This window comes from Caenispirillum bisanense (genome assembly GCF_039523075.1).
GTDB classification, from domain to species: domain Bacteria; phylum Pseudomonadota; class Alphaproteobacteria; order Rhodospirillales; family Rhodospirillaceae; genus Caenispirillum; species Caenispirillum bisanense.
This window is the reverse complement of the sequence record NZ_BAAAEP010000023.1, coordinates 1-57671: the sequence shown is the minus strand read 5'-3', so window position 1 is coordinate 57671 and position 57671 is coordinate 1. Positions and strand designations below refer to the sequence as shown.

General features: G+C 70.1%; 47 protein-coding genes (1 of these 47 running past the window's edge). 28 read left to right on the top strand and 19 right to left on the bottom strand.

Going from position 1 to position 57671, the window contains the following annotated elements:
- Together ABD056_RS11955 and ABD056_RS11950 are read right to left on the bottom strand one after the other, a co-directional pair.
- Positions 1 to 102: the beginning of a class I SAM-dependent methyltransferase gene (locus ABD056_RS11955; protein ID WP_343866913.1), read on the bottom strand. The gene continues 765 nt to the left of window position 1, outside the view; only the first 102 of its 867 coding nucleotides appear in the window; the start codon lies at positions 100 to 102; its stop codon lies beyond the left edge, outside the window.
- Positions 99 to 5429, bottom strand: a complete 5331-nt coding sequence (locus ABD056_RS11950; protein ID WP_343866912.1) for a tetratricopeptide repeat protein — start codon at positions 5427 to 5429, stop codon at positions 99 to 101. Before ABD056_RS11950 ends, ABD056_RS11955 begins: the two co-directional genes overlap by 4 nt.
- A gap of 477 nt (positions 5430 to 5906) precedes the next feature.
- Here ABD056_RS11950 and ABD056_RS11945 point away from each other — a divergent pair, with 477 nt between their 5' ends.
- The 6 genes from ABD056_RS11945 to ABD056_RS11920 all read left to right on the top strand — a co-directional run bounded on the left by ABD056_RS11945 (position 5907) and on the right by ABD056_RS11920 (position 12786).
- Entirely contained in the window at positions 5907 to 7241 is a 1335-nt protein-coding gene (locus ABD056_RS11945) for a tetratricopeptide repeat protein (protein WP_343866911.1), read from the top strand.
- Positions 7242 to 7395: 154 nt separating this feature from the next.
- Positions 7396 to 8199 (top strand): FecR family protein, encoded by an 804-nt coding sequence (locus ABD056_RS11940; RefSeq protein WP_343866909.1) that lies wholly within the window; start codon positions 7396 to 7398, stop codon positions 8197 to 8199.
- Positions 8200 to 8228: 29 nt separating this feature from the next.
- Entirely contained in the window at positions 8229 to 9266 is a 1038-nt protein-coding gene (locus ABD056_RS11935; RefSeq protein WP_343866907.1) for a glycosyltransferase family 4 protein, read from the top strand.
- 46 nt (positions 9267 to 9312) lie between these two features.
- Positions 9313 to 10779 (top strand): mannose-1-phosphate guanylyltransferase/mannose-6-phosphate isomerase, encoded by a 1467-nt coding sequence (locus tag ABD056_RS11930; RefSeq protein WP_343866906.1) that lies wholly within the window; start codon positions 9313 to 9315, stop codon positions 10777 to 10779.
- A 32-nt stretch (positions 10780 to 10811) separates the two neighbouring features.
- Positions 10812 to 11846, top strand: a complete 1035-nt coding sequence (gene gmd, locus ABD056_RS11925; RefSeq protein ID WP_425545035.1) for a GDP-mannose 4,6-dehydratase — start codon at positions 10812 to 10814, stop codon at positions 11844 to 11846.
- Between the two features lie 22 nt (positions 11847 to 11868).
- Entirely contained in the window at positions 11869 to 12786 is a 918-nt protein-coding gene (locus ABD056_RS11920; protein WP_343866905.1) for a WcbI family polysaccharide biosynthesis putative acetyltransferase, read from the top strand.
- A gap of 90 nt (positions 12787 to 12876) precedes the next feature.
- Here the strand turns inward: ABD056_RS11920 and ABD056_RS11915 are convergent, their stop codons facing one another.
- On the bottom strand, positions 12877 to 13668 hold the full coding sequence (locus ABD056_RS11915) for an NAD(P)H-dependent oxidoreductase (protein ID WP_343866903.1): 792 nt from the start codon (positions 13666 to 13668) through the stop codon (positions 12877 to 12879).
- 95 nt (positions 13669 to 13763) lie between these two features.
- Here ABD056_RS11915 and ABD056_RS11910 point away from each other — a divergent pair, with 95 nt between their 5' ends.
- Positions 13764 to 14684: a LysR family transcriptional regulator gene (locus tag ABD056_RS11910; protein WP_343866901.1), complete on the top strand. Its 921-nt coding sequence runs from the start codon at positions 13764 to 13766 to the stop codon at positions 14682 to 14684.
- Between the two features lie 14 nt (positions 14685 to 14698).
- Here ABD056_RS11910 and ABD056_RS11905 read toward each other — a convergent pair whose 3' ends face one another.
- The 3 genes from ABD056_RS11905 to ABD056_RS11895 are packed head-to-tail and all read right to left on the bottom strand — an operon-like array spanning position 14699 to position 18185.
- Positions 14699 to 15904, bottom strand: coding sequence for an FAD-dependent oxidoreductase (locus ABD056_RS11905; RefSeq protein WP_343866900.1), 1206 nt, complete (start codon positions 15902 to 15904; stop codon positions 14699 to 14701).
- Entirely contained in the window at positions 15901 to 17391 is a 1491-nt protein-coding gene (locus ABD056_RS11900; RefSeq protein ID WP_343866899.1) for a M81 family metallopeptidase, read from the bottom strand. The genes ABD056_RS11905 and ABD056_RS11900 overlap by 4 nt, the downstream gene beginning before the upstream one ends.
- Positions 17392 to 17405: 14 nt before the next feature.
- Entirely contained in the window at positions 17406 to 18185 is a 780-nt protein-coding gene (locus ABD056_RS11895) for an IclR family transcriptional regulator (protein ID WP_343866898.1), read from the bottom strand.
- 214 nt (positions 18186 to 18399) lie between these two features.
- On the opposite strand from ABD056_RS11895, the gene ABD056_RS11890 reads away from it, so the two are divergent.
- From ABD056_RS11890 to ABD056_RS11870, 5 genes are all read left to right on the top strand, one after another.
- Positions 18400 to 19947: an ABC transporter substrate-binding protein gene (locus tag ABD056_RS11890; protein WP_343866896.1), complete on the top strand. Its 1548-nt coding sequence runs from the start codon at positions 18400 to 18402 to the stop codon at positions 19945 to 19947.
- A 111-nt stretch (positions 19948 to 20058) separates the two neighbouring features.
- Entirely contained in the window at positions 20059 to 20976 is a 918-nt protein-coding gene (locus tag ABD056_RS11885) for an ABC transporter permease (protein ID WP_343866895.1), read from the top strand.
- Between the two features lies 1 nt (position 20977).
- A complete protein-coding gene (locus ABD056_RS11880) occupies positions 20978 to 21871 on the top strand; it encodes an ABC transporter permease (RefSeq protein WP_343866893.1) in 894 nt (297 codons plus the stop codon).
- A complete protein-coding gene (locus ABD056_RS11875) occupies positions 21871 to 22893 on the top strand; it encodes an ABC transporter ATP-binding protein (RefSeq protein ID WP_343866891.1) in 1023 nt (340 codons plus the stop codon). The genes ABD056_RS11880 and ABD056_RS11875 overlap by 1 nt, the downstream gene beginning before the upstream one ends.
- Positions 22890 to 23861: an ABC transporter ATP-binding protein gene (locus ABD056_RS11870; RefSeq protein ID WP_343866890.1), complete on the top strand. Its 972-nt coding sequence runs from the start codon at positions 22890 to 22892 to the stop codon at positions 23859 to 23861. The genes ABD056_RS11875 and ABD056_RS11870 overlap by 4 nt, the downstream gene beginning before the upstream one ends.
- 34 nt (positions 23862 to 23895) lie before the next feature.
- Here ABD056_RS11870 and ABD056_RS11865 read toward each other — a convergent pair whose 3' ends face one another.
- Positions 23896 to 26007, bottom strand: a complete 2112-nt coding sequence (locus ABD056_RS11865; protein WP_343866888.1) for a methyl-accepting chemotaxis protein — start codon at positions 26005 to 26007, stop codon at positions 23896 to 23898.
- Positions 26008 to 26494: 487 nt separating this feature from the next.
- On the opposite strand from ABD056_RS11865, the gene ABD056_RS11860 reads away from it, so the two are divergent.
- Positions 26495 to 27340, top strand: a complete 846-nt coding sequence (locus ABD056_RS11860; RefSeq protein ID WP_343866886.1) for an IclR family transcriptional regulator — start codon at positions 26495 to 26497, stop codon at positions 27338 to 27340.
- Positions 27341 to 27350: 10 nt separating this feature from the next.
- Here the strand turns inward: ABD056_RS11860 and ABD056_RS11855 are convergent, their stop codons facing one another.
- The 4 genes from ABD056_RS11855 to ABD056_RS11840 are packed head-to-tail and all read right to left on the bottom strand — an operon-like array spanning position 27351 to position 31307.
- Positions 27351 to 28148 carry an oxepin-CoA hydrolase, alternative type gene (locus ABD056_RS11855; RefSeq protein ID WP_343866884.1) on the bottom strand — a complete coding sequence of 266 codons (798 nt, stop codon included), beginning with the start codon at positions 28146 to 28148 and terminating at the stop codon, positions 27351 to 27353.
- Positions 28145 to 28579 carry a PaaI family thioesterase gene (locus ABD056_RS11850; protein WP_343866882.1) on the bottom strand — a complete coding sequence of 145 codons (435 nt, stop codon included), beginning with the start codon at positions 28577 to 28579 and terminating at the stop codon, positions 28145 to 28147. The genes ABD056_RS11855 and ABD056_RS11850 overlap by 4 nt, the downstream gene beginning before the upstream one ends.
- Positions 28576 to 30150, bottom strand: a complete 1575-nt coding sequence (locus tag ABD056_RS11845) for a class I adenylate-forming enzyme family protein (protein WP_343866880.1) — start codon at positions 30148 to 30150, stop codon at positions 28576 to 28578. Before ABD056_RS11845 ends, ABD056_RS11850 begins: the two co-directional genes overlap by 4 nt.
- Positions 30147 to 31307, bottom strand: a complete 1161-nt coding sequence (locus ABD056_RS11840) for an acyl-CoA dehydrogenase family protein (RefSeq protein ID WP_343866879.1) — start codon at positions 31305 to 31307, stop codon at positions 30147 to 30149. Before ABD056_RS11840 ends, ABD056_RS11845 begins: the two co-directional genes overlap by 4 nt.
- Before the next feature lie 140 nt (positions 31308 to 31447).
- On the opposite strand from ABD056_RS11840, the gene ABD056_RS11835 reads away from it, so the two are divergent.
- From ABD056_RS11835 to ABD056_RS11795, 9 genes are all read left to right on the top strand, one after another.
- A complete protein-coding gene (locus ABD056_RS11835; protein WP_343866877.1) occupies positions 31448 to 32224 on the top strand; it encodes an enoyl-CoA hydratase-related protein in 777 nt (258 codons plus the stop codon).
- 27 nt (positions 32225 to 32251) lie between these two features.
- Entirely contained in the window at positions 32252 to 33814 is a 1563-nt protein-coding gene (locus ABD056_RS11830; RefSeq protein WP_343866875.1) for a 3-hydroxyacyl-CoA dehydrogenase, read from the top strand.
- Between the two features lie 36 nt (positions 33815 to 33850).
- Positions 33851 to 35059 (top strand): 3-oxoadipyl-CoA thiolase, encoded by a 1209-nt coding sequence (locus ABD056_RS11825; RefSeq protein WP_343866873.1) that lies wholly within the window; start codon positions 33851 to 33853, stop codon positions 35057 to 35059.
- 142 nt (positions 35060 to 35201) lie between these two features.
- Complete coding sequence (locus tag ABD056_RS11820) at positions 35202 to 36023, top strand: IclR family transcriptional regulator (protein WP_343866872.1); 822 nt, start codon at positions 35202 to 35204, stop codon at positions 36021 to 36023.
- A gap of 77 nt (positions 36024 to 36100) precedes the next feature.
- Positions 36101 to 37279, top strand: coding sequence for an ABC transporter substrate-binding protein (locus tag ABD056_RS11815; protein WP_343866870.1), 1179 nt, complete (start codon positions 36101 to 36103; stop codon positions 37277 to 37279).
- A gap of 84 nt (positions 37280 to 37363) precedes the next feature.
- On the top strand, positions 37364 to 38239 hold the full coding sequence (locus ABD056_RS11810; protein WP_343866868.1) for a branched-chain amino acid ABC transporter permease: 876 nt from the start codon (positions 37364 to 37366) through the stop codon (positions 38237 to 38239).
- A gap of 5 nt (positions 38240 to 38244) precedes the next feature.
- Positions 38245 to 39261 (top strand): branched-chain amino acid ABC transporter permease, encoded by a 1017-nt coding sequence (locus ABD056_RS11805; protein ID WP_343866866.1) that lies wholly within the window; start codon positions 38245 to 38247, stop codon positions 39259 to 39261.
- Complete coding sequence (locus ABD056_RS11800; protein WP_343866864.1) at positions 39248 to 39961, top strand: ABC transporter ATP-binding protein; 714 nt, start codon at positions 39248 to 39250, stop codon at positions 39959 to 39961. The genes ABD056_RS11805 and ABD056_RS11800 overlap by 14 nt, the downstream gene beginning before the upstream one ends.
- Positions 39945 to 40664 carry an ABC transporter ATP-binding protein gene (locus ABD056_RS11795; RefSeq protein WP_343866862.1) on the top strand — a complete coding sequence of 240 codons (720 nt, stop codon included), beginning with the start codon at positions 39945 to 39947 and terminating at the stop codon, positions 40662 to 40664. Before ABD056_RS11800 ends, ABD056_RS11795 begins: the two co-directional genes overlap by 17 nt.
- On the opposite strand, the gene ABD056_RS11790 is transcribed toward ABD056_RS11795, so the two are convergent.
- Positions 40640 to 41272 carry a TetR/AcrR family transcriptional regulator gene (locus ABD056_RS11790; RefSeq protein ID WP_343866860.1) on the bottom strand — a complete coding sequence of 211 codons (633 nt, stop codon included), beginning with the start codon at positions 41270 to 41272 and terminating at the stop codon, positions 40640 to 40642. The two genes, ABD056_RS11795 and ABD056_RS11790, sit on opposite strands and share 25 nt — an antisense overlap.
- 72 nt (positions 41273 to 41344) lie before the next feature.
- Here ABD056_RS11790 and ABD056_RS11785 point away from each other — a divergent pair, with 72 nt between their 5' ends.
- A complete protein-coding gene (locus tag ABD056_RS11785; RefSeq protein WP_343866858.1) occupies positions 41345 to 42562 on the top strand; it encodes a serine hydrolase domain-containing protein in 1218 nt (405 codons plus the stop codon).
- Between the two features lie 19 nt (positions 42563 to 42581).
- On the opposite strand, the gene ABD056_RS11780 is transcribed toward ABD056_RS11785, so the two are convergent.
- The 4 genes from ABD056_RS11780 to soxR all read right to left on the bottom strand — a co-directional run bounded on the left by ABD056_RS11780 (position 42582) and on the right by soxR (position 46828).
- Complete coding sequence (locus ABD056_RS11780) at positions 42582 to 44786, bottom strand: xanthine dehydrogenase family protein molybdopterin-binding subunit (RefSeq protein ID WP_343866857.1); 2205 nt, start codon at positions 44784 to 44786, stop codon at positions 42582 to 42584.
- Positions 44783 to 45775, bottom strand: a complete 993-nt coding sequence (locus ABD056_RS11775) for an FAD binding domain-containing protein (RefSeq protein WP_343866856.1) — start codon at positions 45773 to 45775, stop codon at positions 44783 to 44785. Before ABD056_RS11775 ends, ABD056_RS11780 begins: the two co-directional genes overlap by 4 nt.
- Positions 45772 to 46284, bottom strand: coding sequence for a 2Fe-2S iron-sulfur cluster-binding protein (locus tag ABD056_RS11770; protein WP_343866854.1), 513 nt, complete (start codon positions 46282 to 46284; stop codon positions 45772 to 45774). The genes ABD056_RS11775 and ABD056_RS11770 overlap by 4 nt, the downstream gene beginning before the upstream one ends.
- Positions 46285 to 46366: 82 nt before the next feature.
- Positions 46367 to 46828 carry a redox-sensitive transcriptional activator SoxR gene (gene soxR / locus ABD056_RS11765; protein ID WP_343866852.1) on the bottom strand — a complete coding sequence of 154 codons (462 nt, stop codon included), beginning with the start codon at positions 46826 to 46828 and terminating at the stop codon, positions 46367 to 46369.
- A 75-nt stretch (positions 46829 to 46903) separates the two neighbouring features.
- Between soxR and ABD056_RS11760 the strand changes: the two genes are divergently transcribed.
- Positions 46904 to 47650: an SDR family NAD(P)-dependent oxidoreductase gene (locus ABD056_RS11760; RefSeq protein ID WP_343866851.1), complete on the top strand. Its 747-nt coding sequence runs from the start codon at positions 46904 to 46906 to the stop codon at positions 47648 to 47650.
- Between the two features lie 1137 nt (positions 47651 to 48787).
- On the opposite strand, the gene cas2 is transcribed toward ABD056_RS11760, so the two are convergent.
- Both cas2 and cas4g/cas1g read right to left on the bottom strand, forming a co-directional pair.
- Entirely contained in the window at positions 48788 to 49084 is a 297-nt protein-coding gene (cas2, locus tag ABD056_RS11755) for a CRISPR-associated endonuclease Cas2 (RefSeq protein WP_343866849.1), read from the bottom strand.
- 27 nt (positions 49085 to 49111) lie between these two features.
- Positions 49112 to 50920: a CRISPR-associated endonuclease Cas4g/Cas1g gene (cas4g/cas1g, locus tag ABD056_RS11750; protein ID WP_343866847.1), complete on the bottom strand. Its 1809-nt coding sequence runs from the start codon at positions 50918 to 50920 to the stop codon at positions 49112 to 49114.
- Between the two features lie 374 nt (positions 50921 to 51294).
- Here cas4g/cas1g and ABD056_RS11745 point away from each other — a divergent pair, with 374 nt between their 5' ends.
- From ABD056_RS11745 to ABD056_RS11730, 4 genes are all read left to right on the top strand, one after another.
- Entirely contained in the window at positions 51295 to 52242 is a 948-nt protein-coding gene (locus ABD056_RS11745; RefSeq protein WP_343866845.1) for a TAXI family TRAP transporter solute-binding subunit, read from the top strand.
- Positions 52243 to 52387: 145 nt separating this feature from the next.
- Positions 52388 to 54514 (top strand): TRAP transporter permease, encoded by a 2127-nt coding sequence (locus ABD056_RS11740; RefSeq protein WP_343866844.1) that lies wholly within the window; start codon positions 52388 to 52390, stop codon positions 54512 to 54514.
- Entirely contained in the window at positions 54511 to 54909 is a 399-nt protein-coding gene (locus ABD056_RS11735; RefSeq protein ID WP_343866842.1) for a DUF1850 domain-containing protein, read from the top strand. Before ABD056_RS11740 ends, ABD056_RS11735 begins: the two co-directional genes overlap by 4 nt.
- 89 nt (positions 54910 to 54998) lie before the next feature.
- Positions 54999 to 56381, top strand: a complete 1383-nt coding sequence (locus ABD056_RS11730) for a hypothetical protein (protein WP_343866841.1) — start codon at positions 54999 to 55001, stop codon at positions 56379 to 56381.
- 61 nt (positions 56382 to 56442) lie between these two features.
- Here the strand turns inward: ABD056_RS11730 and ABD056_RS11725 are convergent, their stop codons facing one another.
- Positions 56443 to 57414 (bottom strand): hypothetical protein, encoded by a 972-nt coding sequence (locus tag ABD056_RS11725; RefSeq protein ID WP_343866839.1) that lies wholly within the window; start codon positions 57412 to 57414, stop codon positions 56443 to 56445.
- Positions 57415 to 57671 lie beyond the last annotated feature (257 nt).

Genomic DNA, 57671 nt, shown 5'->3' with positions numbered 1-57671 from the left:
GAGGTCCATGCGCCCCTGCCGGAACGCCTGCCGGCCCTCCAGGAGCAGGCGGCGCAGCGGCAGGGGCCAGGGCTGTGTCAGCACCAGGTCGAGGTTGGTCACGGCACCGTCCGGCCGGCGAGCACCGCCTCGCGCAGGGTGCGGCCGAAGTGCTCCGGCGAATACTGCTGCCTCGCCCGCCCCAGGGCGGCATCGCGGATGCGGGTCCACAGGCCGGCGTCCTCGTGCAGGGCGGCCATGGCGCGGGCGAAGCCGGCAGCATCGCGGGCGGCCAGAATATCCACGCCCGACCGCCACCCCAACTGCCGCACCAGCAGGTCGGTCGCCACCACCGGGATGCCCGCGCAGGCCGCCTCGATCACCTTGAGCGGCACGCCGGCGGCAAAGCGGGTGGGGGCGATGAAGACGCGGGCGCGGTCATACCACGGGCCGAGGGCATCGGCCCGTCCGGCCAGCCGCACCTGATCGGAGGCCAGCGCCGCGATGCGCCCGGACCGGCACTCGCCGACGATGGTGACGGGGATGGCCCGCCCCAGGCGATCATTCAGCCGGGGCAGGATCTCCTCCGCCAGCCATACCAGACTGTCCTCGTTGGGAGTGCCGGGGGTGAGCGCGCCGACGAACAGGAAACCGTCGCGGTCGGTCACGGGCGGCGGGGCGGGGTGGCAGTCGAGGGCGTGGCTCAGGACGTGAACGCTTCGCGCGCCGCCGGCCGTGAACAGGCGGGCCTCGCGGTCGGACACCGCCAGCACGCATTCGGCTTCGGCGGCCAGGTCCAGTTCCTCCCGCAGGCGCCGCTTCGCTTCGGCGCGGGGAAGCGGGGCGCCCTTGATCGCCGCCTCGCCGATCTCGCGCAGGGCGAACAGCGCCTCGGCATCGTAGACCACCCGCATGTCGGCAAACAGGCCGGGACGACGGCGGCGGATTTCGGACACCAGCGCCATGTTGGGCGGGCGGCTGACCACCAGGATGTCATAGAGGCCGCGCCGCTGTTCCAGGAAGCCTTCCAGCGTCGTCGCGTGGTGGCCCAGCATGACCTCCACCTCCGCCGGCAGGGTGGCGTAGACCGCATCCCAGCTGGTTTCGGGCGTCCACAGCGGGAAGAAGGTGACATGGCACCCGGCCAGGGACTGCATCATGACGCGGGTGCGCGGGTTGCCGGCGCCGCCGGCCTGATGGGGCACGCCGTTGTCGATCACCAGCACCTTCGGCGCCGGCACCGCCGCCCAGCGATCATGCAGCGGACGCGCGGTGGCGGGGGAGGACCGGCCGCGCAGGTCGTCCTGGTGACGGGCGAGGAAGGGGAGGCGGTTGCGCCGCATCATGACGGCGGCCGCATCGGTGGTGAGGGCGCTGCCGCCTTCCACATGGGTCAGCAGCACGGCAGGATCGTAAACGACGCGGAAGCCGGCCCGCCGCACCCGCAGGCAGAGGTCGACATCCTCGTAATAGGCCGGCGCCAGGGCGGTGTCGAACCCGCCCAGCGCCTGCCACAGCGCCCGGGGGATGAGCAGGAAGGCGCCGGAGACGAAGTCGGCGTCGCGCACGAAGCGGAACTCCGGCTGGTCGGGATTGCGGCCGCGGCCGTAGCCGGCCGCCGAGCCATCGTTGAAGACGATGCAGCCGGCTTCCTGCAGCGTGCCGTCGACCAGCGCGATGCGCCCGCCGACGACGCCCACGGTCGGGTCGCCGTCCAGGCGCCGGACGGCGGCGGCCAGGGCGTCGCGGTGCAGGTAGGCATCGTTGTTCAGGAACAGGACATGGCGCCCGCGCGCCACCTCGGCGCCCTGGTTGGCCGCCAGCAGGAAGCCGACGTTCTCGTCGTTGCGCAGAATGGTGGCGCCGTCCACCCGCGCCAGAAGTGCCGCCGTGTCGTCCTGCGAGGCATTGTCGACGATGATGGTTTCGAACGCCACGCCCTGCTGGTCAGCCAGTGCGACAAGGGTCTGCAGGGTGAGCCCGGCCTGATTGTGCAGCACCAGGACCACCGACACGTCGGGCGCCGCCGCCGCAGGCAGCGGCAGCCGCCGCCCCCGCTCCAGCCATGCCGCAAGGCCGCGGCGGGCGAGGGACCGGCATTGGGATTTGAGGGTGTCGGCCTCCCGGATCTCCTGCCCGGCGTCCCGCAGGCGCAGCCACGCCTGTTCCAGCTGGGCGGTGACGCGGCGCGCGTCGAGCAGCGGCGAGGCGCGCAGGCGGTCGCGCAGCGTGTGGCGATGCCGCGCCAGGGCGGGGAGGTCGGCGGCCAGATCCCGGGCGATCTCGACGTAGCTCGCCGGGCTGTCGGCGACCCACTCGGCGCAGCCCGCCGCCGTCAGGATCGAGGCTCCCTGCCGCTCGGCGGCGAGGCCATCGCCGGCCAGGGTGACGACCGGCACCCCCATCCACAGGGCATCGGGCAGGCACAGGCCGCCATTGGCGGGGAAACTGTCGAGGGCGATGTCGATGTCGCGGTAGAACCGCAGGTGATCGCCGTAGGGGCGCTGGAAATGATAGTCGACGCGCCGGGCGTCGATGCCGCGGTCGGCCAGCAGGTGGGCGAAGCGGTGGCGGAACTCCTGGTCGCGGCCATGTCGGCCGAGCAGCTTCAGGCGCGAGCCCGGCACGGCATCGAGCAGGTCGGCCCAGGCTTCCAGGCAGCGCCGGCTGAGGCGGAAGCCCCGCACGGTGCAGCCGAAGGTGATGTGGCCGCGCCCGGCGGCGGGCAGGGGGGTGACCGGCGGGGCGGTGAGGGGCGGTGTCCAGCTCCACTGCCCGCCGTCCAGGCGCAGCAGGGGCTCCAGGCAGGGCTGGTCGGCGGCCTCGGGCAGGGTGGCGGCATCGGTGATCAGCAGGTCGAACAGGCCCGCCCCCGGCCCCCATCCCCCCAGCCAGCCGCACTGCAGCGGCGCGAGGCGGCGGCGCAGGGCTCTCAGGACCGTCGCCTGACCGTGGAACGGGTGCAGCCCCACGGTGTCGACCACCACATCAATGCCGTTGGCGGCGCAGGAGGCGGCGAGATCGGTGCCGGTCAGCGGATGGACCAGGACGCGGTTGCGCAGGTCGCCGGGCAATGCCTGCACATCGTCCGTATAGAGGTGCAGCGCCACCACGTCAGGGTCGTGCGCCGCCAGGATGCCGCTCAGCAGGGCATGATGATAATGCGACGCCAGATAGGCCACCTGCAGCCTCTGCCCCGGCGTGCCGGCGGCAAACCGGCCGGGCTTGCCGCGCCCGCAGGCCAGCCCGTGATCAAGGCCCCACTGCCGCAGCCGTCGTGCCGTTTCCCCCGGATCGGCCGCCGCGCCCGCCATGGTGCGGAGGTAGAGGCCGGCGATTTCGATGTCCAGGTCGCGCGGGAAGGCCGCCTGCGCCGCCTCGGCCAGCCGCAGAACCTCCTCCGCATTGCCGAAGCCGGCCAGCCATTCGAGCATTTCGAGCCAGACCGCCCGCCGCGTCTCGGCCGGAACCAGCCGCAGCAGGTCGGCGGCCGGCGCGTGCCCGGCGGCAAGGAGCCGCGCGGCGACCAGCGCGGCTTCGTGATGGCTGCGGTCGCGGTAGAGCAGGGCGGCGACGTGACCGGCGGCGACCTCCCAGGACGCGGCCGGATCGGTCTCCGTCAGGCCGCGGGTGAACAGCAGCCGGGCCAGCAGGGCCTCGCCGGTGAGCGGATCATCGCTGAGCGTCCGCGCGGTGCCGACGGCGGCAACGGCCTCGTCCAGGCGGCCTGACAGCCCCAGGATCTCCGCCCGTTCGAGCCAGCGGTCCGGCTGGTCGGGCGACAGTTCGCAGCCCTTCAGGGTGGCCATCAGCGCCTCGGGCAGGCGGTCGTCGGCGGCCAGCACCCAGGCCAGTTGCCCCGGCACGTCACTGCGCGAGGGGGCGAGCGCGTGGGCGCGGTGGAGGGCTTCCTCCGCCTCGGCCAGCCGCGCCTGCCGGTGCCGCAGGTGCCCCAGGCAGCGCCACGCCTCGGCCTCCTCGGGCGCGAGCATGACGGCCTGTTCGGCATGCCGCTCGGCGTGCTCCAGCCGTCCGGCCGCCTGATGCGCGAAGCTCGACATGATGTGGCCGGCCGGCTGTTCCGGCGCCAACTGCAGCAGGGCGTGGCAGAGGGAGGCGGCTTCTTGCAGGTCGCCGGCTTCCATGGCCAGCGCGGCCGAATGGCGCAGGGCGTCGGTATGCGAAGGGGCGAGGCGGCGGGCGCGGCGGGCCATCAGGCGCGCGCTCGGCAGGCGCCCCATCTGATGCAGCGCCACCGACAGAAAGACCCACAGGTCGGGGACGTCCGGGGTCTTGCGCAGCAGGGCGTGCAGGTGGCGCCGGGCCTCGCGGCCTTTGCGCCGGCCGATCAGGGCCCAGGCCAGCTGGCGCCGGGCGACCGGATGATCCGGCGCCTGATCGAGCACGCACTCCATCAGCCAGGCGGCGGCATCGGCCTCGCCCTGGTGAAGCAGCACCTGCGACCGCGCCACCACCGCCGGGATCAGCGACGGGTCGCACTCCTGCGCCTGGGTGAAGCAGTGCAGCGCCTCCGCCATGTCGGCGCGGTCGCGCGCCAGTTCACCCAGCAGGAGGTGCCCCTCGGCCCAGTCCGGCCAGCGCTCGACGATCTGTTGCGCCATCAGGCGGGCCTGATCGGTCGCCCCGCCGGCGCGCAGCAGGGTGGCGAGCGCCAGATGCAGGCCGCGATCCTCCGGCGCGAGGTCCAGACCGGCCTCGATCAGCGCCCGCGCTTCGTCGGGACGGCCGCCACGGCTGAGGGCGGTCGCCAGACGGCGGCGGGTGGCGTGGTCGTCGGGGAGGCCGGCGAAGGCGTGTTCCAGCAGGCGGATGGCGGCCTCATGCTCGCCTTTCTCCGACAGCAGGTGGCCCAACTGGGCGAGACGGTGCGGGCTTGGCGCCCGCCGTGCGGTGGCGTGGGCAAGGCTCAGCGCCTCGTCCAGCCGCCCGGAGTCGGCCAGCACCCAGGCCAGGGAGACGGCGGCTTCGTCCAGATCGGGCGCCAGGGCCAGCGCCCGCCGCAGCAACTGCTCCGCCTCGCCGAACCGGCCGCGGCGGCTCTGCACATGGGCGAGGTACCAGTGGGTCGTGGCGTGGTCGGGATGCCGCGCCAGGGTGTCCTGCAAGGTGGCGAGGGCCTGCTCCGCCCGCCCGGCTTCCCACTGCATCCAGCCGAGAGTCGCGCCGGACTCGGCCGAGGTATCGCGAGCGCCCCGGGCCTGTTCCGCCAGATCGACCGCCTCGTCGACATCGCCGGCAGCGTAAGCCCGCCACGCCAGGGCCAGCGCCGCTTCTTCGCAGCGATCATCGAAGGCCAGGGCGGCGCGATAGAACCGAGCCGCGGTCTCCGGGCGGTCGGCGGCAACCTCACGCGCAATCTGGCAAAGGCGGTCGCAGACCGCGGGGCACGGGTAGAGAGCCCTGCGAAGTTCGTACTCCGGCAACGGCAAGTCGCCATCCTGATCCGCGGCGTCGGAAAAGATGCCGTGGGCGAGGAGAGACAGGAAGGACGGCGTCTGCCCGGTGCTTTCCTCGACGAGATACCCGACCTCTGCCCACGATCCGCTCTTCAGGGCCGAAATAAGGTTATCAGGATATATCGCTGTCATTGCGGCTCTTATCGCTGGAAATGGGCCGGGGTTGTGCCGTCAGTAAATAAGGGTGTGGCGATATAGTCGTTTTTCGCAAAATAGTGCCTTTGAGCCATGCGTATCTGCGGGCATCCCTTTGCCGATATCGGCGCACATCTTGCTGACACACGAATGATATTGACGGACCCATAGGGAGGGGTCGATAACAAATTCCAAAGTGCGTAAACTTTTACCTTATGGCTGTCCCACCTCTCCAACGGTAGGACCGGCCATGGGTACCTCCGGGGGACAGAGATGTTGCGCTTGCGCCTGATGGCCACGGTTTTCGTGGGGGGAGTGTCTCTGTTCGCGGGGCACGCATCTGCTCAGCAGACGCCGACGCCCAACCTCGCCGCCCAGACCAACGATGCCTTCCGCGAGGTGCTGCGCGATCCCGGCAACCTCCAGGCCGGCCAGGCCTACGCCCGCCTGCTGGTGGAGGGCGGCAACTTCGAGGGCGGCATCGCGGCCCTGGAGCGTCTGCTGCTTGATCCCGCCGCTGATCCGAGCATCCGGGTCGAACTGGGGATCCTGTACTATCGCGTCGGCTCCTACGGCATGGCCGAAAGCTACCTGCGGGCGGCGCTGGCCGATCCGCGGCTGACCGGCCAGATCCGTACCGATGCGGAAAAGCTGCTGCGCGATGTGGCGGCACGCACCGCGCCCGGCGGCCAGTTCGCCGGTGCGGTCACGCTCGGCCTGCGGGGGCAGACAAACCCCACTGCCGCAACCCGCTCCGGCCGGCTGATGTCCAACGGCGTCAGCGTCCCGGTGCCCACCGTGCAGGAGAAGGAGGGCGACTTCGACGCCTTCCTCACCGCCAACCTCAATCACGAGTGGGATCTGGAGACCCAGAACAGCGCCACCCTGGTCTCCACCGGCAGCCTGTTCGCCAACCACTACCAGCACGCCGCGGACTACGACGCCGAGACGCCGAAGAACGGGCCGCAGGACCTGATGGCGGTCAGCGCCACCACCGGCATCCGCTTCCAGCCCGCCCCCATGGATGCGCCCGACCTGACGCTGCGCCCCTACGTCGGCGGGTCGGAGATCCTGCTGAACGGTCAGCAGTACGTGGCCGCAGCGGGCGGCGGTGTGGACGTGGATTATCGCTTCAACGGCGGCGCCACCCTTGTCGGCGCCACCTACGACATCCGCCGCACCTTCTTCGAAGACCGCAACGACATCGCCGAGTCCGGCTCGCAGAGCGGGTTCGAGCAGTATCTGCAGCTGCGCGCCACTCACGAAGTGGCGCCGCTGCAGGTGGTCTCCGCCGACCTGACGCTGCGCGACCACAACGCCGGCCGCGGCTACTTCGCCTATCAGAGCGTCGAAGGGCGGCTGGCCTACGCGGCGCGCTACACCAACCCCTTCGGCTGGGACAACCGCCTGTGGGGCAACAGCGTGTATGCCGGCCCGACCCTGCGCTACTACGACGGCCCCGATCCGTCGGTGGACCCCGGGGTCACGCGCGAAGATGTCGAATGGCGCATCGGTGCCACCCAGGCCATACCGCTCACGGACACCCTGTCTCTGATGCTGGCGGTGGAATACACCAATTCGGATTCGAATTTGCAGAACTACACCTATGAGAACTTCATGGGCCTTACCAGCATTGTCTGGAACTTTTGATCGTACTTGAATTTTTCACAGTCGGACCGGCTGACAGGGTGGAGTGAAGAGAATGGCACCGGCAGATTCCACTGACTGGATATTTGCGGCACTGGCATTGACGACAGCCGTCACCTCGACGGCGTCGGCGATGGAGGGGTCGCAGGCCGGTGTCGTGACAGGGGCCCTGGCCTCCACCCGCGCCGTCACCGGCGCCCCCACCGACACCACGGCGGTGGTGCTGGGTGATGCGGTGCGGGCCGGCGAGGAACTGCGCACCGGCCCCGACGGCGTCATCCACATCCTGTTCATGGACCAGTCGTCCATCACCCTCGGGCCGAACTCCGTCCTCGTGCTCGACACCTTCACCCATGACGAGGCCAGCCGGTCGGGCAAGATCGCCATGACCCTGCACGGCGGCAGCGTCCGTGTCGTCGGCGGCGCCAACAGCAAGGTCAACGAAACCGTGGTCCGCACCCCGGACGCCACGATCGGCATTCTCGGCGGCATTTCCATCGTCGAGACCGGCGGGCAGCAGACGTCCGCCACCTTCCTGTTCGGGCAGTCCATGCGCGTTTCCAACGGCAGCGGGTCGGAGACGGTCACCCGACCCGGCTTCTCCGTCTCCAGCACCTCCAATCAGGTCACCTCGCCGCAGCGGACCCCGCCGCAGCAGCTGTCGTCGCTCACGGGGCGGTTCGAGGCCGGTGGACCTTCGGCCGCTGGCGGTTCGGGTTCGACCGCGACACAGGTGCCGCCGCCGCCGCCCCCGCCCCCCAATCAGCTGATCTCCGTCAGTGACCGGCCGGGCGGTCAAAGCAGCCCGCCGACCTCCCTGGCGCCCGACCGCCTGAGCAGCCCGACCTCTGCCCTGGTCGGCGGCGCCATGGCGCGCAGCCGCCCCGACACCGTCTCGGCCCTGGATACGCCGCCGCCCGTCAACACCGTTCGCACGCAGCCGCCTGTCGTCACGTCCTGAGGGCGGGTGGAGCCGGCAGGTATGGTCTGATGCACATCCTTCTGTGTTCCTCCTACCCGCATCTTCCGGACACGAGGGGAGGGCTGCAGACCAGCACCGACGAGCTGTGTCTCGCGCTTCAGGACAAGGGCGTCCAGGTCACCGTGCTGTGCGGCGCCCTTGCCGGCCCCGACGGCAACGACGGCACGTCGGTGCGGCGGGACGTTTCCTTAGGCTATCCGGTCATCCGGGCGGCGGACCCGCTGGAGGCCCTGCCACTGGTCGCGGCCGCCCTTGACCCTGCGGCCATCATCGTGCAGAGCGGCTATTCCCTGGCCGCCATGCTGGCCGTCGCGCTGGAGACGGGGTGCCCGACGGCGGTCTACCTGCACAATATGGAATTGCACCGCATCGGCGGCACGCTGCCGCCCGATCCTGCCATCCTCTACATCGCCAACTCGCGCTTCACCGCCGAGCGCTGGCGGGCCCTGTTCGGGATCGCGCCGATCATCCTGCCGCCGGTGGTGCGCCCGGCCCGCTATCAGGTCGATCGCACGGGCGATCGGGTGCTGTTCGTCAACCCGGTGCCGGAGAAGGGCATCGAGCGTGTCGCCAGCCTTGCGGCCGCCAATCCCGACGTGCCGTTCCTCATCGCCGAGAGCTGGCAGATCGGCGACGAGTGGCGGGCATGGCTGCGCCAGCGGTTCGGGGGCATCGCCAATGTCGAATGGCGCCCCGCCACCGAAGACGTGCGCGAGCTGTTCGCCGACTCCCGCCTGCTGCTGATGCCGAGCGTGTGGGAGGAAGCCTATGGCCGCACGGTGATCGAGGCCCAGTTGAGCGGCCTGCCGGTGCTGGCCAGCAGCCGCGGCGCCCTTGTCGATACGGTCGGTGCGGGCGGGCTGGTGCTGGACGTTCATGCCTCGGTGCAGGAGTGGAGCCACGCCTTGCGGTCCTTGTGGGACGATGGTCCGGCGTGGCGGACCGCCTCGCAGGCGGCCGTGGCCCATGCCCGCGGCGAGGTCCGCAACGGCCTGCGGGCGCTTGACGATGTCCTCACCCGCCTGGCGCAGCATAGTGCCCGGTGACGCGCCTCCGCCGGCCGCGCCGGACCCACAGGGAGAGGGAAGAGCCATGAGCGAGAAGGGGATCGGGCGGATTACGCCGGTGATCCTGTCGGCGGGCTCGGGCAGTCGCCTGTGGCCGCTGTCGCGGGCGGGGTATCCGAAGCAGTTCCTGCCGCTGGCCGGCGACCTGACGCTGATACAGGAAACGGCGCTGCGGCTCGCCGATGATCGCTTTGCCGCGCCGCTGGTGATCTGCAACGAGGAGCATCGCTTCGTCGTCGCCGAGCAGCTGCGGGCGCAGTCCTGCCAGCCGGCGGAGATCATCCTGGAGCCGGTCGGGCGCAACACCGCCCCGGCCGCCGCCGTCGCGGCGCTGCGCCTGCTGGACGGACGGGACGACGCGCTCATGCTGGTGGTGCCGTCGGATCACGTCATCACCGACACCGCCGCCTTTCTCGCCGCCGTCGATCAGGCTGCCGGCGCGGCGGCACAGGGCCTGCTGGTGACCTTCGGCATCACGCCGGAGCGGGCGGAAACCGGATACGGCTACATCCGCGCCGGCGGCCCGCTGCCGGGCCTCGACGGGGTGCGGGCGGTCGACCGCTTCGTCGAAAAGCCGGACCTGGAGACGGCGGAAGGCTACCTCGCCGCGGGCGGCTACCACTGGAACAGCGGCATCTTCCTGTTCTCCGCCAGGGCCTACCTGGAGGACCTGGAGCGGGCGAACGCCGCCATCGTCGCCGCCTGCCGCCAGGCCATCGCCGCCAGCCGGCGCGACCTGACCTTCTGCCGCCTGGACGAGGATGCCTTCGCCGCCTCGCCGTCGGTTTCCATCGACCATGCGGTCATGGAGACGACGCGCAAGGCGGCCGTGGTGCCGGTGGACATGGGGTGGAGCGACCTCGGCGCGTGGTCGGCGCTGTGGGCCATGGCGCCCAAGGATGACCGCGGCAACGTGACGCGGGGCGACGTGATCCTGCACGACACGTCGAACGCCTATGTCCGCTCCGACCATGGCCTTGCGGCGGTCGCCGGCCTTGAGGACGTGGTGGTCGTCACCACCGACGATGCCGTGCTCGTTGCCCACCGCGACAAGGTGCAGGACGTGAAGACGCTCGTCGATCACCTGAAGGCCGAGGGCCGCACCGAGCACGTCCGGCACAGGATGGTGCATCGCCCGTGGGGCAACTATCGCACCATCGACCGCGGTGAGCGGTTCCAGGTGAAGCGCATCGTGGTGCAGCCGGGGGCGCGGCTGTCGCTGCAGATGCACCACCACCGCGCCGAACACTGGATCGTGGTGAGCGGGACGGCGCTGGTGACGCGCGGGGCAGGCTCCTTCCTGCTGACCGAGAACCAGTCGACCTACATTCCGGCCGGCGAGGCGCACCGCCTGGAGAACCCGGGAAAGCTGCCGCTGCACCTGATCGAGGTGCAGTCGGGAAGCTATCTCGGCGAGGACGACATCATCCGCTTCGAGGACGGCTACGGACGCAGCGGGCCGGCCGACACCGCCACCAAGGCGACCTTCTGAGACGCTGTCACGACAAGGCTGGGGATCATTCCGTGGTGAAGACTGCAATTGTTACCGGCGTGCTGGGCCAGGACGGTGCCTACCTTGCCAAGCTGCTGCTTGAAAAGGGCTACAAGGTCCACGGCGCCTATCGGCGCAGCGCTTCGGTCAACACCTGGCGCCTGCGGCACCTGGGGATCGAGCGCGATGTGGAGATGGTCCCGCTGGAGCTGCTGGAGTATTCGAACATCCAGCGCACGATCGAAAAGGTCAGGCCGGACGAGTTCTACAATCTGGCCGCCCAGAGCTTTGTCGGCATCTCGTTCGAACAGCCGCTGTTCACCGGCGAGGTGAACGGCATGGCAGTGGCGCGAATTCTTGAAGCGATCCACATGGTCAGCCCGGCCACCCGCTTCTACCAGGCCTCGACGTCGGAAATGTTCGGCAAGGTGCGGGAGCCGGTTCAGTCGGAAACGACGCCCTTCCATCCGCGCAGCCCCTATGGTGTCGCCAAGCTGTACGGCCACTGGATCACGGTCAACTACCGCGAATCCTTCGGGCTTCATGCCTCGTCGGACATCCTGTTCAACCACGAGAGCCCCTTGCGCGGCCGCGAGTTCGTGACCCGCAAGATCACCTCGACGCTGGCCGAGATCGCCCACGGGTCCGATCAGGTTCTTGAACTCGGCAACCTGGAGGCGGAACGCGACTGGGGCTTCGCCGGCGACTACGTCCGGGGAATGTGGCTGATGCTGCAGCAGGACGAGCCGGACGACTACGTGCTCGCCACGGGACGGAAGGCAACCGTGCGCTCCTTCGTGGAGGCGGCTGCGCGGGCCGTCGGCTTCGAGATCGCCTGGGAGGGCGAGGGGCTGGGCACCGTCGGGCGCGATGTCCGGTCCGGCCGCCCGCTGGTCAGGGTCAATTCGCAATTCCTCCGCCCGGCCGAAGTCGACGCCCTCATCGGCGACGCTTCCAGGGCAGGAGAACGTCTTGGCTGGAAGCCTGAGGTGACGCTGGAGCAGCTGGTGGAGATGATGGTCAGGTCGGACATGGACGCGCTGCGTCGCGGCCAGCCGCTGATGTAACAGCACCGGGACCGTCGACAGCATGATCCTGCATGGCAACCACGCCAGCGACGCCGATCTGGTGGTCCTGTACGGCAACTGCCAGACGCCGTTCCTGGCCCGCCTGCTGGCGGCGGCGCGCGGCGACAAGGGCTATCTCTGTGTCCTGAACCACGCCCCGCCGGGCCAGGAACCGGAAATGCCGACGGCGGACCAGATGCGGCGCTGCACGCTGTACCTGGAGCAGTACGACAGCCAGCCCGACATCGCCGCGTGGTCGCCCGTCGGCGATATCGAGCAGTACGGGCTGCCGTTGCGGACGCGGCTTCGCGCCTCCTGCCCGCCCGGCTGCCCGAAGATCGTCTTCCCCAGCTACGTGATGACCTGCCTGTGGCCCTTCGCCATGGTCGGGGACCCGCGCAATGTGCCGGAGCCCGGCTATGTGTGGGGTCGCTTTCCCTATGGCAACCGGGTGGCGCTGGAGGTGGTGGCCAGCGGCCTGACCGGCCCGGCCGCCCTGGCCGCCTATGCCAGGCGCGCCGCCGAGTGCATGCCGGACCCGCAGGCGACGCTGGACAAGGCCCGGCGCAAGCTGGAAAGGCGGGATGCCCACTGCGACGTGAAGATCGCCGACTATGTGTGGGCCAACTTCCGCGACCGGCACATGTTCATGAGCTATGCCCACGTCCGCGGCTATGCCATCGCCGAACTGGCCGCCCGTCTCTACGATGCCATCCATCCGCTGATCGGCGGCGACGGCGAGGCCGCCCGACAGAGGCTGCGGGCGGCGGCGGCCACCCTGCCGGACATGGACGGGCTGGAAGAGCCCATCGACCCCATGGTCGCCCGGCTGCTCGGCCTGACGTTCTACAAGCCGGACATGCGCTTCCGCTGGTTTGACCAGACCTGGACGTTTGAAGAGTACATGAGCCGCTACCTGGCCTATGACACGAGCTGGTAGGGGGTCGGGGCCGGCATGGCATTCCCCATCATGCCGTAGAGCATCCCCTGCCGCCTTCCCCCCAGGGCGGCGGGAGACAAGATACGGCCATCACCCCTCCGCCTCCGACCGGTGGAGGGCGAAGCCGGTGAGGCCGGGGCGTGCCAGGTCCTCCCGCAGTTCCAGCGTCGGGATCACATAGTCGCCGCCGTTCTGGCGGCGGAACGGGATGGGTGCGGTGGTGTGCAGCGACCGCATGCGGACCCGCAGCGCCTCCGCTACCGTGCCGAAGCCTTCGTCGTCCAGGCGGTCGACGCGGTAGGCGACGAAGGGGGGCAGCACGTCGTAGCCGGGATAGTGCAGGATGCCGTGATTGATCGGGAACAGCAGGTCGTCGATCGGCCCGTTGATGCCGCGCGGGGAGTAGTGCTCGGCCCAGCCGCCGGTCGTCACGATCAGCATGGCCCGCTTGCCGGCCAGCCGGCCGTCGCCGTAGCGGTCGCCCCAGCGACGGTCGCTGTGCTCGCCGACGCCGTAGCCGAAGCCGTAGGCATAAACGCGATCCACCCAGCCCTTGAGGATCGCCGGCATGGAAAACCACCACAGCGGAAACTGCAGGATCAAAACATCGGCCCAAAGCAGCTTTTCCTGCTCCGCCCTGACATCGTCGGTCAGGGCGCCTGCCGCGAACGCCTGGGCGGAGGCCGGGGCAACCTGCAGCCGGTGGTCCGGCGGCAGCGTCGGGAAGTCGGCCCGGTCGACCGTCGGCTTCCAGCCCATGGCATGGAGGTCGGACACCCGCACCGTGTCACCCTGAGCCCGCAGTTCCTCCACCGCGATGTCGCGGAGGGCGGTGTTCAACGACCGGGGTTCGGGATGGGCGAAGACGATCAGCACATTCATGGCAGCACCCGCTTGGTTCGAAAAAGGCTCGTCCAAGCTAGGCGCGGCGCGATTAATCCGGTATAGGGCTCCTATGCATAGGACTGTGCCGTAAAATGGATCAATCCGCTGTCAGCCTGGACCGCATGCGCAGCTTCGTTCGCGTCGCCGAACGGGGCAGCCTGTCGGCCGTGGCGCGGGAGATGAGCGTCGGCCAGTCGAGCATCACCCGCCACATCCGCGAGCTTGAGGCGGCGCTGGGGGTGGCGCTGTTCAGCCGCACCACCCGGCGCGTCACCCTGACGGAGGAAGGCAGCCGCTATTACCAGCGGGCGGTCCAGGTCCTGCGCCTGGTCGAGCAGGCCGGCGACGAGGCGCGCGCCGGCGGTGACGCGCCGGCCGGTCTGCTTCGCGTCTCCTGCACGGCGGCGCTGGGGGTGCGGCATGTCAGCCGGCTGATCTTCGCCTTTCAGGACCGCCATCCGGCCATCGCCGTCGACCTGAACCTGACCGACGAGCGCATCGACCTCGTGCGCGACGGGGTGGACGTCGCCATCCGCCTCGGCCCGCTCACCGACAGTTCCCTCAAGCTGCGGCCGCTGGGGCTGAGCCGGCGCCTGCTGGTCGCCGCGCCGGACCTCCTGGCGCGGCATGGGCCGCCCGTCGCCCCCGAAGACCTTGAGGGGCTGGACGGGCTGCGCATGTCGAACATCGCCGGCAGCGACACCCTGGACCTGCACGGACCGGCAGGGGAGCGCCGGGCAGTGACGCTGACCGGCCGCCTGCGCGTCGACCATGGCCTTGCCGCCCGCGAGGCGTTGCTGGCCGGCCGCTGCTTCGGCCCAGCTCACATGTGGCTGGTGGATGACCTGCTGGCGGACGGCCGCCTAGTGCCGGTCCTGCCGGACCATGTGCCGCCGCCGGTTCCCCTCAACATGCTGATCGTGCCGGAGCGGGCGGCCATCGCGCGGGTGCGGCTGCTGGTGGAGTTCCTGGCCGAGGCGGTGACGGGCATTCCGGGGATCGAGCGTCCCTAAGGCGAGGCCCCTGCCTACCCCAGCACCTCCACCACCCGTTCCGCCGAGGCGCAGGCGAGCGTCCAGCCCAGGTGGCCATGGCCGGTGTTGAGGATCAGCCCGTCCAGCCCCGAGCGGCCGAGCAGCGGGGCGGAGGAGGGCGTCATCGGCCGGGTGCGGGCGGCGAAGTCGGCGGTGGCGTGGTCGACGACGCCGGGGAACATCTGCTCCACACCCTCGGTCAGCATGGCGAAATCTTTCGCCGAGCCGGTCAGGCCGCGGCCGCCGAACTCGGCCTTGCAGGCGAGGCGCAGGCGGTCCCCCAGGCGACAGAAGGCGATGAAGCGGTCCTCGTTGGCGCCGCCCAGGGCGGGGGCGCCGGCGGCATCCTTGATGCGGTAGGTGACGGAATAGCCCTTCACCGGCAGGATCGGCACGTCCAGCCCGACGGCGGCGCCGATGTCGCGGCTCTGGCAGCCGAGCGACAGCACCACGGCATCGGCCTCGTGCCGGGCCTTGTCGGTGGTGGCGCCGGTGGCGCGGCCGGCGGTGACGGTCAGGCTGGTGACGCTCTCCCCCATGTGGAAGGTGACGCGGCCGCTGGCCCGGCACAGGTCGGCCAGCGCCTGGGTGAACCGTCGGCAGTCGCCGGTCTGGCAGTCGGGGGAGTAGACGGCGCCGGCGATGGGCGTGGCGCTGCGGGCGAAGGCCGGCTCCAGCTCCAGCACCGCCGGACGGTCGAGCTGGTGCAGCGTCCAGCCAAGATCGCGCAGGATGCCGAAGCCGGCATAGGCATGGCGCAGGCTCGCCTCCGTCTCATAGACGTAGAGCACGCCGCGGCGGGCGTGGTCGAAGGTGAGGCCGGTTTCGGCGATCAGTTCCTCCAGCAGGGCGAGCGACCGCCGCGCCAGGGTCAGCTTGGTCTCGCTGTTGGCGCGGTGGCGGGGACCGGGGCACTGGGCGAGGAAGCGGCCGTACCAGGCCAAGTCCGACGGCCGGGCGGTCGGCACCACCCGCACGCCCCACTCCGGGTGCATCAACGACTTGGCAAAGCGCACGGGTGCCCCCGGCGCCGCCCAGCTGAGGGCATCGCTCGGCGTCAGCAGGCCGGCGTTGGCATAGCTGGTTTCGCCGGCGGGTTGCGGCTGGCGGTCGACGACGGCGACGGTGTGGCCGGCGCGGGCCAGATACCAGGCGGTGGTGACGCCGACGACGCCGGCGCCGAGGACGAGAACCTTCATGGCCGGGCGGCCTCGACCGTGCCGGGAGCGCCGGGCGGGCGGCGGGTTTCGCTGCACAGGGCGCCGGCATCGACCACCAGGATCTCCGAGGCCAGCGGCGCGAAGGCGGCGCGGAAGTGCTGCATGGACTTCACCACCACCACATCCAGCGCCGCCGGGGCGATGCCGGCGTGGGTGAAGGTTTCGATCTCGGTACACTGCACGCGCTTGGAGCAGATCAGGATGTCGACGGCGCCGACGCGGAACACCACCGTGTCGCCGAAGTTCATCCGCACCCCCTTCCACCGGGGGCCGCCGCCGACGAAGGTGCCGTCGGTCTTGCGCACCACGGTGCCGGTGACGGTGAGCGGCGGGCCGAAGGCGGGGTCGATCTTGCCGCCGATGGCGAGGGTCGCCGTCTCCCCCTCCGGCACCGGCCACAGGGTGCGCACCGCCTCGGGGTCGTAGAGGGTGCCGTAGGCGCAGCGACCGATGTCGGCGGCCAGCACCGCCTCCAGCAGCCGGGTGGCATCGCCGTAGGCGCCGCCGCCGGGGTTGTCGGAATAATCGGCGACCACGATGGGGCCGTCGATGGGCGCCGCCCGGCGGGCCGCCACCCGCTCCATCGCCTCCTGCGGTGACAGGAAGGTGCAGGAGTTGTAGGCGCGGGTGTCCCAGATGTGGCGCACGAAGCGGTCGGCGATGGCGGCCTGGTCCGGCTGCTCGCCGTCGCAGGTCAGTACCACCGACGGCCCGGCCTCGGGCAGCACGGAATGGATGAAGCCGGCCTGCAGGCTGACGCACAGCACGCCGCCGTCGCCGCTCGCCTCCGCCGCGTCGGCCATGCGCAGGGCGGCGGTCATGGGGCCTTCGGCGGTGGTGCGGCCGTCGTCCAGGCCGGTCAGGGTGGGTGCGCGGGCGAGCATCAGGCGCGGGCTGATCTCGCGGCGCATGGCGCGGTGGAGCAGGCCGGCGGCGCGGCGGGCGGTTTCGGCCTGATCGATGTGGGGATAGGTGCGGTAGGCGCACAGGATGTCGGCGCCGCGGCACATTTCCGGCGTCACGTTGGCGTGCAGGTCGAGGGTGACGGCGATGGGCACGCCGGCGGGCACCACCTCGCGCAGGCGGGTGAGCAGGCGGCCTTCGGCATCGTCGTGGCCGGTGGTCGACATGGCGCCGTGCAGGAACAGCAGGATGCCGTCCAGCTGCCCGCGGGCGAGGGCGTCGCGGCAGGCATCCGCGATGATGCCGGCGCAGGTGTCGAAGGTATCTTCCTCCACCCGCCCGCCGGGGGTGGCCCAGGCGGCCAGCGGCGTGCGCACGGACCAGCCGAACTCGGCGGCGGCCTCGGCCAGACCGCTGAACTCGGTGCTGGTGGCGCCCAGGCGCGGCAGCACGGCGTCGTCGCGCAGGAAGATGCTGTCCTCGAAATTCCGGCGCGTCGTCGGGATGCGCGAGAACACGTTGGTCTCATGGCCGAACATGGCGGCCAGCACATGGAACGTCATCGCTTTTCCCCGTTCTAGAGTTTCGCCGCCGTGCAGGCGTAGGAGACCGACCGCGCCGTCTCGGTGACCACCGAGACCAGTTCCTCGCGCACGCGCTCCACCGACCAGTCGGGCATGTAGACGGGCATGCTGACCGCCGCCACGGCGACGCCGGCCTCGCCCATGACCGGGGCGGCGACGCCCAGTTCCTGCAGCATCAGCTGGTTGCTGGTGATGGTGTAGCCGTCCTGGCGAGCGGCGGCGACCTGCGCCCGGATGCGCTCCGGGTCGGTGGTGGTGTGGGGGGTGATGGCCGCCGGCTGCCACCGGGCCAGCACCGACTCCAGGTCCTCCGGCGGGCGGAAGGCCAGCATCACCAGCCCGGCGGCGGTGTTGAGCGCCGGCTGGCGGACGCCGATCAAGGTGGTGTCGTAGGCCTGGCGGGCGTGCGGGATGCGGGTCTTGTAAACGATGTGCACCCCGTCCAGCACGCTCAGGTTGACGGTGGTGTTGAAGGTGCGGGCGACCTCGATCAGGCGCGGCATGGCCAGTTCCACCAGCCGGTCCTGGATCAGGTAGGCGAAGGCCATCTCCAGCATCCGCATGCCGGGGCGGTAGCGCCGGGTGTCGTCGTCGCGCTCCAGGAATCCAAGCTTGTACAGCGTGTGGCACAGGCGCTGGGCGGCGCTTTTCTCCAGGTCCGCCCGCCGGGCGATGTCGCTGAGGCCGAGCGGCGTATGGGCGGTGCGGAACAGGTCGATGATGCGCATCCCCTTTTCCAGGGTGCCGACGAACAGCGGGTCCTTCTTGTCCATGGGCGGGACTTCCGATCCAGAGAAACGCCAGGCCGGAAACGGCCGTGCCGGTCGGCGGGCGTGCCACGCCGCCCAACCGGCTTGACAGGGTTCTGTATGCCATCCATCATAGTTTAATTCAAGGTATCATTATTCAATACAAAAGACACGCCTGACAATGAACAAGCGTGCGGTACCCCGGAGGCTTTTCCCGATCGTCACAGGGAGACACCCAATGAAATTTCCCACCCGTACCCCGGCCGTCGCGGCGCTTGCCGTCGCCGCCACCGCCGTTCTTGCCGTTCCCGCCGCCCAGGCGGGCAAGGCCGACAATTCGCTGGTGTGGGCGGCCGGTGCCGAAGTCACCGCCGTCGACCCGTTCTTCGACACCTCGCGCGAAGTCATCGTGCTGTCGCAGCACGTTCACGACGGGCTGGTCTACTGGGATCCGGCGACCGGCGACTATCAGCCGCTGCTGGCGACCGCCTACCGCTGGGTGGACAGCCGCACCCTGGAATTCGACCTGCGCCAGGGCGTGACCTTCCACGACGGCTCCACCTTCGGGCCGGAGGATGTGGTCTACACCATCAACTTCGGCGCCGATGAAGCCAACGGCGTCCTCAACTACGGCGACATCAAGTGGCTGAACCGGGCCGAGGTGGTGGACGAGGACACCGTCCGCATCCTGCTGGACGAGCCGTTTCCCTCGGCGCTCGCCTATCTGGCGCTGACGCTGCCGATCCTGCCGGAAGGCCACTATGACGCCGCCCCGGCCGGCGCCGATGGCAAGAAGCGCCATCAGGCGGTGCCGCCGGTCGGCACCGGGCCTTACAAGGTGACGTCGTTCAAGGCCGGCGACCATGTGGAGATGGTGGCCAACCCCGACTACTTCGCCGGCGGCCCCAAGGGCACGCCCGCCATCGAACGCCTCACCTTCCGCACCATCACCGACGACACCACCCAGGTGGCGGAGCTGATGACCGGCGGCGTCGACTGGATCTGGGGCATGTCCACCGATCAGGCGCAGATGCTCAAGCAGGCGCCCAACCTGACGGTGCTGAACGCGCCCACCATGCGCATCGCCTACCTGACCTTCGACATCCACGGCAGCGCCGGGTCGGACGCCTTCACCAAGCCGGAGGTGCGCCGCGCCTTCGCCCATGCGGTGAACCGCGAGAACATCGCCAGGAACCTGATGGGCGAGACCAGCCAGGTGATTTCGGTCGCCTGTCACCCGATCCAGTTCGGCTGCGCCACCACTGCCGCCGCCTACGACTACGATCCCGCCAAGGCCCGCGCCCTGCTGGCCGAGGCCGGCTATCCCGACGGCCTGAGCTTCGAGTTCTACGGCTACCGCGACCGCCAGGTGGCGGAGGCGATCACCAACGATCTCGCCCAGGTGGGCCTCAAGTCCGACCTGCGGTGGCTGAAGTACGCCGCCCTGCGCGACCTCATCCGCGAGGGCAAGGTGGGCGTCGCCAACATGAGCTGGGGCTCCAGCTCCATTCCCGACGTCTCGGCCATCACCAGCTACTTCTTCGGCGGCGGCCCGGACGATCCGGCCAAGGACCCCGAGGTCATGGCCATCATCGCCCGCGGCGACAGCGCCACCGACCCGGCGGAGCGGCGCGAGGCCTATGCCGAGGCGCTGGCGAAGATCGCCGAGGCCGCCTACTGGGTGCCGCTGTTCACCTACACCAAGAACTACGCCTTCTCGGCCGACCTGCAGTTCGCGCCGACGCCGGACGAACTGCCCCGGTTCTTCCGGGCCAGCTGGAAGTAATCCGGCGGGGGAGGGCGACCGTGCCGGACCGCCTTCCCCCTTTCCGGCTCCCTGCGGGAGCCTTCCCCCTTCCGGCTCCATGCAGGTTAGCGCGAGACAAAGGGTGATGCCGTGGCAGCCTTCGTGACCAAGCGCCTGGCGCTTGCTCTGCTGGTGGCGATCTTCGTGTCGTCGATCAGCTTCAGCCTGATGTTCCTGACCGGCGATCCCGCCATCGCCATTGCCGGCGAAGGGGCGACCGAGGCCGACATCCAGGTGATCCGCCGGACCTTCGGCTTCGACCGGCCCTTCATCGTCCAGTACTGGGACTGGATCTCCGGGGCGGCCATGGGCAACTTCGGGCAGAGCTATTACTTCAACCAGCCGGTGGTGGACCTGCTGGCGGAGCGCATGCCGGTGACGGCGACGCTGGCCGCCTTCAGCATCGCCTTCGCCCTGCTGCTGGCCATTCCGCTCGGCATCCTGGCGGCGGTGAAGCGCAATTCCCTGGCCGACCGCCTATCGCTGGCGCTGGCGACGGTGGGGCAGGCGACGCCCAGCTTCTGGCTGGCGCTGATGCTGATCGTGCTGTTTGCGGTCACCCTGCGGTGGCTGCCGGTGTCCGGCTCCAGCACCCTGGCGCATTTCATCCTGCCGTCCATCGTGCTCGGCTACTACGCCTCGCCGTCGATGATGCGGCTGACCCGTGGCGGCATGATCGAGGCGCTGCGGTCCGACTACATCCGCACCGCCCGCGCCAAGGGCATGCTGCCGCGCACCATCATCCTGAAGCACGCCCTGCGCAACGCCATCCTGCCGGTGGTCAGCGTGGCGGCGGTGGAGTTCGGATTCATCCTCGGCGGATCGGTGGTGGTGGAGAGCGTGTTCTCCCTGCGCGGCATCGGCTACCTGGCGTGGGAGAGCATCGGCCGCAACGACTTCCCCACCATCCAGGCCATCATCCTGGTCTACGCCATGATCTACGTCTGCCTGACCTTCCTGGCCGATGTCCTCAACGCCTGGATCGACCCGCGCATAAGGGTGGCCTGACATGACGACAGCCTATACGATTCAAGACGTCGCCGGCCCGTCGCCGCGCACCCTGATGTGGCGGCGCATCACCGGCCACGTCGGCCTGATGATCGGCCTCGCCGGTCTGGCGGTGGTGGTGGCGGTGGCGCTGCTGGCGCCGTGGCTGGCGCCGCACGATCCCTACACGCAGGACCTGTCGCGCCGTCTGGTGCCGCCGGTGTGGGCGGAGGCGGGCAGCTGGCAGAACATCCTCGGCACCGACGCCCTCGGCCGCGACTATCTGTCGCGCCTGCTGTACGGGGCGCGGGTGTCGCTGCTGATCGGGTTCTTCGCCGCCCTCGGCTCCGGCCTCATCGGCACCACGCTTGGCCTTCTGGCCGGCTATTTCGGTGGTCGGGTGGACAGCGTGGTGACCTTCCTGGTCTCCGCCCGCCTCGCCTTGCCGGTGGTGCTGGTGGCGCTGGCGGTGGTGTCGCTGTTCGGCGGTTCGCTGACGGTGGTGATCGTGGTGCTGAGCCTGCTGCTGTGGGACCGCTTCGCCGTCGTGGTGCGGTCCGCCACGAAGCAGGTGCGCGCCAACGACTACATCAAGGCGGCCCGCGCCGTCGGCTGCAGCACCAGCCGCATCCTGCTGCGCGAGGTGCTGCCCAACCTGGTCAGCACCCTGGCGGTGGTCGGCAGCCTGGAGGTGGCGCATGCCATCCTGCTGGAATCGGCGCTGTCCTTCCTCGGCCTCGGCGTGCAGCCGCCGACCCCGTCTTGGGGGCTGATGGTGGCGGAAGGCAAGGGCATGATCTTCTTCGACGCCCGTCTGGTCGCCATCCCCGGCGCCGCCATCGCCCTGCTGGTGCTGTGCATCAACCTGATCGGCGACGGCTTCCAGGACGTGGTCGCCCCGCAGGGAGGATCGTGATGGGCTCGACCGAACCTCTTCTGACGGTGAGGGACCTGTCGGTCTCCATCACCGTGCCGGCCGGCATCCTGGCCGCCGTGCGGTCGGTGAGCTTCACCCTCGACCGCGGTGAGACGCTCGGCATTGTCGGGGAGTCCGGCTGCGGCAAGTCCATGATGTCCATGGCGATCATGGGCCTGCTGCCGCCCCATGTGGCGGTGCGGGCGGAAACCCTGCGGTTCGAGGGCATGGACCTGCTCGGCCTGCCGGAGCGGCGCATGGCCGACCTGCGCGGCGACCGCATGGCGATGATCTTCCAGGAGCCCATGACGGCGCTCAACCCGCTGCTGACCATCGGCGAGCAGCTGACCGAAACCTACCGCCGCCACCGCACCGCCGGCCGGCGCGAGGCGCGGGAGAAGGCGCTGCATCTGCTCGACCGCGTCGGCATCGCCTCGCCGGAGCGGCGCCTCGGCCAGTATCCGCACCAGCTGTCGGGCGGCCTGCGCCAGCGGGTGATGATCGCCATGGCGCTGATGTGCGACCCCGACCTCATCATCGCCGACGAGCCGACGACGGCGCTCGACGTCACCATCCAGGCGCAGATCCTCGCCCTGCTGGCGGAACTTCAGCGCGAGAGCGGGGCGGCGATGATCTTCGTCAGCCACGATCTCGGCGTCATCTCCCGCGTCGCCGACAAGGTGAGCGTCATGTACGCCGGCAGCGAGGTGGAAGGCGGCAGCACGGCGCAGGTGTTCGGTGCGCCCGCCCACCCCTACACCCAGGGCCTGTTCCGCTGCCTGCCCAACAGCGGGCTGGTGGCGCGCGGGGCGCCGCTCGGCTCCATTCCCGGCGTGGTGCCGTCGCTGATCGGGCAGGTGTCGGGGTGCATGTTCCGGCCGCGCTGCGCACTCGCCCGCGATGCCTGCCTGGAGGCCATTCCCACCGCCGTCGTCGGCGACGGCCACCGCGCCCGCTGCGTGGCGGTGGCGGCCGCCTCCGCCACCGCGACGGCTCCCCAGCTGGAGGTTTCGGCGCCATGATCCGCACCGGCGACCCGATCATGAAGATCCGCGACGTCACCCGCACCTTCCAGGTGTCGCTGGGGATGTTCCGTGGGCGGCGGCCGCTGCATGCCCTGCGCGGCATCACCCTCGACATCCCCAAGGGGCAGGTGATGGGGCTGGTGGGCGAGTCCGGCTGCGGCAAGAGCACCCTGGCGCAGATCCTGCTCGGCCTCGACCGCCCCACCGGCGGCGAGATCCTGTTCGAGGACCGGCCCATTGCCGACTACGGCCGCAAGGTGTTCGGCAGCCGCATCCAGCCGATCTTCCAGGATCCCTATTCCTCGCTCAACCCGCGCAAGACGGTGCGCCAGTTGATCGAGATGCCGCTGGTGGTCCACGGCAACCGCGACAGCGCCGACCGCGAGCGGCGGGTGCGGCGGATGCTGGACCTGATGGGCATGCCGTCGCGGGTGATCGACGCCTATCCGGCCCAGATGTCCGGCGGCCAGCGCCAGCGCATCGCCATCGCCCGCGCCCTGGTCACCGAGCCCGACGTGGTCATCTGCGACGAGCCGACCTCGGCGCTGGATGTCTCCGTGCAGGCGCAGGTGCTGAACCTGCTCATGGACCTGCGGGCGGAGTTCAACCTGACCTACCTGTTCATCAGCCACGACCTTGGGGTGGTCGAGCATATCTCCGACCGGGTGGCGGTGATGTACCTCGGCCAGATCGTCGAGGAAGCCGATGCCGAGACCCTGTTCCGGGCCCCGGCGCACCCTTACACCAAGGCGCTGCTGGCCTCCATCCTGGTGCCCGACCCCCATCGCGGGCCGCCCTCGGTGCCGCTGAAGGCGGTCCAGCCGGACCCGATGAACCTGCCCCCCGGCTGCGTCTTCCACCCCCGCTGCGCCGAGGCGGTGGCGGCCTGTGCGGTCACGGTCCCGGAGGAAGTGACCCGCCACGGCCACCGCGCCCGCTGCACCATGGGGCTGCCGGCGGCGTGAGGTGACGGGGGGCGCGGCGCGGCGCGGGAGTCGATCAGGCGGCGCGGATCTGCGTCAGGAACTCCTCCACCTGATGGCGCAACTGCGCCGCCTCCCGGCCGAGGGCTTCGGAACTGTGCAGCACCGTGCCGGCGGCAGCGCCGCTTTCCCGGGCGGCTGCCGATACGCCCTCGATGTTGTTGGTGACTTCCTGGGTGCCGCCGGCCGCCTGGGCGATGTTGCGGGCGATTTCCTGCATGGCCGCGTCCTGTTCCTCGGTGGCGGCGGCGATGGCGGTAGAGATGTCCTCGATGCTGCGGATGGTCTCGGCGAAGTTCTCGATGGCGGAGACGGACCGGAGTGTCGCCTGCTGCACTTCGGCGATCTGCCGCGTGATGTCTTCGGTCGCCCGGCTGGTCTGGCTGGCGAGGCTCTTCACCTCGTTCGCGACGACGGCGAAACCCTTGCCGGCATCGCCCGCACGGGCCGCCTCGATGGTGGCATTCAGCGCCAGCAGGTTGGTCTGATCGGCGATGTCGCCGATCAGGGTAACCACGGTGCCGATGCTGTCGACGGCGCCGGCCAGGCCGCGGACGATGGCGGTGGTCGCGGCGGCCTCCTTGACGGCCGATTGCGCCACGGTCTTGGCCTGTTCCACCTGACGGGCGATCTCGGCGGTGGAGGCGGTAAGCTCCTCGGTGGCGCTGGCCACCGTCTGGACATTGGCCGAGGTTTCCTCCGCCGCAGCGGCCACCGCGCTCGCCTGGCGGCTGGTCTGCTCGGCGGCCGCCGATACCGACTGGCTGGCCTGCTGCATGCTGTCGGCGGCGTTCGACACGTCGGTGACAACGGCGCCGACGCTTCGTTCAAAGCGATCCGCCAGGTCGAGCATGCTGCGGCGGCGTTCGGCGGCAGCGCGCTCCTCGGCCGCCACCTGTTCCTTCTTCATTTCTTCAACGCGACGGGCGTTTTCGGAAAAGATGCCCATAGCCCCCGCCATGGCGCCGATCTCGTCCCGCCGGTCGCGATCAGGGATCTCCACGCTCAGGTCGCCCTGGGACAGCCGGTTCATGGCGCTGGTCATGCGCGACAGCGGCTTGGTGATGCTGCGCGAGAAGGCGAAGCCGACGGCCGCGATGAGGACCAGGACAACGGCGCCGGTCGAAAGCAGGACCGTGCGCAGGCGTGCGACCGGTGCAAACACCTCCGCACTGTCGGATTCGGCCATCAGGCCATAGGTGACGCCCTGGAAGGTGAACGGCGCATAGGCAGAGACCACCATCTCCCCTCGATAATCGCGCAGTTCCTCAACGCCGGTGCGGCCGGCGAGGGCACTGGTGGCGGCGTGGCTGTCGACCTTGGTCGTCAGCAGGGTGGGCTCGGTCGCCAGCCGCGAGTTCGACCGCATCAGGCGGTCGGGGCCGATGAGGTAAGTCTCCCCGGTGCGTCCGAGGCCGCTCGCCTCCTGCATGACGGCGTCAATGCGGTCGATCGGCATCTGGATGGCAAGGCTGCCGAGCAGGCGGCCACGTTCGTCATGCACCGGTGCCGCCAGGAACCCGGCCGGCGCTCCGTTGGAGGGTGCATAGGGCGCGAAATCGACAAAGGCGTGCCCGGTGCCGCTGCCGTTCCGCACGCGGCGGAAGGCTTCGGCAAGGCCGCTGTTGGAGAACTGGCCGCGCACCAGATCGGTGCCGAGGTCCGCTTCCTTGAAGACCGTGTAGACGACCCGCCCTTCGGCATCCAGCAGGAAGACGTCATAGTAGCCGCTTTCTTCCTGCAGGATCTTGAACCAGGGGTGGCGCCGCTCGTGAACCGTCGCGTAGTCGCCGAGCCCGGCCGCCGCGGCTTCCTTGCGGACATACGCCGCCTGCAGCGCCGCCTCCGGCGCGGGCAGGCTGGCGTAAGCGGTGGTGAACTCCTCCAGCGCCGCGACGACGACCGGGCTGGCGGCCGTCACCGTGAGGTCCTGGCGGATCGCCTCGAAGTACTGGGAGATCGTGGCCAGTCGGGCGTCGCGCACGGCGGTCAACTTGTTCTGGGCCGCCTCCTGCAGGGCATCGGAAGCCCGGTCGTAGGAGATCCATGTCGTGGCCCCGACAGCAATCGCAGCAGTGCCAATAATAAGCGCAGGAAGTTTCGTTGCGATCGACAGCATGCGGAGCATCAGACCTTGTTCCTTCCTCGAACCTATCCGGATGGACAGTTCGTGGGAGTAGATGACACAAACGAAGTATCCCTTCATCCTTTTCCTGACGGATCCTCATGCTTAAAGCGCAGGGGAGGTTGGCCTGAGGATTATTCGGAGGAATGATGCGGGCGGCGACAGCTGTTGGTGGGGCGCGGGCGAGGCGACCCTGGGGCTTTTGTGTTTAGGGTTGACGTGTGCGGCGCGGTGCTCGCTGGGATTGCGCCGGAAATTGCCCTCGCCGAGATCAGCCTATCAGGGGGCGGGCGGGGGCAGGGTGGTGACGCGGTTCAGGATGGCGGAGCCGTCGTAGCGGTCGAGGGCGGTGCGGCGGCTCCCCATGCCTCGGGGCCGGTGGTGCCAAGTTGGTACGATCGTGCGGCGGGCGTCGTCCCCTCTTAAACCAGTTTCGCATCGCGAAATCGCCCGCTATACAGGGGGAGACGCAGTGGCGAGGGGGATCGGCATGAGCACGCGCAAACCCTGGCGCACTCGGGTGAGCCCCGAGGATGGCGCCGAGCCCGGGGATGAGGACGGCGGCAAGAACCGCCAGTTCATCACCGCCCTGGCGCGTGGGCTGGATGTGCTGCGGGCTTTCGATGCCGACGACCCGATGCTCGGCAACCAGGATATTGCCGCCCGGACGGGCCTGCCGAAGCCCACGGTCTCGCGCATCACCTATACCCTGACCGAACTGGGGTACCTGCGGTGGGACGCCAAGCTGGAGAAGTACCGGCTTGGGTCGGCCGTCCTCGGCTTCACCCAGGCCTACATGGCCAGCATGGTGGTGCGCGACATCGCCCGGCCGCACATGCAGGATTTGGCCCAGGATACCGGATGCACCGTCGGCCTCGGCGACCGCGACCGCCTGAGCATGGTGTGCGTCGAGGTGCAGCGGGCGCTGTCGAACGTCATCCTTCACATGGATACCGGCACCCGCCTGCCCATTGGGCGCAGCGCCATGGGCTGCGCCTGGCTGGCCCACGCGCCGGAGGGGCAGCGCCGTCATGTCCTGGATGCTCTTGCCGCCGCCGAGGGGAAGGACTGGCCGGCCCTGCGCGACCACATCCAGCAGGCGGAGAAGGAAATCGCCGACACCGGCTTCTGCCTCGGCGTCGGTACCTGGATGCCCGACATCGTTGGTGCCGGCTGTGCCTTTGTCTCCGCCGACGGGCAGACCGTCCATGCCTTCAACATCGGCGGCCCGGCGTTCGTGGTCAGCGAGGCCCGCATGCGGGACGACATCGGCCCGCGGCTGGTGGCCATGGTGCGGGCCGTGCAGGCGGACGCTCAACGGCGTGGCTACCGCTAGGCGTGGCGCCCTACCGCGGACGCCACTGCGGCCGGCGCTTCTCCAGGAAGGCGGTCAGGCCCTCGCCGGCCTCCGGGTGGTGGACCGCCTCCGTCAGCAGCTCCGCCTCCAGGTCCAGCTGGGTGTCGAGGTTGTGGCGCAAGGCGCTTTCCAGCAGCCGCTTGGCCCGGCCGAGCGCGGCGCGCGGTCCGTCCGCCAGCCGCTCCGCCCAGGCCAACGCGTCGGTGTACGCTCCGCCGGGCTCGGTCAGGCGGTTGACGAGGCCGAGGGCGTGCAGCCGCTCCGCCGCCACAGGAGCGCCCTCGAACAGCATCTCGGCCGCCAACGGCGGCGGCAGGGCACGGGCGAGGAAGGCGGAGGCGCCGCCATCCGGGTTCAGACCCACCTTCACATAGGCCATGGAGAACCGCGCCTCGCGTGCCGCCACCACCAGATCCGCTGCCAGCACCAGCGACCAGCCGGCGCCGGCCGCCGATCCTTCCACCGCCGCGACCACCGGCAGCGGAGAGCGCCGCAGGGCGCGGATGAAGGCGTGCAGATGCTCGATGGATTCCCGCTGCACCGCCGGCGGTTGCTCCCGCCGCGCGCGCAAACGGGCGATGTTGCCGCCCGAGCAGAAGGTGCCGCCGGCGCCGGTCAGCACTACCGCGCCCATCTCCGGGTCGGCGTCGGCGTCCTGCAGGGCGGCGAGCCCGGCGATGTAGACGGAGGGGTGCAGGGCGTTGCGCGTCGCCGGGTCGTCGAGCGTCAGCACCAGAACCCGACCCTGGCGGCGCACGTCGAGGGGGCCGGCGAGGTTGGCGCTCATCGCGGCGTGCCCTCCGCGGTTTCGCTGCCGCGGTGATAGCGGAAGGTGCCGGTGGAGGTGGCGATGGGGGTGCCGTCGCCGTCGATGGCGGTGGCGTCGACGAAGTAGAGCCGCCGCCCGCCGCCGCGCGTGCGCGCCTCCACCCGCAAGAGGCCCTCGCGCATCTGGCCCAGGTAGTTGGTAGTGAGCGACAGGGTCAGGGTGCGCCGGATGTGGCCCGGTACCGGACAGAAGCAGCCGGCATAGCCGCTGGCGGTATCGAGCACCGTGGTGAGCACGCCGCCGTGCAGCAGGCCGGCACGGTTGAGGTGCTGCGGCCCGACCTCCAGCTCCACCACCGCCCGGTCGGGTTCCCACGTAACCAGCCGGTAGCCGAGCAAGGCCTGCAGGCCGCTGCCGTTGGCCTGTTCCCAGGCGAGGTTGTCGGTCATGCCCCTGTCTCTCCGTCCGCTGCGCACATCTCCTCCGCCAGCAGGGTGAGGCGATGCTTCTGCACCTTGCCGGTGGCCGAGGCCGGCATGGCTTCCACCACGAAGATACGCTGCGGCCGCTTGTAGGGCGCCAGGCGCTCCTTCACGAAGTCCTTCAGCGCCGCCTCGTCGACGCCCGATCCGGGCACCGCTTCGACAAAGGCGATGACTTCCTCGTTGCCGGAGACACGGCGGCCGACCACGGCGCTGTGGGTGACGGCGGGATGGGCGTTGAGCGCCGTTTCCACCTCCGGTGGGTAGACGTTGAAGCCCGAACGGATGATGAGTTCCTTGGCCCGGCCGACCAGGAACAGAGCGCCGTCGGGGTCGCGGCGGCACAGGTCGCCGGTCTTCAGCCAGCCGTCCGGGGTGACGGTGGCGGCGGTGGCGGCGGGATCGCGGTAGTAGCCCTTCATGATGTTGGGGCCGCGCACCCACAGTTCGCCCACCTCGCCCTCGGGTACGTCGTGGCCGCTGGGGTCGACAATGCGCACGGTCAGGCCGGGCAGGGCAGGGCCGATGCTGTCGTCGTCGCGGCGGCCGTCGATGCGGGTCTGCGATACGGTGGGCGAGGCCTCCGTCAGGCCGTAGCCGTTGTTGAGGGCGAGGCCGAAGCGGGCCTCGATGCGGCGCTTCCAGTCGAGGTCGAGCGGCGCCCCGCCCGACGACATGTAGCGCAGCCGCGGCACCTCCAGCGAGCGGCCGGCGCCTTCCAGGTATTCCAGCAGCTTGGCGTACATGGCCGGCACGCCCTGGAACACGGTCACGCCGCCGGCCAGCGCGTCGGCCAGGTGGGCGGGGTCGAACTTGGGCACCAGCAGCAGGCAGCCGCCGGCATTGACCGTGCCGAGGAAGGTGGAGGCGAGCCCGAAGACGTGGCTGATGGGCAGTACGGCATAAACCCGGTCGTCCGGCCCGAGCGCCCGCTGGCGGCCCGAGACGATGGCGATGTAAAGCACGTTGCGGTGCGTCAGCATCACGCCCTTGGGCTGGCCAGTGGTGCCCGAGGTATAGATCATGGCCGCCACCTGACCGGCGGGGTCGTCGCTCACCGGCTCCGGCTCCGCCTCCAGGTTGCCGGCGACCAGGATGGCGCCGAAGCTGGCGTCCGTCACCTCCACCGCGCCGGCATCCGCGCCGTGGCGGGCGGCATCGCGCGAACACAGGTGGGTGAAGACCAGGGCGCGCGGCCGGCAGTGGTCGCGGATGCGCGCCACCTCCGGCGCCGCCAGCCGGGCGTTCAGCAGCACCGCCCAGGCGTCCAGCCGCGAACAGGCGAACAGGAAGGCGCCGGTCGCCACCGAGTTCTCGTTGAGCAGCATCACCCGGTCGCCGCCGCGCACGCCGGCCGCGCGCAGCACCCGCTCCGCCGCGTCCACCGCCGCGCCGAGCCCGGCGTAATCCACCTCCCGGCCGTCGAAGTCGATCAGTGCCGGGGCCGTCGGGCGCTCCCGCCGCCAGCGGTCGGGCAGCTGGTGGATGCGGCGCGGGAAGGCGGCGAGGTCAACGGTTTCGTCGCCGCCGCCGCTCATGCCTGCGCCTCGCGGATCATGTTGCGGGCGATGACCAACTGCTGGATCTGGGTGGTGCCCTCGTAGATGCGGAACAGGCGGACGTCGCGGTAGAAGCGCTCCACGTCGTAGTCGGCGATGTAGCCGGCGCCGCCATGGATCTGCACGGCGCGGTCGGCGACGCGGCCGACCATTTCCGTCGCGAACATCTTGCAGCAGGCCGCTTCGGTGGAGACGTTGATGCCGGCTTCCTTGCGGCGCGCCGTTTCCTCCACCATGCAGCGGGCGGCGTAGCTTTCCGCCTTGCTGTCGGCGAGCATGGCCTGGATCAGCTGGAACTCGGCGATGGGCTGGCCGAACTGCTTGCGTTCTATGGCGTAGCGCAGGGCGTCCTCGATCAGCCGCTCGGAGACGCCGCAGCACACGGCGCCGATGTGCAGGCGGCCGCGGTCGAGCACCTTCATCGCCGTCTTGAAGCCCTGGTTGAGGCGCGCCGGGCCGCCGATGATGGCGCTGTCCGGCACCCGCACATCCTCGAAGATGACGTCGCAGGTATGGGCGCCCTTCTGACCCATCTTCTTGTCGACAGGGCCGAGGCTGATGCCGGGCAGGTTCGCATCGACCACGAAGGCGGTCACGCCGCGGGCGTCGCGGCTTTCGGGCTCGGTGCGGGCGAAGACGGTGAAGACGCCCGCCTGCGGCGCATTGGTGATGTAGCGCTTGGTGCCGTTCAGGATGAAGTCGGTGCCGTCGCGCCGCGCGCTGGTGCGCAGCGAGCCAGCGTCGGAGCCGCTGTTGGGCTCGGTCAGGCAGAACGAGCCGATCAGCTCGCCGGCCGCCAGCTTGGGCAGGTAGTGGGCCTTCTGCTCGTCGGTGCCGTCGATGACGATGCCCTGCGAGCCGATGCCGTTGTTGGTGCCGATGAGCGAGCGGAAGGCCGGCGACGTGCGGCCGAGGCGGAAGGCCACCTGCACCTCTTCGCTCATGGTCAGGCCGAGGCCGCCGAACTCCTCGGGGATCGACAGGCCGAACAGGCCGAGGTCGCGCATCTCCTGAATCACGTCGTCGGGGATGCGGTCCTCTTCCGCCACGCGCTGTTCCAGCGGGCGGAGGCGCTGCTCGACGAAGCGGCCGACGGTGTCGAGGAGCTGGTTCAGGGTTTCGGTGTCCAACGCCATGATCTCGGACCTTCCTCGTGTTTATTTTGCATCGTGAAAAACAGTTTCGAAAAACCTGTTGCCGCCGACGGTGGCACGATCTACGATGCCCGTCAAGAATACGAAATTGAATTTCGTAGAACGAAACAAGGGAGGATCGGATGGCGGAACCCGCCGTGCTGCGCGAGACCCTGGACGGAGGCGTCGCCCTGCTGCGCCTGAACCGGCCGGAGGCGCGCAACGCCCTGTCCCCGGCCCTGCGCGAGGAGCTGGCGGCCCACTTCACCGCACTCGCCGCCGACGAGTCGGTGCGCGCCGTGGTGCTGACTGGCGGGTCGGACGTCTTCGCCGCCGGGGCCGACATCAAGGCCATGGCCGAGGCCTCGCCCACCGACATGATGCTGCGCGCCTCCGAACGCCTGTGGGCGCCGGTGAAGGACTTCCCGAAGCCCCTCGTCGCGGCCGTCAACGGCTGGGCGCTGGGCGGCGGCTGCGAGCTGGCCATGCATGCCGACGTCATCGTCGCCGGAGAGGGGGCCAGGTTCGGCCAGCCGGAAATCAAGGTCGGCATCATGCCCGGTGCTGGCGGCACCCAGCGCCTCGTGCGCGCCGTCGGCAAGTTCAAGGCCATGAAGATCCTGCTCACCGGCGAGCCGGTCACCGCCGCCGAGGCCGAGGCCATGGGCCTGGTGACGGAAGTGGTGCCCGACGACCGCACCCTCCACCGCGCCGTCGAGATCGCGGCCAGCATCGCCCGCCTGCCGCCACTCGCCGCCCGCAAGATCAAGGAAGCGGTGCTAGCCGGCGCCGACCAGACGCTGGACGCCGGCCTGCTCATCGAGCGTCAGGCCTTCCAGCTGCTGTTCGACACCGCCGACCAGAAGGAAGGCATGGCCGCCTTCATCGAGAAGCGCCGCCCCACCTTCACCGGCCGCTGAGCCCTGTCGACCAAGGAACCCGCCGTCATGACCGCTCCGTCGACCGTCCTCGACGCCGCCCGCCCCGATCTCGTCCTTGGCATCGTCGGGGCCGGCATCATGGGGCGCGGCATCGCCCAGATCGCCGCCGAGGCCGGCATCACCGTGCTGCTCGCCGACGCCCGCCGCGAGGCGGTGGACGAGGCTTGCGCCTTCGTTGCCGACATGCTCCGCCGCAAGGCCGCCAAGGGCACGCTCACCGAGGCCGAAGCCGAGAAAGCCGCTTCCCGCGTGCACCGCACCGACGCCGGCCCGGACGCCGGCTATGCCGCCTTCACTCCCTGCCATGTGGTGGTTGAGGCCGTCGCCGAGCGCATGGAGATCAAGCACGCCGTGCGCGACGGGCTGGAGGCGGCGGTGGATGCGCGCTGCATCATCGCCACCAATACCTCGTCCCTGTCGGTCACCGGATTTGCCGCCGGGGCGCAGAGGCCCGGCCGCATCGCCGGCTTCCACTTCTTCAACCCGGTGCCGCTCATGCGGCTGGTGGAGGTGATCGGCGGTACGCTAACAGAGACCTGGGCGGTGGATGCCCTCATGGCGCTCGGCCGCCGCCTCGGTCATTGGCCGGTGCTGGCGACCGACACGCCGGGTTTCCTGGTCAACCACGCCGGCCGCGCCTTCGGCACCGAGGCCATGCGCATCGTGAGCGAGGGCATCGCCTCCTTCGCCGACATCGACCGGGTGATGACCGAGGCCGCCGGCTTCCGCATGGGCCCCTTCGCCCTGCTCGACCTGACGGGCCTCGACGTGTCGCAGACGGTGATCGAGTCGATTTACCACCAGTATTACGAGGAACCGCGCTACCGCCCCAGCTACATCGGCAAGCAGCGCCAGATGGCGGGGCTCTACGGCCGCAAGACCGGCCACGGGTTCTATGAATACGCCGACGGCAAGCCCGCCATGCCGGCCGAGCCCGCCGTGCCGTCCGTCGCCGCCGACGCCCGCCCGGTGTGGGTGAGCGACCGCCACCCCGCCGCCGCCGAGCGCCTGCGCGCCGTGCTGCGCGAGGCCGGCGCCACCGTCGAAGCCGGCGACGCGCCCTCGGCGGAGGCGCTCTGCCTCGTCACCCCCTTCGGCGCCGACGCCACCACCAGCGCCGTGGATGAAGGGCTCGACGCCCGCCGCGTGGTCGCCGTCGACATGCTGTTCGACCTGCGCGGCCGCCGCACCATCATGGGCACGCCGATCACGGAAGCCACCTGCCGCGACCTCGCCCACGCCCTGCTCGCCGCCGATGGCAGCGCGGTGACGGTCATCCACGACAGCCCCGGCTTCATCGCCCAGCGCATGGTGGCCGGCATCGTCAACGTTGGCGCTGACATCGCCCAGCAGCGCATCGCCGCGCCCGAGGACGTCAACATCGCCGTCGAGGTGGGCCTCGGCTATCCGCGCGGTTCGCTGCGGTTCGGTGATGAGATTGGGCCGCGGCGCATCCTGGAGATCCTGGAAGCGCTGCACGCCTTCTACCGTGATCCGCGCTACCGCCCCAGTCCCTGGCTGAAGCGCCGCGCCCTGCTCGACGTGCCGCTGACCACCCCGGAAGCCTAACGCGCCCCCAGATCAAGACACGGACGGAACCGCCCCATGACCGACGCCTTCATCTACGACGGCCTGCGCACCCCCTTCGGCCGCCATGCCGGCGCCCTCGCGCCGCTGCGCACCGACGACATGCTGGCCCAGGTGCTGGCCGCCGTGGTCGCCCGCTCGCCCTTCGCCGCCGCCGCCATTGAGGATGTGGTGATCGGCTGCACCAACCAGGCCGGCGAGGACAGCCGCAACGTCGCCCGCAACGCCCTGCTGCGCGCCGACCTGCCCATTGAGGTTGCCGGCCAGACGGTCAACCGCCTGTGCGGGAGCGGCCTCGCCGCTCTCATCGACACCGCCCGCGCCATCCGCACCGGCGAAGGTGATCTTTATATCGCCGGCGGCGTCGAGGGCATGAGCCGGGCGCCCTTCGTCATGGGCAAGGCGGAAACGCCGTTCAGCCGTCAGGCGCACATCTACGACACCACCATGGGCGCCCGTTTCCCCAACCCGCTGGTGACCCGCCAGTACGGCGGCGACACCATGCCGGAAACCGCCGACAACGTGGCACGAGACCTCGGCATCTCGCGCGCCGAGGCCGACGCCTTCGCGCTCGCCAGCCAGACCAAGTTCGAGAGCGCCCGCGCCGCCGGTTTCTTCGATGCCGAAATCCTGGCCGCCGAGGTGCCGACCGGCCGCAAGTCGCCGCCCACCGTCGTCAGCGCCGACGAGCACCCGCGCCCCGAAACCACTCTGGAGGCCCTAGAGCGCCTGCGCCCGCTGTTCGACGGCGGCGTGGTCACCGCCGGCAATGCCTCCGGCATCAACGACGGCGCCGCCGCCCTCATCGTCGCCTCGCGGGCAGCCGGCGAGGCGGTCGGGGCCCGGCCGCGCGCCCGCGTCGTCTCCGGCGCCGTGGCCGGTGTGGAGCCGCGGGTCATGGGCCTCGGCCCGGTGCCGGCGGCGAAGAAGGCTCTCGCCCGCGCCGGCCTGACGCTCGCCGACATGGACGTCGTCGAGATCAACGAGGCCTTCGCGAGCCAGGTGCTCGGTTGTCTCAAGCTGCTCGACCTCGACGCCGCCGACAGCCGCGTCAATCCCAACGGCGGCGCTATCGCCGTCGGCCACCCGCTGGGGGCGTCGGGCGCCCGCCTCGCGCTCACCGCCACCCGGCAGCTGGAACGCACCGGCGGCCGCTATGCGCTGGTGTCCATGTGCATCGGCGTCGGCCAGGGGATCGCCGCCGTGCTGGAGCGCGTCGACGGCTAATTCCACTGTACGAAAATGAATTTCAAAAATAATTGACGGGGCCGCGATGAGCGTGACAAGGTCGCAGAAGGACGGAACAGCCTGGAGCCCTCCATCGGGGCCGGACGGCGACCGTCGGGCTCATCCGGCAAGGAGCGGCGGCGTGAGGAAGCGGCACCAGGTCCCGGACCTGACGCGGGAGATCGACCCGACCGAACGCGACCCCCAATTCGTCACCGCCCTGTCGCGCGGGCTGGAGGTGCTGCGCGCCTTCCGCCAGGGCGACACGGCGCTGGGCAACCAGGACATCGCCGCCCGCACCGGCCTGCCGAAGCCGACGGTCTCGCGCCTGACCTACACGCTCAGCCGCCTCGGCTACCTCACCTATCTGCCGGACGTCGGCAAGTACCGGCTGGGTATCGGCGTGCTGTCGCTGGGCTTCACCTGCCTCGGCAGCATCGGCGTGCGCGATGTCGCCCGGCCGCTCATGCAGGAGATGGCGGATTACTCCGGTGTCTCCGTCGCCCTCGGCACCCGCGACCGCATGAGCATGGTTTATGTGGAATGCTGCCGCGGCGACAGCGCCATCACCCTGGCGCTCGACGTCGGCTCGCACATCAAGCTCGGCACCTCGGGCATGGGCCGCGCTTACCTGGCCGGGCTGCCCGACGACGAGCGCAGCCACCTCATGGACCTGCTGGCCGAACACGAAGGCGACCGCTGGCCGCGCGTGCGCGACGGCATCGAGCAGGCGAGGGAGGATCTGCGCAGCCGCGGCTTCTGCCTGTCGGCCGGCGAGTGGAAGTCGGAAGTCAACGCGGTCGGCGTGCCGCTGCAGGTGGGGGAGGGGGCGCTCGCCTTTGCCCTCAACTGCGGCGGCCCGGCTTACATGCTGCCGCGCGAGCGGCTGATTGACGATATCGGACCGCGCCTTGCCGCGCTGGCGGATCGCATCCGCCAGACCATGGGCGTGGTCCGGCCGTGAGAGTCCGCCGCCTGTGCTGCAGGCGGCCCAGCAACGCCGGCGAAGACCGGCAGATGACGAAGAACCGGAGGAAGCGCATGACACTCGATACCATTCTGGGCCGGGTCGCCGCCGGCATCATCCTGTCTTCCGTCGCCCTCGGCACCGGGGCGCAGGCGGACACCTTTACTCTGGGCGCTCAGGTGCCGCTGACCGGCAACCTGGCCCGGGTCGGCACCGGCATGCACGAGGGCATCACCGTCGCTATCGACATGGCCAACCGGGAACTGGCGGGCCGGCACGAGTTCAAGCTCGCCACCATCGACGACGAGAGCAACCCGGCCAAGGCGGTGGCGGCGGTCGAGAAGCTGGCCTCCCAGGGGGTGGTGGCACTGACCGGCGGCTACGGCTCCAACATCATCGGCCCGGCCTCGGAAGCGGCGGCGAAAAGCAACCTTGTCTACATCACCTCGGGCGGCGTGGCGCCGGAACTGACCGAACGCGGCCTCGACACCTTCTTCCGCATCAACAACAGCGATGGATACGGCAAGGCCATGCTGGGCCTGCTGAAGGAGATGGGCGTCGCGAAGGTGTCCATCATCTACTCCAACAAGGAAGCCACCGACGAGATGGCCCACTTCGTCCAGAAGGGCCTGATCGACGCCGGCGTGGAGGTGGCGACGCACGAGTTCGATGCCTCCACCACCGACTTCAAGTCGATCGTGAACAAGGTGAAGCTGCGCGACCGGTCGGAAGCCATCGCCATGATCGGGTACGAGAACGACTATGTCGGCATTCTCCGCGCCGCCAGCGTGCTGAAGCCGGAGGCCAAGGCCGTCGTCGGGGTGTGGTCGCTCGCCACCAGCCAGATGAACCAGGAATTTCACGACCTCATGCAGAACGTCTACGGCACCTCGCTGCTGCCCTATCCGGTCAGCTTCTCGGGTGACGAGGCGGTGGCCTTCTCGGAAACCTACAAGACGCTGCACGGCAAGGAGCCCGATTACCTGGGCCAGTTTGGCTATGTGCAGACGCGCCTGCTCATTGACGCCGTGGTGGCGGCGGCAGAGAAGGGGGAAACCAACGGCAAGGCGGTGGCCCAGGCGCTCCGGGCCATCCAGGCCGATACCCTGATCGGCGAGGTAACCTTCAACGAGAAGGGCGACAACCCCAACTTCGCCCACCGCATGGGCCAGCACCAGGGCGACCGGGTGGAGATCGTCTGGCCGGCCGAGGCGGCCACCGCCGACAAGAGGTTCCCCGCCGTGCCCTGGTAAGGGAGCCGGGCCGGCGCCCCGCCGGCCCCGGACCTTCCCTGCCTCTCGCCCTTCCGTCCAACCCCTGGCTGCTGGGAACGGGACATGTTGGAACTGACGCTGCAGGCCGTGTATTCGGGCCTGCTGGCCGGCGGCTGGTATGCCATGGTCGCGCTTGGCCTCGCGCTGGTGTTCGGCACCATGCGCATCATCAATCTGGCCCACGGCGAACTGGTGCTGCTGGCCGCCTATGTCGCCTTCGAGATGGAACGCAGCTTCGGCCTCAACCCCATTGCCGCCATCCCGGTGGCGCTGGCGGTGGTGGGGCTCACGGCTCTGCTGGTCTATTTCCTGATCGGACGCATCCGCCACGACCGCGAGCTGAATTCGCTCATCCTCACCTTCGGCATCGCCATCGTGCTGACCAACGTGATCCTGATGGCATGGTCGGCCGACATCCGCTCCACCTCCGTAAGCTGGTTCATGGATGGCGCGGTGATCGCCGGCACCCTGTTCAGTATGAACAGCGAAATCCTGTTCTTCGGTACCGGCGTGGCCCTGGTGGGGGCGACCTACTGGTGGCTGAACCATACCTGGCACGGACGGGCGCTGCGGGCGGTGTCGTCCAACCGCAATGCCGCCATGCTGATGGGGGTGAACCCGGCGCGGGTGGAGGCAATGTCCTTCGCCGTTTCGGCGGTGCTCGCCACTGTGTCGGGGATCGCGCTCTACACGGCGTCCGTCGTCTTCCCCGCCCTTGGCCACGGGCTGACCATCAAGGCCTTCGTCATCACCGTGCTGGCCGGGCTCGGATCGGTTCCCGGCGTGCTTCTGGGGGCGGTGATCCTGGGTGTCGGCGAGACCATGACGGCCACCTTCGCCAAGCCGTCGCTGCAGGAACTGACCGGCATGGTCATCTTCCTGCTGATTCTGTTCCTGCGGCCGTCGGGCCTGTTCGGGCGCAAGGGGGTGGGCAAATGATGGTGATGCGCTCCGGCCTCCTGCTCGCCTTCCTGGCCGTCGCCTATGTCGGCGTGCCGCTGCTGTTCGGCGGCATGGACTATGTGATGAGCCTGGTGATCGCCGCCCTGACCATCGCCGGCATCGCCGTTGCCTGGGCGCTGCTCGGCAACCTCGGGGGTCTCGTCAGCTTCGGCCATGCGGCCTTCTTCGGCGTCGGTGCCTATGTCTCGGCGCTGCTGGTGATGGATCACGGCTGGCCGGTGCTGACGGCGATGGTCGCCGGCGGGATCGGCGCCGCCGTGGCCTCCCTCGCCACCATGCCGGCGCTGCGCCTGCGCGGACCCTACTTTGCTCTGGCGATCCTGGCCTATGCCCACATCTTCAAGATCCTGGCGGTGGAGTTCTCCTCCATCACCGGCGGCGCCCGCGGGCTGTTGAGCATTCCCGGCTTCCCGACCATCCTCGGCCTCGACCTCGCCAGCAAGACCGGCGCCTACCTTCTGATCCTGAGCATCGTGCTGGCCTGGATGGCGGTCTACCACGCCATCCGCCGCAGCACCTGGGGCCTCGCGCTCCGGGCCATGCACGACAGCGAGCTGGCGACGCGGGTGGTCGGCGTGCCGTCGACGCACCTGAAGGCGGTGATGCTGGTAGTGTCGGCCTTCATGACCGGCGTTGTCGGCGCCTTCAACGCCCACCAGATCAGCTTCCTCGACCCGGAATACGCTTTCTCAGGCACCTGGACCGTGCTGCCCATCGCCGCGGCCATCTTCGGCGGCTACCGCACCGTGTGGGGGCCGCTCATGGGGGCGCTGGTGGTCTATCTGCTCGATCAGCTGGTGTTCAAGGAGATTATGCCGAGCGGCCACCAGCTGGTGTTCGGCGTGCTGCTGGGCGCCATGATCCTGCTCAGCCCGCAGGGCCTGATGCCGCTGCTCGCCCGCCTCGGGGTCGCGCGCCCACACCGTGCGACGGCCGGCGTGGCCGCATCCCAAGCCACGCCACCCCAAGCGACGGAGGACAGCAATGCTCGTGCTTGACGATGTCTCGATGAACTTCGGTGGCGTGGCGGCGCTGCGCAACGTCACCTTCTCCATGGGCGAGGGCGAGACGCTCGGCCTCATCGGCCCCAACGGCGCCGGCAAGACGACGCTGTTCAACGTCATCTCCGGCGTGCTGACGCCCAGCGCCGGGCGACTGGAGTTCGCCGGCAAGCCGCTGCTGAAGGCGCCCAACTGGCGGCGGGCGCGCCAGGGAATCGGCCGAACCTTCCAGATCCCGCAGCCCATGCACGAGCTGACGGTGCGCGAGAACCTGATGGTCGCCCAGCGCTTCGGCGCCGGACGAGCGGATGAGCGCCGCATCGACGAGATCCTCGACCTCCTCGACCTGACCGCCAAGCAGGACGTGGACGCCGCCCACGGCCTCGCGCTGACCGAGCAGAAGGCGCTGGAGGTCGGCAAGGCGCTGGCGGTGGAGCCGCGCCTGCTCATGCTCGACGAAGTGCTGGGCGGCCTCGAAACCGCCACCAAGCGCGCCTTCGGCCGGACCCTGCAGCGGGTGCGGGAACGCTACGGCCTGACCATGATTGTCATCGAACACGACATCGAGACCATCAAGACCCTGTGCCCGCGCGTCGTGGTGCTGAACTTCGGCGAACTTATCGCCGACGGCACCCCCGACGAGGTCTTTAACGACGCCCGCGTCATAAGGAGCTACACCGGTGACAGCGCTGCTTGACGTCCGATCCCTGCGCGCCGGCTACGGCAGCATCAACGTCCTGTGGGACGTCGACCTGACCGTGCAGGAAGGCCGCACCACCGTCATCGTCGGCCCCAACGGCGCCGGCAAGACCACCCTGCTGCGCGCCATGATGGGCCTGGTAAAGACGTCCTCCGGCGCCATCTCCCTGCACGGCGAGAGCCTGGCGCGCACCCGCACCTGGGACATCGTCGACCGTGGCGTGGTGATGATACCGGAAGGCCGCATGGTATTTCCCGACATGAGCGTGCTCGACAACCTGCTGATGGGCGCCTACCCCCGCAGCGGCCGGCCGCGCTGGAAGCAGAATCTGGAGCGCGTGTTCGACCTGTTCCCCCGCCTGCGCGAACGCCGCAGCCAGATGGCCGGCTCGTTGTCGGGCGGGGAGGCGCAGATGGTCGCCATGGGCCGCGGGCTGATGGAGGAACCGAAGGTGCTGCTCATAGACGAGCCCTCCCTCGGCCTTGCGCCCGTCATCGTCGACGAGATCTTCAAGATCCTCGCCGACTTGAAGGCGCAGGGGCTGACGGTGGTGCTGGTGGAGCAGAACACCAACCGCGCCCTCGCCCTGGCCGATGACGTCAACCTGATGCGGTCGGGCAAGGTGCTGCTGTCGTGCCCGGCACCGCAGGTGAACCTGGATCGCCTGCACGACCTCTACTTCGCGCGGGAGGCCGTGTAGCGGCCTATGGCGGCGGCGGCGTGGTCCACCATCGCTGACAATTCTGCCTCCGACGCGCCGTCGCGCGCCTGCACCGACATCCCCTGGATCATGGCGCCGACAAACCGCGCCAGGGAGCCGGGGTCCGTCTCCGGCTTCAACTGCCCGTCGGCAATGCCCCGTCGGATGCGGTCGGCGATGGCCGCCAGGGTGGCCGTGCGCAAGGCGGTGACGTGGTGCGCGAGGGGATCGTTCTCGACCGCGCAGGTCAGGACGGCGGTGGAGATCATGCAGCCCGGCGGCCGGTCGGGGGCCGCAAAGTCCCGTGCCGCCTCCCGCAGCACCCGCACCAGGGCCGTGACCACGTCCTCTTCCGCCAGCGCCTGCCGCGTCGAGGCGCCCATGGTCTCCTGGTACCACGTCAGCGCCTCCCGATAGAGGTCGGCCTTGGACGAGAAGGCGGCATAGAGGCTTTGCGGCGTTATGCCCATCGCGGCGGTCAGGTCGGCGATGGACGCCCCCTCATACCCCAGGCGCCAGAACGTCATGGCGGCGCGGGCCAGGGCTTCGGAGCGGTCGAAGGCGCGGGGGCGTCCCCTTGGGCGGGCGGGCCGTTCGGTATTTTTCACAATGATCCCTCTGGAATTTGCCGGCCGGATGCGATATCAGGAGTGATCGTTCCTTATATAGGTGATGCTGCCATGCGCACCAGCCTCTTTGCCCTTGCCCTTGCCCTCGCTGCAGCCACCGTCGCCACGGCGGAGGCCGCCGTTGACGACGCACTGGCCACGAAACTGGACCAGGTCATTGATACCGCCCTGGCGGAACAGCGCATTGTCGGCGCCGTCGTCCTGGTCGCCAGGGACGGCGAGGTGGTCTATCGCCGCGCCGCCGGCCTTGCCGATCGCGAGGCGGGGGTGCCCATGCGGGACGACGCGATCTTCCGTCTCGCCTCGATCACCAAGCCGATCGTCAGCGTGGCGGCCATGCGCCTTGTGGAGGAGGGGCGCCTGGACCTCGACGCCCCGGTGACGCGGTGGCTGCCCGACTTCCGCCCCGCGCTGCCCGACGGGTCGGAGCCGGTCATCACCGTGCGCCATCTGCTTCTTCATACCTCCGGCCTGTCCTATGGCTTTCTCGAACCGCCGGATGGGCCGTACCACAGGCTGAACGTCTCCGACGGCCTTGATCAGCCGGGCCTATCGCTCGCGGAGAACCTGCGCCGGCTGGCGGCCGCACCGCTTGCCTTTGCGCCGGGGACGCAGTGGCGCTACTCCCTGGGGACGGATGTGCTGGGGGCGGTTCTGGAGAAGGCCGAAGGAAAGCGCCTGCCCGACATCGTCAGGGAGAGGGTGACTGCCCCCCTGGGAATGGACAGCACCGACTTCGCGGTCGTCGATGGTGACCGGCTGACCCAGGCCTACGCCGATGGCGACCCGGCGCCGGTGCTGATGACCGATGGCATCGTCGTCTCGGCCAACGGCTTCGCTGTGACCTTCGCGCCGTCGCGGATCCTGGACCCAGGCTCCTACCCCTCGGGCGGCGCCGGCATGGCTGGCACGGCCGAGGATGTCCTTCGCGTTCTGGAGATGATCCGGCGCCAGGGCGAGCCGCTTCTGCGGCCGGCAACAGTGGCGGAGATGGCGGCGGACCACGTCGGGCCGCAGGCGGAAACGCAGGGGCCGGGGTGGGGCTTCGGCTATGGCTGGGCGGTGCTGGTCGATCCCGCCGCCGCCAACACTCCCCAGGCGGCCGGCACCCTGCAGTGGGGCGGCGCCTACGGCCATTCCTGGTTCGTCGACAGGACGAACGGGATTTCCCTGGTGGCACTGACCAACACGGCGTTCGAGGGCATGGCGGGGGCCTTCCCGACCGCCCTCCGCGATGCCCTCTACCAGCACGCCCCCATGATCGACTGACCGGGAGGGCCTCCCGCCGTCACGGCAGGCCGGCGAGGATCTTGTCCGGGGTGGCGGGCAGGTGGCGGATGCGGACGCCGCAGGCGTTGTAGATCGCATTGGTCACCGCCGCCGCCGCGCCGCAGATGGCCAGCTCGCCGATACCCTTGGCCTGCATGGGATTGACCCAGGGGTCGCGTTCCTCCAGCAGGTCGACGGCGATGGCCGGCACGTCGGCGTTCACCGGCAGGTGGTATTCGGCGAAGTCGTGGTTGACCATGTGGCCGTGGCGGGGATCGAACAGCAGTTCCTCGGTCAGGGCCATGCCGATGCCGAACACCATCGCCCCCAGGCACTGCGATCGCGCCGTCTTGGCGTTGAGGATGCGGCCGGCGGCGAAGGTGCCGTGCATGCGGCGCACCCGCGCCTCGCCGGTTACCGCGTTCACCGCCACCTCGGCGAAATAGGCGCCGTAGGTGGCCTGGCGGACCTTCTTCGCCACCGCGCCGGGGGTGACGTGGCCGATTTCGGCGAGCGTCTGCCCGGCCAGCAGTTCGGTCAGCGCCACCCGGCGGTTGCCGGCCACCGCCATGCCGTCCTTCAGGGTCAGGTCTTCCTCCTCGCACTCCAGCCGGTGGCAGAGGTCGCGGCGCAGCGCCTCGCACGCCAGGAAGACGGCGGTGCCGGTGGAGGCAGCACCGAACGACCCGCCGGAACCGGAGCCCGGCGGCAGGTCGGTATCGCCGAGGCGGGTGGTCACCCGGTCCATGGGCAGCCCGAGCATTTCCGAGGCGATCTGCGTCAGCACCGCATAGGTGCCGGTGCCGATGTCGGTCATGTCGCTTTCCACCTCGGCGCGGCCATCGGGCGTCAGGCGGACGCGGGCGCGCGCCTCCACCACCATGTTGACCCGCACCGCCGAGGCCATGCCGAGCCCGATCAGCCATTCGCCGTCGCGCACCTGTCCCGGCTGCGGCTGCCGGCGGTGCCAGCCGAAGGCCTCCGCCCCGTGGTCCAGGCAGCGCGCCATGGTGTGGGAGGAAAACGGCACCCCGCGCACCGGGTCTTGCGGCGGGATGTTGCGGCGGCGCAGCTCCACCGGGTCGATGCCGGCCGCTTCCGCCAGCTCGTCCATGGCGCCTTCCAGGGCGGTGTGGCCGACCGCTTCCCCCGGCGCCCGCACCGATCCGGCGCAGGTGCGGTTGAGGCGGGCCACCCGCAGGCCGGTGACGCGATGCTCGCCGCCATAGACGAAGGGCGTCGCCTGGGTGACCGGCTCGGCGAAGGCCTCGCCCGGCAGGTTGCCCACCAGAGCCTCGTGCCCGATGCCGATCAGGCGGCCGTCGGCATCGGCGGCGAGGCGGATGCGCTGGCGCGTCTCGCTTCTATGCATCGTGCATCCGAACACCTGCTGGCGGCTCAGCACCACCGAAACCGGGCGCTTCAGCTGCTGTGCGGCGATGGCCGCCGCCACTGCCTCGTGCGAGATGCCAAGCTTGGAGCCGAAGCCGCCGCCCACATAGGGCGCCAGGATGCGCACCGCATCGGGCTCCACCCCAAGGGCATCGGCCAGTTCCAGCCGGTTGAAGCGCAACATCTGATAGCTGCCGCGTAGGGTGAGAAGGCCGCCGTCCCACGCGGCGATGGCGGCGTGCGGCTCCATGGCGGCGCTGACGTGGCCCGGCGTGCGATAGACCACATCCAGGGCATGGGCCGCCTCCGCCATGGCGCGGTCGAGGTCGCCCCGGGCGGTCTGCTTGGCGTCGGGCGCATCGACCGGGGCGTCCGGGCTTTCCAGGTCGAGCACGGCGTCGTCGTCGCGGGCGTAGGAGACCTGCAGCGCCTCCGCCCCGTGGCGGGCCTGCTCGAAGCTTTCCGCCACCACCAGCGCCACCACCGGCTGGCCGAAGTAGGTGATCTGGTCCGGCCCCTGGGCCGGTGCCTTGGCGGCCATGCCCTGGGCTGGGTGGCGCAGCAGGCGGTCGTCGGTGATGACCGCCAGCACCCCCGGCAGCGCCGCCACCGCCTCCGCCCCGACGGCGGTGACGCGGCCCTTGGCGATGGCGGCCCGCACCAGCACGCCGTGGCAGAGGCCCTCGGGCTGCCATTCGTCGGCATAGGCGGCGGTGCCGGTGACCTTCAGCGGCCCCTCCGGGCGGTCCAGCGGCTCCCCCAGGGTGCCCTGGGCCATGTGGTCGAGGCGGTTGCGGTGGTCGGGCTCGTCGATGCGCAGAGAGGTGGTCATGCGGCAGTCTCCCGGGTCGCCTCGGCCAGCACGGCCTTGAGGGTGCGGCGGGTGAGGGGGATCTTGAAGTCGTTGCCGCCCTGGCCGCGGGCGTCGGCCAGCAGGCGGTCGGCGGCACGGTCGAACAGGGCGTCGGAGGGCGCCTCGCCGCGCAGCAGGTCTTCCACCGCCGGGTCGCGCCAGGGCTTGTGGGCGAGGCCGCCGAAGGCCAGCGCCGCGCGGTCGATGCGGCCGGCGTCGTCGAGCGTCACCACGGCGGCGACGGAGACCAGGGCGAAGGCGAAGGAGGCGCGGTCGCGCACCTTGCGGTACAGCTGCCGCCCGCCGGCCGGCGGCGGCAGGGTGACGGCGGTGATCAGCTCCCCCGGTTGCAGCACGGTTTCCACGTGCGGGGTGTCGCCCGGCAGGCGGTGGAACCCGGATAGCGGCACGCGGCGGCGGGTGCCCTCCGTCCCTTCCACCTCCACCACCGCATCAAGGGCGAGCAGGGCGACGGCCATGTCGCTCGGGTGGGTGGCGATGCAGTGGGGGCTGGCGCCCAGGATGGCGTGCAGGCGCGTCACCCCGCCGATGGCGCCGCAGCCGGAGCCCGGCTGCCGTTTGTTGCAGGGCATGGCGGTGTTGTAGAAGTAGTAGCAGCGCGTCCGCTGCAGCAGGTTGCCGCCGGTGGTGGCCTTGTTGCGCAACTGGGCACTGGCCCCGGCCAGCAGGGCCCGCGACAGCACCGGATAATCCCGCCGCACCCGCGGATCGGCCGCCAGGTCGGCGTTGCGCACCAGGGCGCCGATGCGCAGGCCGCCGTCGTCGGCGGCGGTGATCTCCCCCAGGTCCAGGCGGTTGATGTCCACCAGCCGCTCCGGCGTCATCACCTCCAGCTTCATGAGGTCGAGCAGGTTGGTGCCGCCGGCGATGATGGTGGTGCCGGCGGTACCGGCGGCCGCGGCGGCGTCGGCGGGGGAGGTGGCCCGGTGGTAGTCGAACGGCCTCATGCCCCGGTCCTCCCCGCCGCCGCATCGCGGATGGCGGCGACGATGTTGGGGTAGGCGGAACAGCGGCACAGGTTGCCGCTCATGCGCTCGGCGATCTCGGCGTCGGAGAACGGCGGCGGCGCCTCCAGGTCGTCGGTGACATGGCTCGGCCAGCCGGCGGCGATTTCCTCCAGCATGGCGGCGGCGGAACAGATCTGCCCCGGCGTGCAGTAGCCGCACTGGAAGGCATCGTGATGCAGGAAGGCCGCCTGCAGCGGCGACAGCGCCTGCGGCGTGCCCAGCCCTTCGATGGTGGTGATGCTGTCGCCGTCGTGCATGCAGGCGAGCGTCAGGCAGGCATTGATGCGGCGGCCGTTGACGATCACCGTGCAGGCGCCGCATTGGCCGTGGTCGCAGCCCTTCTTGCTGCCGGTGAGCCCCAGGTGATGGCGCAGGGCATCGAGCAGGGTGGTCCGCGGGTCCGCCTCCACCACGGTGGAGCGCCCGTTGACGGACAGTTCTGTGCGCATTGGCCGGTCCTCGCCTTGCGGTCGCGGTGCAGGAGTGCGAGAGGCCAACGCGCACCGCCCCGCCGGTGTTCGGCGGCGGGGTTCAGGGCTCCTCGATGAAGCGGGGGCCGGGGCCGCGGTCGCCGGCGCGGTCGTCGGGGTTGTGCAGCGGGCAGGCGGCCACCGACAGGCAGCCGCAGCCGAGGCAGGCCCCCATCAGGTCGCGCAGGCGGGTGAGGCGGCGGATGCGCTCCTCCAGCCGCTCGTGCCAGGCGGCGGCGAGCACCGCCCAGTCCTCCGCCGTCGGCGTGCGGCCGTCGGGCAGGGTGGCGAGGGCCTCGCGGACCTCCGCCAGCGGCACGCCGGCCCGCTGGGCGACGCGGATGACGGCAATGCGCCGCAGCACCTCGCGCGGGTAGCGGCGCTGGTTGCCGCCGGTGCGGGCGCTGCGGATCAGGCCGCGCGCCTCGTAGAAGTGCAGGGTGGAGACCGGCACGCCGGCCCGGCGCGAGACCTCCCCCACCGTCAGTTCGCGGACCGTGGCGGCGGGGGTGCGGCGGTTCATCGGTTGCTCCTTGACCTCAACCATGGTTGAGGATCTATCTCGGGTGCTCCTCGTCCATCCTCAAGGAGACCTGCGATGGAGCCCTTTGCCGGAAAGCGCGTGGTGGTGACCGGCGCCGGCCGTGATTTCGGCCGCGCGGTGGCGGTATGGCTGGCGCGGGAGGGGGCGCAGGTGGACCTGTGCGCCCGCGGCGAGGCCGCCGCCCGCCGCACCGGCGCCGACATCGCCCGCTACGGCGGCTCGGCCCGCGCCTACGGGTGCGACCTGGGCGACGCTGCGGCCATCCGCGCCTTCGCGGCGGCGCTGACGGCCGACCCGGCGCCGCTCGACATCCTGGTGCTGAGCGCGGCGCCGTGGCTGGAAGGGGGGCTGGACGACGGCGCCGACGATGCCGCCATCGCCGCCGCCCTGGCCGCCGGCCTGACCGGGCAGATCCTGCTGACGCGCGCCCTGCTGCCGGCCTTGCGACGGTCGGCGGCGCCGGACATCGTGGCCATGGTGTCGGTGTGCGGCCGCCCGGGCTTCACCGCCTCCGCCGCCCATCCGGCCTTCTATGCCGCCAAGCACGGCCTGTCGGGCTTCTGCGAGATCCTGGGCGCCCGCCTGCGGCCGGAGGGCTTCCGCATCATCGCCGCCTATCCCCCCGACTTCACCACCCCCGACCCCCCTGGCCCCCCACCGGGACGAGACCGCCGGCGAGCCGGGCCTGACCGGCGCGGCCGTGTGGGCGAGCCTCCGCCACGCCCTGCTGCAACCCCGCCCCTGCACCCTCTCCGCCCTCCACTTCGCCGGCCCGACGCGGGGGGTGTGAGGCGCGGTTGATGAGGGCCTGGCAGTGAGGGTGGGGGGAAGTACCCTCAACGGTCTGCGATGGGATGCCGTCTGCGCGCTTCAATGAGGCCCCCGCTCTGAGGGCGGGGGAAGCATTCTGCTTTACGGCCGCCAGGCACAGGGCCTCCGTCCGGCTTCAATGAGGCCCCGCTCTGATGTCGGGGGAAGGAACTCGGCGCCCTCGTCGCTCAATTCCAGGAACAGCGGGCTTCAATGGGGCCCCGCTCTGATGTCGGGGGAAGGTGTCGAGGCGGCCACGCCGGCGCAGCGCGTCTACGCTCTGCTTCAATGAGGCCCCCGCTCTGATGTCGGGGGAAGTCTCCCGGTTTCGACCCGCCTCCCGGAAGGCAAGGGGCTTCAATGAGGCCCCGCTCTGATGTCGGGGGAAGCCAATACATCGGTTAGTGACCAGCGACCGCAGACAGGCTTCAATGAGGCCCCCGCTCTGATGTCGGGGGAAGATCATGCGGGGCCTCCCGCGGTTGCGGCGGCCAGTCGGCTTCAATGAGGCCCCCGCTCTGATGTCGGGGGAAGGGTCCGGTCCGGCTGGTGCTGTGGTCGGCGCGACAAGCTTCAATGAGGCCCCCGCTCTGATGTCGGGGGAAGGACGGCAAGGACGAGCGGACCTTCCTGGTGGGCGTCGCGCTTCAATGAGGCCCCCGCTCTGATGTCGGGGGAAGCGCAATCTGGTGCTGGCTGAGCGGCGCGAGCACTCGCGGCTTCAATGAGGCCCCCGCTCTGATGGCGGGGGAAGAGGCCCGCGCCGGCGTTCCCGCCGACATCCTGGCCCGCCGGCTTCAATGAGGCCCCCGCTCTGATGGCGGGGGAAGCCTCGTGCGCCTCGTGCCCGGGGTGGCCGCAGCCCGCCGCGCTTCAATGAGGCCCCCGCTCTGATGGCGGGGGAAGGGCGGTTGGATTTTCCTCCCGGTCTTCACCCCTCTTCCCGCAGAATCGCGAGCGGGGGTGGTGAGAGGTGAGCGCCGACGCCGGAGATCCTCGCCGGCAACCGGTCGCACCCGGGTATTCTCACGCCTTCACAATGTTCTAGAGCCACGCGAGCGAGTCCCGTCTCGGCGGTGCCGGGGGGCCGTTCGCGTTTGCGGGGCGGGTACCGCCGCGTGTGGCAGTCTACACGATGATCGGCTCGCGCGGTACTGGGTCGAACGTGCGCCCCAGGCTTTCCACCCGCGGCTTGACCCGGTCGGCGGGACCGAGGTCGAGGATCAGGACGTGGTCGGCGTTGTGGTTGATGATCTCGTCGCAGGCCGCCTTCAGCTCCGCCAGCCGGCGGCGGCTCATGCGGCACTGGAAGACCGAGAACTGAAGCCACGCGCCGTAGCCGTGCATCAGCTTGAACAGCCGGCGCCAGCGCTTGCGGTCGGAGATGTCGTAGCTCACCACGAACAGGTGCTCGTCGTCGGCCATGGCGGCGGTCTCCTCTGGCGCTGGGCTTCAGCGGGGGATGATGTGCGGGTACTCGGCGATCTCCCCGGCCAGGTGGCGGCCGAGCAGGCGGGCCTGAACCTCCAGCAGGCGGCGGTAGGAGACGCGGTAGCCGAACACCGGATGGGTGATCTCTTGCGACAGCCGCCGCTCGAACGCCGCGATGACGGTGCGGCGGCCGCCCGGCGTCAGGGTGGCGGAGCCGCCGCCGGTGATGAAGTCGCGGGCCTTGATCTCGCCGGTGTTGATCAGCTGCAGCGCCACGCTGTCGGCGATCAGCGGCCGGAACGGCTCCATCATGTCCAGCGCCAGCGCCGGGCGGCCGTAGCGCGGCTGGTGGTAGAAGCCGCGGAAGGGGTCGAAGCCCACCGCCGAAAGCCGGATCGTCCACGCCCGCGCCAGCATGGAATAGAGGAACGACAGCAGCGCATTGACCGGATCGGCCGGCGGCCGGCGGCTGCGGCGGGCGGGGTCGAAGGCGGGCACCGGCCCTTCTGGCGGGCGCAGCAGCGTGCCCCAGCACCCGAAGGCCCGCGCCGCCGCCGAGCCCTCCACCCCCAGCAGCGTCTCCAGCGACGGCGCCGCCAGGGCCGCCTTGCGGTCGCGGCTGAGCTTGTCCAGCACCTCCGCCGGGGCCGCCCCGTCGGCGCCGCGGGCATTGCGGCGGATGAGCGTGCGGGCGTTGGCGATCTTGGCATCCACCAGCCCGCGGGCGAAGCGCAGGCAGAAGGCGGGGTCGAAGCTGGCGCGGTACTGGTGGGTGCGCAGCTCCACGTTCTTGTGGCCCGACGACACGCTGTGGCCGAGGAACCAGCCGCCATAGCTGTGCCAGCTGACGGGAATTTCCCGCCGCAGCAACTCGTGCAGGGCGGGGGCGGTGAGCGACACGTTGCCCATCAGCACCACCTCCGACACATCCACCAGCCGCGCCTCGGTGCGGCTTTCGGTGCCGGTGTCGTCGTCGCGCAGGGTGACGACCAGGGTGTGTTCGGACTTGCCGATGCGGGCGCCGTTGGCCTGCACCACCAGCGGCAGCGCCTCGTCGCGGCCGGCGGCGAGCGGGCGCGGCTCCGACTGGCGGCCGCGCAGCCAGCCCACTTCGTCCGGCAGGCAGATGGCGTTGAGCGAGCAGCGGATGCACTTCGGGCTGTCGGACAGCGGCGGCGGAATGTGGCCGCTAGCCGCCATCAGCCGCAGGCCGGAGACGGCGGCATGGGCCTCCGCCTCCAGGTCGGCGTCGAGCGGCACCCGCACCCGCTCGCGGCTGGCGGCGAAATAGAGGATGCCCTCGTCGCACTGGAAGCCGGCCTCGCGCAGCAGCAGGCATTGCAGGGCGACCTGGACGCGCTCCGGTGCATGGGCGCGCTTCTCCACATGCGGGCGCTTGCCGCGCTTGTAGTCGACCGGCGCGACGCGGGCCCCGTCGCCCTCCACCAGATCCAGCTTGGCGGTGATGCCGAGGGTGTCCGAGGTCAGCCAGACGGAGCGGGCATGGATGCGCTCCGGCGGTTCGTCCTCGGCCGGCGGTTCGGGGGTGGGGTCGGCCTTGCCGTCGGTGCGGCGGTGGACGGTGCGGCCTTCCACCGTGTCGGCGCTGTCGGACCATTCCCCCTGCACCCACTCCAGATAGGCGAGGCGCGGGCAGTAGACGAATTCGTTGACCATGCGTACCGGCAGCGGCGGCACGTCCACAGTCTTGCCGCCGGGGAAGGCGAGGGGGAGTTCCGGCTGCCAGGGGCCGGAGCGGGAGCCGGCGGCGGTGCCGCTACCGGGGCCGCTGCCGCTGTCGGGACCGTCGCTGCCGTCGTCGTCGACCATGGCGGCGCCCTCCCTAGGCCGGCGCGTCGCCGCCGGGTGCGGCCATGGCGCTAGGGAAAGCAACGGCAGAGCGGGCGGGCGGCAGCGGCGGCATGGGCGACTCGGGCCTGATCTGTGGGATGCTCATGATTGCCGCACGACGCAAACGGCGCCATATGCCCTGCGGCATACGAGCTTTTCCCAGATTTACTACCTAAGAAGGTGATACCCGGCCTGTGGCCGATCAGCTGCCTCTGCCATCGGGCGGTGGAACCCGCGGCCGGCTCGGCAGTTGGCGTAGATGCTTCAAGGCTATATAGTCAACCGCAGGGCTCTGGTATGTGGCCGTGGGAAGCCGCACAACCGTATCGTTATCCTATGGGAGGGATAGTTACATGAAGAAGACCCTGATGGCGGCGGCCGTCGCCGTTGCGAGCATGGTGGCCGCGCCGATGGCGCATGCCGAGCAGTTCATCACCGTGCTCACCGGCGGCACCTCCGGCGTCTACTACCCGCTGGGTGTGGCGCTGTCGAAGGTCTATGCCGATGCCATTCCGGACGTCCGCACCAGCGTGCAGGCGACCAAGGCGTCCGTCGAGAACCTGAACCTGCTGCAGCAGGGCCGCGGTGAAGTCGGCTTCTCGCTGGGCGATTCGGTGGCCGATGCCTGGGCCGGCAACGAGGAAGCGGGCTTCCGCAACAAGCTGGACAAGCTGCGCGGCCTGGCGGCCGTGTACCCCAACTTCATCCAGATCGTCGCCCGCAAGGACAGCGGCATCACCACCCTGGAAGACCTGAAGGGCAAGCGCATCTCCGTCGGCGCGCCCAAGTCGGGCACCGAACTGAACGCCCGCAAGGTGTTCGGCGCCGCCGGCATGACCTACAAGGACTTCGGCAAGGTGGAATACCTGCCGTTCGCCGAAAGCGTCGAGCTGATGAAGAACCGTCAGATCGATGCCACCCTGCTGTCCGCCGGCCTTGGCGTTTCCGCCATCCGCGACCTCGCCTCGGTCACCGACATCACCATCGTCGCCGTTCCGGCCGATGTGGTGGAGAAGATCGGCGAGCCGGTGTTCATCGCCGAGAACGTGCCGGCCGGCACCTACAACGGCGTCGACCAGGACGTCCCGACCGTCGCCATCATCAACTTCCTCATCACCCACTCCGACGTGCCGGAAGAGGTGGTGTACGAGATGACCAAGCAGATGTTCGAGAAGAAGGCCGAGCTGGTCTCCGCCCACTCCGCCGCCAATGGCATCGACATCGGCACCGCCGCCAAGGGCATGCCGCTGCCGCTGCACCCGGGCGCGGAGCGCTTCTACAAGGAACAGGGCGCCCTGTAAGCGGCGCACCTGATCCGCATGGGATGGCGGCGGCCTGGAAACGGGCCGCCGCCTCCTGCTTTCCGACCGCGGCCGGTTGCCCGTGGTCAGCGTCTTCCCGCCGATCCCGCTGCCCGCAGCCCTAAGAGCACGGAACCGACAGTCCATGTCCACCGGGACCCCTTCCGAGCCCGTCACTCCCGCCGAGCGGGAAGCCGACGCCGGCGTCATGCACATCAGCCTGGGCGAGCGCACGACGCTGCTCGGCAAGCTGATCTTCTTCATCGCCATCGCCTTTTCTACGTGGCAGATCCTCACCGCCGCCGGCATCATCGCCCAGAGCACGCTGGTGGTCCGTTCGGTCCATGTCGGCTTCGTGCTGCTGCTGACCTTCATCCTGACGGCGCGCATGCGCACCAGCAAGGGCGTGCAGTTCTGGTTCGATGCCCTGCTGGGCGTCACCGGCTTCGTGCTCGCCTTCTATCACTGGGTGTTTGAAGGCGACATCATCTGGCGGTCCGGCGACCCCAACCTGACCGACATCGTCATCGGCTGCATCACCGTGGTGCTGGTGTTCGAGGCGGCCCGCCGGGTCATGGGCATCGCCCTGCCGATCATCTGCGCCCTGTTCCTGGCCTATGCGCTGCTGGGCGAATACCTGCCGAGCCCGCTCAATCACCGCGGCTATTCCTTCGCCCAGGTGGTGGACCAGATGTACCTGGGGCACGAGGGCATCTTCGGCATCCCGACCTATGTGTCGGCGACCTACATCTTCCTGTTCATCGTCTTCGGCTCGTTCCTGGAACGCGCCGGCATCATCAAGCTGTTCACCGACATCTCCATCGGATCGGTCGGCCACACCCAGGGCGGCCCGGCCAAGGTGGCGGTGGTCAGCTCGGCGCTGATGGGCACGGTGAACGGGTCGGGCGTCGCCAACGTGGTCACCACCGGCCAGTTCACCATCCCGATGATGAAGCGGTCGGGCTTCCGCCCCGCCTTCGCCGGCGCCGTCGAGGCCACCGCCAGCATGGGCGGCCAGATCATGCCGCCAGTGATGGGCGCCGTCGCCTTCATCATGGCGGAGACGCTGAACGTCGCCTATGTCGACGTCATCAAGGCGGCCATCATCCCGGCCATCCTCTACTTCGGCACCGCCTTCTGGATGGTGCACCTGGAGGCGGCGCGCCTCGGCCTGCGCGGCATGTCCAAGGACCAGCTGCCGAGCGTCAGCAAGGCCATCACCGGCAGCTGGTACCTGCTGCTGCCGCTGGCGGTGCTGGTGTTCCTGCTGTTCGCCGGCTTCACGCCGCTGTTTGCCGGCACCGTCGGCCTCGGCTTCACTGCCATCATCATCATGGGCTCGGCGCTGTCGGCGCGGTTCCGGGTGATGGCGCTGCGCTATGTGTTCTGGGTGGTGATCGGCGTCGTCGGCTGGCTCGCCTACGACAACAACATGCTGCCCTACATGCTGCTCGGCACCGTCGCGGTGCTGGTGGGCGGCCTGTTTCTGGTCAAGGGCGGCCGCCAGACCCTGCGCATCTGCCTGGAAGCCCTGGGCGAGGGCGCCCGCAACGCCCTGCCGGTGGCGGTCGCCTGCGCCCTGGTGGGTGTGATCATCGGCACCATGACGCTCACCGGCGCCGCCACCAACTTCACCCGCGTCATCGTGGCGGTCGGCGAGAACAACCTGTTCCTGTCGCTGGTGCTGACCATGCTGGCGTGCCTGATCCTCGGCATGGGCATCCCGACCATCCCCAACTACATCATCACCAGCTCGCTGGTCGGGCCGGCGCTGGAGAACCTGGGCGTGCCGCTGATCGTCAGCCACATGTTCGTGTTCTACTTCGGCATCCTGGCCGACCTGACGCCGCCGGTGGCGCTGGCCGCCTTCGCCGCCGCGCCCATAGCCAAGGCCCCAGGGTTGAAGATCGGGTTGCAATGCCTGCGCATCGCCATCGCCGGCTTCGTGGTGCCCTACATGGCGGTCTACACCCCGGCCCTGATGCTGCAGGACGGCGGCCCCATGGCGGAGGCCATCGGCTACTGGCCGGCGGTCGCCTACGTGGTGCTGAAGGCGGCCATATCGGTCGGCCTGTGGGGCGCGGCCTCCATCGGCTTCCTGTTCGTCCGCATGCCGTGGTGGGAACGGCTGTGGGCGGCGGTGGCGGCCTTCACGCTGGTGGTGGCCATGCCCATCACCGACGAGATCGGCTTCGCCCTGGCGCTGTCCTTCATCGCCTTCCAGGTGTTCGTCCGCCGCCGCCAGCAGCAGAGCCCCGGCGCGGTGGCATGAGCGCGGCCGCAGCCGCCCTCTGCATCGGCCTGCTCGGCACCGCCGCCCCCGTGGCGGCGGTGCCGGCGCCGGCCTTCACCCTCAGCTGGACCCATTCGGTGGAAAAGGTGGTCTGGCGCGAGTCCTACCGTGTCCGCCCCGACGGGCTGCACCTGACGGAAGCCGCCGTGCAGGGCTCCGGCGCCGGCATGGAGCCGCCGCCGGAGGCCAGGCGGGTGGATGGCTGGTACGTCTATGCTCCCGACCGCACGGTGGCGGAGATCGTCATTCCCGACAGCGACTTCACCGCCGCCATGACGCTGTGTGCCGATGGCCGCTGCGCCCCGGTGGCGGCCTGGGCCGAACGCCCGGCCGGCGATGCCCGGCCGGTGCGGCTGTGGCCGTGCGGCGACTGATTCTCCCCTGACCCTGCCGGCTGGCAGGGGCGGCCCGCGGAGGCGGCGGGCAAGGTGGCGAGGTTCTTCCGTTGCGTGGAGTCCTCGTCGTGACCAATCCCTCTGACTTCCCCTTCATGCCGTCGCCCTACCCGCTGGTGGACGGCCTCGGCCCCCGGTTCCTGACCGGCACCGCGGCGAAGCGGCGCTTGCCGTCGCCAGCGCCCGGCGCCCGGGTGGAGGCGGGAGTGGCGGCGCTGCCGCCCGATCCGCCGACCCCGGCACCGTCGTCGTCCGTGAACGGGCAGATCCAGCGCATGCTGCTCGCCATCTCCGACGAGATCGCCATGAGCGCGCCGTTGTGGCCCGTCTTCCAGGCCATCATCATCCAGATGCCCAACACCGCGTTCGTGGTGCTGGTGGAGGAGGAGGCGCGCCAGATCGTCTCCCAGTGGCTGACGCTGCAGGGGCCGGTGGTCAACGGTCGGGTGACGTTGGTCGACTGGCAGCAGAACGAGGACGGCGATCCGCCGCTCACCGGCTGGGTGCAGGACCCTTTCATCCCCGCCGTTTACGGCGGACAGCGCCCGCCGACGCAGCTGCTGGTGCCGCAGGGCAGCGACGACCCCATTCCCATCCAGCTGGCCGCCGATCAGGCGCTGGAGCTGGAACGGGCCGTGACGCCGGTGGCCTTCGAAGGCGGCAACCTGCTGTTCGACGCCGGCCGCTATTGCATCGGCCTCGACACCATCGACCAGACGCAGGCGCTGATCACCAACGGCACCATCCCGCCGGCCCCGCATGGAGTGGGGGCCGACGGCTACATCACCAATCTCTACCACCGTTATGTGGACGGCACCCGCGATCCCTGCCGCATCGGCCTGCCCGATGTGACCTATCCGGCCCAGCAGACGCGGGAGATCATGGTCAACGGCCATCCCTATGACGAAACCGTCTACTTCGGCAATCTGGAGGGCACCCACCAGCCGATCTTCCACATCGACATGTTCATCACCCTGCTCGGAAGGGATGAGGCCACCGACAGCCCGCTGGTGCTGCTCGGCAGTCCGATCCAGGCGCAGGACCTGATGTATGACGAGGTGGAGACGCCGCCGGAGGCCCTGGCGGACGGCTTCGATGCCATCCAGACCCAGCTGCAATCCTATGGCTACGTGGTCCGTCGCAACCCGCTGCCGCTCATGTACCTGGACTTCCCGCCCGACGAGGGGAACGAGCGGGGCGAACGCCGCTGGTTCTTCGCCTCCTACAACAACTGCATCGTGGAGGTGACGGAGACGTCGAAGACGGTGTGGATGCCGACCTATGGCCAGGGCTACGGTGAATGGGAACCGCGGCTTGCCCGGGTCAACGACGCCAACGAGGCGCTGTTTCAGGAACTGGGCTTCACCGTCATCCGCATGCCGGACTGCACCATGCTGGCCTGTGACGCCGGCTCCATCCACTGCGTCGTCAACTACCTGCAGCGGGGCTGAAACGTCACCGCCGGCGCCCGCGGGAAGCGGTGCGCCGGCGGCGGTGCGGTCGCGGCGGTGGTCAGCGGACGACCGTGCCGGCGTCTTCGTCCCACCGCCACGGCGGCGGGTCGTTGGCGAGGTCGACGGCGCCGACCCAGTGTTCGGGCGTCGTCGACTCCAGCCAGTCGGCAAAGCCGGCCAGCAGCGCCTCGCCGTGGCGGGTGGGGGCGAGGCGGCCGTCGGGGTCGCGCTGCAGGGCCGGGCGCGGCGCCTGTTCCAGCCGGCGCAGCACCGCCTCGAACATCAGTCCGCCGAGGAAGGGCTGCGGGTCGATGTCCTGCACGGCGCGGAACAGGTCCGACGGCGGTGCCGCCTGATAGGCGGCGGCGCGCAGGGCCAGGCGCTCGGTCAGCGACAGGCCGTCGCGGGTCCACGGCAGTTCCTGCAGGTGCCGGCGCAGGGCCGGGGCGAGGAACGGCAGCTCCGCCACGCCGTCGGCCGCCAGCGCCGCCACTTCCGCCGGATCGGGGGAGCGGAAGGCGTTCCAGGCGGTGGCGGCGGCGGCCAGCATCGCGTCCGTCACCGGTCGGGCGGTCGGCACCAGCGCCGCCAGATGCTCAGGCTCCAGCTGGCCGAGGCCGATGAAGCGATCCACCGCGGGATGCCGGTCGAGCGTCACCAGCGCCATGGTGCCGCCCGCCTTCTGCGGGTTGCGGCGGAACCACGCCAGCAGGCGGATCAGGCAGGCCTGGTCGTAGAGGTCATGCTCGAACCACAGCAGCAGGTGGTCGCGGTCGCGGGCCTGCTTCAGCCCGTCCCACTCCGCCAGCAGCTTGCGGCGCGCTTCGCCGAATGGCATGCCGTATTCGCGGGTGATGAAGTGGGCGCGGCGTTCGATGAGCGCATCGCCCGAGTCCACCATGCCCGGCGGCAGCGGGCCCTGGCAGACGGGATCGGAAAACTCCAGGTAGTCGCCGACGATGCCGCCGGCGACCAGCTTGTCACGGATGTCCGACCCACAGCGGATATGCAGGGTAGCGGGCGTGATCATCCACGCCTCCGGTTCTGTTGAACGGAAACTGGGTCCGACAAACGGACCCGGATGGCCACACCCTACCGGATAATCCCCCACGCTGAAAAGGCTCTAAATTTACCGGGGATTATTGCGCCGCATTATCTACATCTTTCGAATGGACGAAGGTTTCCGCCCCTCGACTTACTTCTTCCGGTTCGCCGCCTTGGCAAAGGCTTCCGCCAGGGCGCCGCCGAAGGCCCCCTGCGAGGCCGCATCCGGCTTGCCGCCGCCAC

Coding starts and splice junctions, on each gene's coding strand:
- ABD056_RS11935 (WP_343866907.1), top strand. CDS start 8,229: ATGCACATCCTTCTGTGTTCCTCCTACCCGCATCTTCCGGACACGAGG.
- ABD056_RS11930 (WP_343866906.1), top strand. CDS start 9,313: ATGAGCGAGAAGGGGATCGGGCGGATTACGCCGGTGATCCTGTCGGCG.
- ABD056_RS11920 (WP_343866905.1), top strand. CDS start 11,869: ATGATCCTGCATGGCAACCACGCCAGCGACGCCGATCTGGTGGTCCTG.
- ABD056_RS11915 (WP_343866903.1), bottom strand. CDS start 13,668: ATGAATGTGCTGATCGTCTTCGCCCATCCCGAACCCCGGTCGTTGAAC.
- ABD056_RS11910 (WP_343866901.1), top strand. CDS start 13,764: ATGGATCAATCCGCTGTCAGCCTGGACCGCATGCGCAGCTTCGTTCGC.
- ABD056_RS11905 (WP_343866900.1), bottom strand. CDS start 15,904: ATGAAGGTTCTCGTCCTCGGCGCCGGCGTCGTCGGCGTCACCACCGCC.
- ABD056_RS11900 (WP_343866899.1), bottom strand. CDS start 17,391: ATGACGTTCCATGTGCTGGCCGCCATGTTCGGCCATGAGACCAACGTG.
- ABD056_RS11895 (WP_343866898.1), bottom strand. CDS start 18,185: ATGGACAAGAAGGACCCGCTGTTCGTCGGCACCCTGGAAAAGGGGATG.
- ABD056_RS11890 (WP_343866896.1), top strand. CDS start 18,400: ATGAAATTTCCCACCCGTACCCCGGCCGTCGCGGCGCTTGCCGTCGCC.
- ABD056_RS11880 (WP_343866893.1), top strand. CDS start 20,978: ATGACGACAGCCTATACGATTCAAGACGTCGCCGGCCCGTCGCCGCGC.
- ABD056_RS11875 (WP_343866891.1), top strand. CDS start 21,871: ATGGGCTCGACCGAACCTCTTCTGACGGTGAGGGACCTGTCGGTCTCC.
- ABD056_RS11870 (WP_343866890.1), top strand. CDS start 22,890: ATGATCCGCACCGGCGACCCGATCATGAAGATCCGCGACGTCACCCGC.
- ABD056_RS11865 (WP_343866888.1), bottom strand. CDS start 26,007: ATGCTCCGCATGCTGTCGATCGCAACGAAACTTCCTGCGCTTATTATT.
- ABD056_RS11860 (WP_343866886.1), top strand. CDS start 26,495: ATGAGCACGCGCAAACCCTGGCGCACTCGGGTGAGCCCCGAGGATGGC.
- ABD056_RS11855 (WP_343866884.1), bottom strand. CDS start 28,148: ATGAGCGCCAACCTCGCCGGCCCCCTCGACGTGCGCCGCCAGGGTCGG.
- ABD056_RS11850 (WP_343866882.1), bottom strand. CDS start 28,579: ATGACCGACAACCTCGCCTGGGAACAGGCCAACGGCAGCGGCCTGCAG.
- ABD056_RS11845 (WP_343866880.1), bottom strand. CDS start 30,150: ATGAGCGGCGGCGGCGACGAAACCGTTGACCTCGCCGCCTTCCCGCGC.
- ABD056_RS11840 (WP_343866879.1), bottom strand. CDS start 31,307: ATGGCGTTGGACACCGAAACCCTGAACCAGCTCCTCGACACCGTCGGC.
- ABD056_RS11835 (WP_343866877.1), top strand. CDS start 31,448: ATGGCGGAACCCGCCGTGCTGCGCGAGACCCTGGACGGAGGCGTCGCC.
- ABD056_RS11830 (WP_343866875.1), top strand. CDS start 32,252: ATGACCGCTCCGTCGACCGTCCTCGACGCCGCCCGCCCCGATCTCGTC.
- ABD056_RS11825 (WP_343866873.1), top strand. CDS start 33,851: ATGACCGACGCCTTCATCTACGACGGCCTGCGCACCCCCTTCGGCCGC.
- ABD056_RS11815 (WP_343866870.1), top strand. CDS start 36,101: ATGACACTCGATACCATTCTGGGCCGGGTCGCCGCCGGCATCATCCTG.
- ABD056_RS11810 (WP_343866868.1), top strand. CDS start 37,364: ATGTTGGAACTGACGCTGCAGGCCGTGTATTCGGGCCTGCTGGCCGGC.
- ABD056_RS11805 (WP_343866866.1), top strand. CDS start 38,245: ATGCGCTCCGGCCTCCTGCTCGCCTTCCTGGCCGTCGCCTATGTCGGC.
- ABD056_RS11800 (WP_343866864.1), top strand. CDS start 39,248: ATGCTCGTGCTTGACGATGTCTCGATGAACTTCGGTGGCGTGGCGGCG.
- ABD056_RS11785 (WP_343866858.1), top strand. CDS start 41,345: ATGCGCACCAGCCTCTTTGCCCTTGCCCTTGCCCTCGCTGCAGCCACC.
- ABD056_RS11780 (WP_343866857.1), bottom strand. CDS start 44,786: ATGACCACCTCTCTGCGCATCGACGAGCCCGACCACCGCAACCGCCTC.
- ABD056_RS11775 (WP_343866856.1), bottom strand. CDS start 45,775: ATGAGGCCGTTCGACTACCACCGGGCCACCTCCCCCGCCGACGCCGCC.
- ABD056_RS11770 (WP_343866854.1), bottom strand. CDS start 46,284: ATGCGCACAGAACTGTCCGTCAACGGGCGCTCCACCGTGGTGGAGGCG.
- soxR (WP_343866852.1), bottom strand. CDS start 46,828: ATGAACCGCCGCACCCCCGCCGCCACGGTCCGCGAACTGACGGTGGGG.
- ABD056_RS11760 (WP_343866851.1), top strand. CDS start 46,904: ATGGAGCCCTTTGCCGGAAAGCGCGTGGTGGTGACCGGCGCCGGCCGT.
- cas2 (WP_343866849.1), bottom strand. CDS start 49,084: ATGGCCGACGACGAGCACCTGTTCGTGGTGAGCTACGACATCTCCGAC.
- cas4g/cas1g (WP_343866847.1), bottom strand. CDS start 50,920: ATGGTCGACGACGACGGCAGCGACGGTCCCGACAGCGGCAGCGGCCCC.
- ABD056_RS11745 (WP_343866845.1), top strand. CDS start 51,295: ATGAAGAAGACCCTGATGGCGGCGGCCGTCGCCGTTGCGAGCATGGTG.
- ABD056_RS11740 (WP_343866844.1), top strand. CDS start 52,388: ATGTCCACCGGGACCCCTTCCGAGCCCGTCACTCCCGCCGAGCGGGAA.
- ABD056_RS11735 (WP_343866842.1), top strand. CDS start 54,511: ATGAGCGCGGCCGCAGCCGCCCTCTGCATCGGCCTGCTCGGCACCGCC.
- ABD056_RS11725 (WP_343866839.1), bottom strand. CDS start 57,414: ATGATCACGCCCGCTACCCTGCATATCCGCTGTGGGTCGGACATCCGT.